This window comes from Pyrococcus yayanosii CH1 (assembly GCF_000215995.1).
GTDB classification, from domain to species: Archaea; Methanobacteriota_B; Thermococci; order Thermococcales; family Thermococcaceae; genus Pyrococcus; species Pyrococcus yayanosii.
In genome coordinates this window covers 1,543,353-1,599,289 of sequence record NC_015680.1, presented here as the reverse complement: position 1 = coordinate 1,599,289, position 55,937 = coordinate 1,543,353, and the positions used below count along the sequence as shown (strand labels likewise).

The window sequence follows — 55,937 nt, the reverse complement described above, 5'->3', positions numbered from 1 at the left end:
ATAAGAGGCCTCTATTATTGTTCAGCATTTTGAGCTTGGTAAGCTTTGCTATCGCAGGAGTGTTTGCATATCTGGCCTTGAAGCCGTACTGGAGAGGGGGAAATGTATTTTTAACCCAGGCTATAGCTGCGGGGATTTTTACTCTAATTGGGATTCAGCTGTTCATTGCGGGATTAACGCTGAACGTCTTAGCGAGGATGGTGAGGGAGTAGCGGGGGATTGAATACGTATGAGGGTTGCCCTTATAGGCTCAAGAGGCATTCCGGGAAAGTATGGAGGAACTGAGACTTTTGTGGAGGAGGTTTCTACGAGACTTTCAAAGGCAGGGTTTAGGGTGTACGTTACATGTGAGGCAGATAGGTTCTTTGAAGATGAGTATAAAGGTATAATCAGAATCCATGTCCCATCAATTCAGGGGAAAAGCGTAACCATCCCCTCTATAAATGATGTGGTTGCCGCAACGTATCTCTTACTTAAACATTCCCACGATGTCGATGTTCTGTATTTTGTATCGCCCGACGGTGCTCTGGCGGCTCTTCTTCCACGTCTCTCACGGAAGAAGATCCTCATCAATCCCGACGGGGTTGAATGGCACAGGCTGATAAAGAGGAGCCGCTTTGTGCCCTTCTACCTCTTTCCGGTGTACCTCACCACGATGATCTACATGTACCTCATGGAGTACCTGTCCTGTAAGGTTCCCGACATTGTTATTGCAGATTCTCTTGGAATTAAGGAGCATCTGGAAAAAAGACACAAACCTAGGAGGATAGTCTATATCGCCTACGGCGCAAGGGAGCTCGTTCCTTCCGGTCTTTCCAGGGATGAGGAGCGGAAGGTACTTAAAAAGTTCGGACTTGAGCCTAACGAATACTACCTCACAGTCGCCAGAATAGTTGCGGAGAACAACATCCACCTTGAGGTTGAAGGGTTTAAGAAAGCCAGCTCTGAAAAGAAGCTCGTCATAGTGGGAAACTTCAACAAAAAAGACCCGTACACAAAGCACCTCCTGAGGCTGAGGGGCGGCGATGAAGACATTGTGTTCCTCGATCCGATATACGACAGGGAAGTCCTCGGAGTTCTGAGGAAGAACTGCTTTGCCTACATCCACGCCTACGAGGTCGGCGGGACGAATCCATCTTTACTTGAGCAGATGCTGTTTAAGAGGCCCATCTTGGCCTACGACGTGCCCTTCAACAGGGAAGTCCTTCAGGAAGGAGGGATATACTTTAAAGATGCCGATGATTTGGGTAATAAAATGAGGATGCTTGAGCGCGGGGAGTTCGACCTAAGGCTTATAAGAAAGACCCAGGTTAAGAGGATACGGAGGCAGTACAACTGGGAGAAGGTCGCGAGGGAGTATGAGAGGGTGTTTCTAAGGGTTATCAGAAGCACTTAGGAGGGAAGCGCGTGGAAAAGATAACGGATCAGGTTATCAAACGGAACCTCAAGGTGTATAAACTGTTTCGTAAGGTCTATGATAGAGTCAAGTTCGGTGCGAATACTTCTAAAGATAGAGTCACGTTTGAGCAGAGACTCAAAAAAACAAAAAGATTTGCTGAAAAGTTTATCGACTTCTCAAGCAAGCCAGACAAAAACGTCATCCTGATAACAGTGGACTGCCTTAGAAATGACCACATTTCATACAACGGCTATCAGAGGGAAACCACCCCCTTCTTGAAGTCTATTAGAGGGTATAAAGCCTCACTAATTGCAACTTCCCCGTGGACATATCCTGCCATCGCTTCTCTACTCACCGGATTTTATCCCCACAACCATGGAGCGGTTCTTGAAGGGGAAGACAGGAAGTTTGACCTATCCAAGCTTAAACCGTTAAAGGAGAACATCTTAACTTTAAGCGAGATTTTAGCTCTCTTTGATTATGCCACCTACTTCAACTCCGGGATTGATCTTGCGTTTCTCTCTGTGAGGCGGAGGTTTCACGAGCAGAGGCTCAGCTCCCTAACGGATGCTGAGTCAATATTAAACGAGCTGGAGCGCTGGATAAAGAATCAAGACAACAATTTTTTTGCACATGTTCATCTAAAAGACCTGCACGAGCCAATTTCTCCCCCCAATGAGTTCTATAACTATTTTGGTGAGGTTAAGAAGTTGCCCAAAATCGAATACTGGGGAGAATTCCAGAAGCCAGAAAACCAGAAGGGTGGGAAGTTTGAAGAGTTCAGGGAAAATAAGCTTTTGCTGTATGATAATACCCTTAGATACGTCGATTATGTGCTTGAGCAGTTCCATACATTTCTCGAAGACAAGGGGCTTATTGATAACACAATTTTGGTCATAACTGCGGATCATGGCGAGGAGTTCTGGGATCATGCAGAGTTGGAGGCAGGATATTTCTACGACGTAAGGGGCTATGCAGGAGTAGGACACGGACACAGCGTATTTAATGAGCTCATCGAGGTGCCTTTGATAATTATGGGGCCAGACATTCCGAAAAAACGAGAAGAGGATAAGCCGGTCAGTGGCGTTGACATCGTGCCAACACTGATGGATCTGCTGGGTATCCAGCATAACATTCTATTTGATGGAATCAACATCTTTAAGGCCCCTAAAAAGAGGCTCATTTTAAGTGAGAACACCATACACGGGCACGAAAAGAAGGCGTTGGTTTACGGGAAACTTAAGTTTATGTATTCTCCTGGGGATAATGTTGCCTGGATATTCAATCTTAAAAACGATCCCAATGAGCAAAATCCCATCATAGATGAGGAGCTGTCGGAGATGTTTATTGAAAAGCTTTCAAAAGTTACTTCAGGAAAGATGGTGTTTTGGAGGGTTATCTAATGAAAAATTTAGTAGTTATAAATGTAATTCCTTCCGGTATTGGGGGCATACAAACATATGGAAAGACATTAGAGGGAAAATTAAATGAAGAAGGGGTTATCGTTGAGAGAATAGAAACATATAAAGTTGATAGAACTAAAAATCTAACAAGCGAAATTTTGAAAAAAATCACAAGATTTTTTGTTAATTTTGTTGAGCTTTCAAAGGTCATAAAAGAATATCAAAAGAAAGGGCACAAGATAATCCTCCACGCCCATATTGGGAAAGGTGTAAGTTTCTGGGAAAACAGCGCATATTGCCTCTGGGTTAAAATATTAGGAATACCGTTTATTTTTCATATCCACTCCAGTCTGCTTCATGTGGAGTTCAGGCAGAGCAGTGAGATCATAAAAGGGATCAGACGATACATACTATCCGAGGCCTCCAAAATAATTGCTCTCTCCGGGTATTGGAAAAGACAACTTTTGCAAATAGATGGACTTCAGAGTGAAAAGGTCGTAGTTGTCTACAATTTTATAGACATTGAAAGGTTTAAAGGTTACAACAAGTTAGAATGTAGAAAGAAGCTCGGGTTGCCATTGGATAAAAAGATAATAGTAAGTATTGGACGTCTGGAACCGGAAAAGGGTCTTGAGTATCTTATTGAAGCCGTTAGCATGATTGTCAAAAATAGAAATGATATTTTATGTGTTATAATTGGGGACGGAACATTAAAAGAGCATTTAGAGAGATATACTCAGAGCCTAGGTCTAAAAAGTTATATCAAATTTGTTGGACTAAGGCCACCGGAGGAGATACCAATTTGGTTAACTGCTGCTGATATTCTTGTACTCCCCAGTCTGCGAGAAAGCTTTGGAATCGTCCAGATTGAAGCCATGGCATGTGGAAGACCGGTTATTGCTTCAAAAAATGGGGCAAGTGAAAAAATAATCATATCAGATGAGTATGGGTTACTTAGCGAGCCTGCTAATCCAGAAGATTTAATGGAAAGAATTTTGGAAGGATTAGAAAAAAATGGAATGAGCATAAAATAAAAAAATATGCAAGAAGATTCACTTGGCCGTATGTAAAAACTCAAATTATGAAAATTTATTCGTTAGGGTGATCCTTATGACACCGATATTTGTTTTAGGGATAATAGCTACTGGATTTCTCATCCTTGGGGCGTATATTGCGACAAAAATACAAGATCCATCTCAAATTAGTGATAAGATAAATAATTTAGACATAACTTATTTTAACACTAGGCTTTTTAGGGTATTATCTACCTTATACTTTGTTTTACTTGCTTGGTCCATCCTAGTATACTATTATAGATCAGATCCATATTCCCGCCCGATTTTATTCTTTGCATCTACAATTTTAATGGCCATCGTTGTTGTTGGTGAAATAATCTGTTCAGATATCAGATCTCCCTTAAGGGTTTACTTAATCCTTTTCCAAGTAATTATGGTCACTGTAATTCTTACAATGACACAGAATTTTCTTTACCCAACAGTATTAGGATTTGATCCATGGTCTCACAAAAACTTAGTTGAGAACATACTGTGGAGCGGAAGAATTCCAAAACATTATGGGTATGAATCATATAATCTTTATCCAATAATGCATTTGATAATAGCAACAATGTACATCCTTCTAAAATTAAATTACAAAATAGCGTCTTTTCTTTCTATAGGTGTTGTAACATTGATAATTGAAGCAACTATCATTTATCTTATATCAAGCAAAATGTATTCCACCAAAATCGGGCTATTATCCGCACTATTTGTTGCATTATCAGACAATGTGCTTGATATGATCGGAAAGAGCATAGTGCCCAACACCCTAGCACTCTCATTTGTTATGATATGTCTCTTGTTGCTGTATCAAAGCTTACCAAACGGATTTAATCATAAGCGAGCATTTCTTTTTGTATTTCTAACAATTATTTTATTAATCACTCATACCATTGGATATGCCTTTTTGATATTTACTGTAATTGCATTTTACAGTGTCATATTAGGGTTAAGGTATACTCCTCAACGTGAGCATCAAGCCTTGGGCCTCATCCTCCTAATAGTCACTGCGGGGATATTTTATTGGTTTTTAATTTCAAAGATACATGGATATAAACTGATTGGCATTCTTAAGATTGCAATCTCGGATCTTTTTATCGGCACAAAGTTGTACAGTAGCAATCTCAGTAAAAGTGGTCTCCCGTGGTTTTATCCTATATTAAGAAGGATGGGGCTGATTGTGTATACTAGTATGGCTAGCATTGGAATGCTATTTGTACTTTTAAAGGACAAGAGGGTTCAATCTTTTTCTTTCTTGGTAATAGCTGGAGGGATGACTGTTATGGGGTTATCCTCATTTACTTTACCTTCTTTAGCTCCTATTGCACATAGATTTTGGTATTATATGGAAATTTTGGATAGTGTCTTTATTAGCCTTGCAATTTTTTTAATAGCAATAATATTAACAAAAAGTAGGACATTACAGATAACCTCTATAACCATCATCATTTTGGTTCTCATAAGCTTAGGTGTGTTTAGTCCCACATGGAATATTGACAATCCTTTCCTCAAACACTACTGGCCCAGAGACAGCTTTACATATTCGGAGTTCTCGAGTATTGAGTTTATTAATAATTTTGTCCCAGAAAACATTAAAATTGCCGCAGATAGGTATTACAGTTTACATATTGGCAACCCTAGTTGGCCTGATTACTTTAACAGATCTCTCCTTGGAAAACATGATCAAATTATAGTCTTTAGATTAGAACTTAAAAATAGAGCAGTATGGATGGGAAAAGATGTATTTCCCCAAAGAATTGTTTTGCCCAACGAGCAAGACCTCACAAAATCCCAGTTGTATGTCAGTAACTGCAACATAATATACTCGTCCAAGAGCATTACTATGAGTTTTTGTTAGGAACCCAGATAATGCCTTCAAATATACCAGAGATTATCTTTTGCACTTCTCTTTTTTTTGATTTTTTAATAATTTTAAAATAAGTAAACTCTTTTTTAGAATTGTTCCACCAAGATAATATCTGAGAAATACATAAGCGAAGTTTGCTCCCATATAATTCTTTCTGAGAACATATGGAAAATGTTTTAGTTCATAGTATAATTTATAAGGTTTGTCCAGGATATAATCCATTTTTTCTTTATGGATCACTGTGGAAGTTGGAACAGCATATAAATAGTAGCTCTGGCTTCTCGCCCTGAGACATAAATCATATTCTTCTCCATATAAGAATATGTTTTCATCTAGCAAGCCAACACTACGTAGTAAATCTGCCTTAAGAAGGAGGGCGCATCCAATTACCCATGGAACCTCAATAGGAGTGTACAAGATGTAGCTTTTTGGTTTTCCCCTCAGAGCTACAGTACCAAAAGCCCAGACAATGGTTGGATGATCATAATACAAAATAAGAGGTCCAGCAATCCCAATTTTTTTATCACTTTCTGCAACTTTAACAAGCTCATCTAAGAATTTTTTATCAACAACAGTATCATTATTCAAAAGCATTACATAATCAGGATTTAAAACGCTCAGTGCGAATTTTATTCCAACATTGTTTCCACCAGCGAAGCCGTAGTTGTCTCTATTCTTAATTAAAATCATCCTTCTATTGACATCAAATTTTTCGTAAAGTGGTCTATTGAACTTTCCTTTTTTTGCGTCATCCTCGCTAACCTCAAAAACCCTAATCGGCTTGTTATTCGGATTATAGTCAAAAAACTTCGAATGAACTTTAATTTTTCCTTCCGCATACTCTTTAATTTTTTGGATTGAATTATCCTTTGAACCATTGTCAACAACAATAACATCATAATTGGGATAAGTAATCCGATAAACAGATTCCAAACACTCAATCGTATCCCTCCATCCATTCCAATTGAGGATGATGATAGAGACACGAGGGAACACTAAACTGCACCCCCAAAATCATTAGAAGGCCAAAAATTTAAAAGTATTGCCTTTCTCTGAATATTCAGGTGAAATATTCTATGAGCAGTGCCCAAAAGCTACTAATTATTGGCCTCGATGGGGCAACATGGGATGTCCTAATGCCGCTAATAAATGAAGGAAACCTTTCAACTCTAGAAAGATTAGTTAAAAAAGGAAGCTATGGAGTTCTGGGATCTACTATACCCCCAGTTACTGGTGGTGCTTGGCTTTCTTTGGCAACGGGGAAAACTCCAGGAAAAACTGGGATAATAGACTTCCTAAATCGAAAAGATGCAACTCAAAAATTGTATCCCACATCCTCTTCAGATTTTAAGGGACATTCTTTCTGGGATTATTTAAGCAAAGCAGGCAAAAAGGTTGGCATCTTCAATTACCCTATGCTCTTTCCCCCATATAAGGTGAATGGCTTCATGATTTCTGGATTGGGTTCTTCTCCGGATGATGATATCACATATCCATTATCTTTAAAAAAAGAATTGGAACAAGCTGCTGGAAAATATGAAATCTATGTTGACTATCACAACAAAAAGTATGAGGACCTTGATTTGTTTATATCTGACTTAAACAGATTTTTAGATAGGTTTGAGAAGTGGGTTTATTATTGGTTAAAAATAAAGAATGGAACGCGTTATTCTTGGTGTTTTCCGCTACGGACTGGATGCAACATATAATCTGGAGGCACATAGATGAAACCCATCCAATGTACGATCCCCAGACATCTCCAAAATATAATGAAGAGTTCGTCAAATTCTGGCAGAGGATAGATAAGATACTTGGAAATATTTTGGGCATAATTCCAAAAGATACCATTGTGTTTCTCGTCTCAGATCATGGATTTGGTCCCAACGACCAAACGTTCAACTTGGCAAAATGGCTTATTATGAAGGGATATCTGCTGGTTAGGAAAAGAGACATTAAGAAGCTTATCAAAAAGTTTGTGTATAAGACTGCCATAATCGTGGCAAAAACCCCAATAAAGAAGTTGATTCCTGCTAAAACAAGAAAAAACGTTGGAAACGTGCTAAGAACAAACATCGCTGATGAAGTTAACTTCGAAAAAAGTAAAGCGTATTGTTTAGGGCACACAATTCCCTTTGGTGCTATTTACATAAATGCTCAAAACGAAAGAGAAAGAGAAGAAATAAAAGAGAAATTGATGCATGACCTTATGAATCTGAGTAATGACATTGGAAAAAAAGTCAATGTCCAAATATTTGAGCCTAAAAAACTTTACTCTGGAGAGAAAGTCCACCTTTTACCTGATATAATTTTCACAATAAACGACTGGAGGTGTGTTATAATCGAGGACAACTTTGACAGACCATTATTTGAAGAAAAACCCTTTTCGACGAGGCACACCGGCACATAGACTAAATGGAATTTTCCTCGCCTATGGCCCAGGCATCAAAAAAGGCTACAAAATTGAAAACGCAAAAATTTACGACATAGCTCCGACAATCCTTCACATCTTTGGACTACCAATTCCAAATGACATGGACGGAAGAGTTTTAATGGAAATATTCGAAGAGGATTCAGAATTTGCTAAAAGGAAGCCAAAATATGTTGATCCAAGCTACTACGAGAAAAAACAAGAGGATGAAAAGCTTAAAAAGGCAATCAAAAACCTGAAACTAAAAGGCAAGCTCTAAACAAACCTCCTCAAAACCCTTTTTATCATCCCTAAATCAACTCCTAGCTTTTTCTCCACCGCCAGCAAATTCCCTAATTTCCTCACTCCAGTTAACCTCCCCCTTTAACCTATCCATCTCTTGCTTGATCTCCGGCAGAACACGAATACTAATAACATTCCCCACGTAATTCACCTGCAGATATATTTGTAATACATATATGTAATACATATATATAAGCATCCCCTCTGTGATCTGGGAGGGATTTGGGAACCTCTGTTCTGGAAGCAAAGGCTTCTAGCATGCCCGTCGTTACGGTAGACTCCTTGACAAAAGGAGAAGGAAATAAGGGAATGGCAATCCACATTGCAAGTAGACAAGACTGAGACAAAATATCGGGAGCTTGAAGATAGGTTACTAGGGAATATGTCAAGATTGTTTCTTGAATGTCCCTAGATAGTAGAAGCTTCATTGCTTTATCTATTTATCTTGACCAGTGCCTGTCTAACAAGTCTAAGCAGTGTCAATAATCTTACGGTGCCCTTAAAATTTTCATGCTTACCACTTATCTCAAAGGAAAGCGTCGTAATAGAAGGATTTTCTCCTAGAGCTTTTACATGCCTCTCAATGGCCTCTAACAACATGAAATCAACGTATATAGGAACACTTCTAAGGGTCTCAACATCTTGGGAATACAAGAGGGTGTGTAAGGCTTCAAGGAGCCCAAGGGTGAAGGTATACTCTTTAGCCTTCTTGAACATGTCGTCAACTAACTCCCCATAATCCCTGCCAATCTCTATCCAAATCTTTGCAAATTCCCTCCCAATCTTTATGAGCTCATCTTGGACCTTTTCCTTTGCAGCTTCAAGCGTTTCCACTTGTTTTACTAGCCTTTTCTTTCTCTCTTCCAGTTCCCTAACCTCTATCCTCAACTCTCTCACCCTTTTCACATCCAAAGCTATGTCAGCGACCTCTTCCGGGCCGACAGTCTCCAAAATCTTCGCTAGGTGATAAAGCGTTTTTGTGGAGATATTTCTGTTAAATACGAGCTCCTTCACGATGCTCACGACATTTGAAAACTCCCTGTACTTTTGAGTTAAAGCAGAGTACTCCTTGGCTATCCATTCCTTTTTCCTCTTGAGCTCATCAACTTCTTCCTTTAGGGCATCTCGCCTCTTTTTGAGCATCTCAACTTCATAGCGGAGCATTTCAACTTCCTCTTCAACATTCTTCCTAGCTTTAATAAGGCTGACAACCTCGTCGACACCATATTCTTGAGCGACCTTGAGGAGCGGTAAAAGGTCGGTGAGAATAATCTCATCTCCTTCCTTCATAGTTTCTAGGACTTGCTTGAGGACATAAAGGCTCCCCACCGAGTTTGCTAGCCTCAAGACTTCTATCAGGTCGTTAATGTCGATTCCGCCATCTTCAACCTCTTCCAGCAGGGAGATTACATTTACTGCGCAGATTTCATGATTGCCAAGGTAGTGCAGGAGCCGTACAACATTTCCTATACCTCCCGCCTTCTCTGATGTTATTATGAACCAAACCAGAAGCTTAAGGACAGCCTCCTTGTGCTTTTCGCTCTCCTTTCTAGTGCCTGCCGTAAGCGATCTCACCCACGAGGCACTGAACGCTCTATTCATTAAAAACACGATCTCCTCGCTCGTAAACCCTCCGGCCTTAAGCTCCCTCAATATCTTAGATACTTCTTCTCTCTCATAATCCTCAATGTAGCCCTTTCTTGTCAACTCAATAAGCCTTGAGATAAGCCTTAAGGTGTCTCTCATTCTAGACACCATGACATTATTCGTCATCAACGTTAATAAGGCTCACTTTATCCTGACATTATTTGTCAGGACAATTTTTTCCAAGCATGAATACATTTTTGATACCCACGCATAATATACCTAATATTATTATCATTTCCGTTTAGAGTTTGCGTAAAAAACTTACGCAAACAGTCGAGAGCTTATGATTAAGAATGTCGACCAAAAGAAAAATGCGTCGCCTAACAAATGACGTCAAATGGTGACAAAAATTGTCAGCAACGGTGCAGTGTCACCCTCGTGTAATTTCCGTACCCTTGATTAATTTAAGATGGCAAAACGTCACTCTCTAAGATACATCCTCCAAAAGGACTAAATAGGATGCTGATCAAAATTCGGTGAGGCCTATGGGCATTGAGATTAGAGAAGACAAGATAATCCTCAACCGCGAGCTCAGTGAATTAGACAAGTTCGTGCTCGACGTTGTGAACGTAGTTGAGAAGCACGCTCGGTACGTCATAGTTAGCGGGTACGTCATGATTCTCCTCGGCCGTTCACGGGGTACTGAAGATGTGGACTTCGTAATCGAGCCTCTTCCAAAGGACGAATTTATGCGAATGTGTGAAGATGCGGAAAGGTCAGGCTTTGAGTTTCTAAACCCAGAGAACTGTGAGGGCCTCTATGAAATGCTGGCCGAGGGGCTTGGGATAAGGATGGCTCGAAAGGGTGAGATAATCCCGAACGCGGAGATGAAGTTTCCTAAGGATGAATTCCATAAGGAGGCGATTGATGGTAGAATTCCCGTTGAGTTCAACGGCAGGACAATCTACATATCGCCGATAGAACTACAAATAGCTTATAAACTCTACCTAGGCTCCGACAAGGATGTAGAGGATGCTTTCTTCCTCTACGAGCTGTTTAAGGAGAGAATCGATAGGAGGGCGCTCTATGAATACGCGAAACGGCTCGGCGTTGAGATTCAATTCTAAAAGAGATATTTCTGAAAGATTGGCCTTCATAAAGCTCTATGTCAAAAAACTGAGGGAAAATCCAGACGATGTCTTCAAGCAGCAGGTAAAACTCGTGAACTCTTTCCTTGCCTCGGCCAAGAACTTTCCGCTGAGTAAGGAAGAGTACCTCCGGATGAAGGGAGAGCTGAGGAAGTGATGTCCATCTCGACGTGCACAGATATTTTCCCAGAACAGAGACTCAAACTTCATCCATAAACCTTAAGTTTTCGTGAAAGGCTAGTTGCTTCAGGTGAAGGGTATGAAAGCCCTGATCCTCTCTGGTGGTCATGGGACGAGATTAAGGCCATTGACTTATTCGCAGCAGAAGCAACTAATTCCCGTAGCAAACAAGCCTGTCCTGTTCTACGCCATTGAAGATGTTATTGAGGCCGGCATAAGGGAGATAGGAATAGTGGTCGGCCCAAATGCTGATCTCGTAAAGAAGACAGTTCTAAGTGTTGAGTGGGATGCAGAGATAGAGTTTATCTACCAGGGAGAGCCAAAGGGTTTGGCACACGCCATACTTGTTTCAAGGGATTACCTTGGGGACGATGAGTTTGTGATGTATCTGGGGGATAACATACTGAGAGAGGGTATAGTTAGGCATTTGGAGTATTTCAAAAAGGGAAACTTTGACGCGAGCATTCTGCTTTGCGAAGTTCCAAATCCACAGCAGTTCGGTGTGGCCGAGTTGAGCGAGGACGGAAAGACTATAAAGCGCCTCGTTGAAAAGCCGAAGGTTCCGCCAAGCAATCTGGCATTGGTGGGAATATACTTCTTCAAGCCAATAATTCATGAAGCTGTGAGGCATATAAAGCCCTCATGGAGGAACGAGCTGGAAATTACGGATGCAATCCAGTGGCTTATTGACAACGGCTATAAAGTTGGCTGGACGAAGGTTACAGGCTGGTGGAAGGATACTGGCAAGCCGGAGGATTTATTAGAGGCTAACAGACTAGTTTTGGATGAGCTTGAGAGGAACGTTAAAGTAGAAACTAAGGCGAAGATAATTGGTAGAGTGATTATAGAGGAAGGTGCAAAAGTTGATGAGAGCAGCGTCATAAAGGGGCCAGCAATAATTGGAAAGAACGCCAAGATTAAGAACAGCTACATAGGCCCGTACACCAGCATCGGGAACAACGTTGTGGTTGAGAATACTGAAATAGAGGACTCTATAATAATGGACGACAGCGTTCTGATAAATGCTGGAAGGATAGTTGAAAGCTTGATTGGTAAGGGAGTCAAAATAGTGAAGGGCGACTCGAAGCCGAGTGGCAAAAAGTTGGTGATAGGTGACCTATCCCAGATAGTTCTCTGAGGTGTATAGAGATGAAATTGCTTGTTACTGGGGGGGCAGGCTTCATTGGGAGCAACTTTATCCACTATATTTTAGCAAAGCACAAGGACTGGGAAGTTATAAACCTGGACAAGCTTGGCTACGGCTCAAACTTGGCGAACTTAAAGGATATTGAAGATGATCCGAGATACACTTTTGTTAAGGGAGATATAAACGACTTTGAGCTTGTTAAAGATATTGTTAAGAAAGTAGATGGGATAGTAAACTTAGCGGCGGAATCACATGTAGACAGGAGCATTTCAAACCCACAAGCCTTCATAGAGAGTAACGTTCTGGGAGTTTACACCCTTTTAGAAGCGATTAGAAAGTACAACCCGGATGTGAGGCTTGTTCACATAAGTACAGATGAGGTTTATGGGGACATACTCAAGGGCTCCTTCACGGAAGAAGATAGGCTAATGCCTTCCTCACCTTACTCCGCTACTAAAGCTGCTAGCGACATGCTAATTCTTGGATGGGCTAGAACCTACAAGCTGAACGCCTCGATAACGAGGTGCACCAACAACTACGGCCCATACCAGTTTCCAGAAAAGTTAATTCCAAAGACGATAATCAGGGCAAAACTTGGACTGAAAATCCCAATATATGGAACTGGACAGAACGTTAGGGATTGGCTCTACGTTGAGGATCACGTTAGGGCAATAGAGCTGGTGCTATTAAAGGGAGAAGCAAGAGAAGTTTACAACATCTCCGCGGGGGAGGAGAAAACAAACCTTGAAGTCGTTAAGACCATATTAAAAATTATGGACAAAGATGAAGATTTAATAGAGTTTGTGGAGGACAGGCCGGGCCATGACCTGCGTTATTCACTCGATTCCTGGAAGATCATGAGAGATCTAAAGTGGAGGCCCAAATACAGCTTTGAGGAAGGCATTAAGAAGACTGTCGAATGGTACTTGGAAAACGAGTGGTGGTGGAGGCCGTTAGTTGATGAAAAAGTCCTCCATCCGACGCCCTGGAAGCTGAAATGGTAGTCGAGAAATTTAAATGGAGACCCCAACAAGATATATCCGGTGAGAGAAATGCCCATCATTGTTGAGGCTATCTATGAAAATGGTGTCTTTAAGCCTTTAAAGAAAGTAAAGCTAAAAGATGGCCAAAAAGTCAGAATTAGAATTGAGTTAGATGTGTCTAAGTATTATGCAGCATTCGGAAAAGCTTCTGCAAGAGAATTAAAAGAACTGGAAGAGGAGGTCCAAATGTGATATTTGTTGATACAAATATATTTTACGAAACCTTTTTAAGTCTTGCCAGCGTAATAAGGCCTCGAAGAGGCCACCGTAAGATAACCCGATGAGATGAGGGGTTTCACGTTACCCTCCAGCGTTGGAGGGTTGACGCTGTTAAGCGTCCTTTCAAAAGACTGCCTCCTGGCAGTCAAAAACTCTGAGGGGTGGCCTCTAAACGATAACCCTAATCCGGGTTTGCCGGTAGGGGTAACGGGCCGAAGACCCGGCCTGCGGGCTGAACCGAAACTGGTAACGGGAGTAGGTGATGGGCCCGCGAACCGAACCGCCTCTGGCGAGGGGTTAACTCGTTGGAACCCTCGCCCTTCAGGGCGGGGAGGAGGTCAGTTGATGAGAGGAATATTGTAGTCTTGCCCGACTATCAAGAGGTTAGTGAATGGAGGGAAGTTATGAAAAAGTACAAACTCCTACCCAATGATGCATTAATTGCAATAACTTGCAAGCACTATGGGATAAACACACTGGCGACCCTTGATGAGGATTTTAAACGGGTTGATTTTCTTAAAGTTGTGCCATAAGGTGGTAAAAATGCCCTTTGAGTTCAAAAAGTTGGAGATTCCGGATGTGATTTTAATTAAGCCTAAGGTTTTCGAGGATGAGAGGGGTTTCTTCATGGAGACGTACAAGAAGCCGGACTTTGAAAAGGCTGGAATAAAGGGAGAGTTCGTCCAGGATAATCACTCTAAATCAAAGTACGGAGTTTTGAGAGGATTGCACTTTCAGCGCGAGCCTTACGCTCAAGCCAAGATTGTTCGCTGTATTAGGGGAGTTATTTATGATGTTGCTGTGGATTTAAGGAAAAACTCACCAACTTTTGGAAAATATGTGGGAGTTATTCTATCTGAGTATAACAAGTACATGCTCTACATTCCAAGGGGCTTTGCTCACGGGTTTGTAGTGCTGAGTGATGTTGCTGAAGTTGTCTACAAGGTGGACAACGTTTATGCTCCAGATCATGAAGGGGGTTTAATTTGGAACGATCCAGACGTAGGAATTAAGTGGCCCATTGAGGATCCAATAGTTTCAGAGAAAGATAGGAAATGGCCAACTTTGAGGGAGTTGATTGAGAAGGGTGAGCTGTTTTAGGGACTCAGAAATGTTTATATATTTGTAATACGATAGCGTATTCAGGTGTCGTATATGGAAGTTGTCAGCTTCAGAATTCCTCATGAGCTTAAGAAGAAGATGAAAGAGGTTGACATTAACTGGAGCGAGGAAATTAGGAAATTTATTGAAGCCAAAGTTAGGGAATACAGGAAAAAGAAGGCCTTGGAGGAAATTGATATAATGCTTGCAAATTTACCAAAAACCGAAAAGGGGACTGCGAGAAAGTATGTGAGGGAGGACCGTGATAGTAATTGATGCATCTTCTCTCGCTAAATATATCCTAAGGGAAGAGAACTGGAAAAAGGTTAGAGAATATCTACTGGATGATCCATACTCTCTAACATTGGCTTTGGCTGAAGTCTCAAACGCCATCTGGAAGCATTATGTGCTGTACAAGGTAATATCGAACAAAGAAGCTGGGATAATGCTTGAAGCCTTGAAAAAGCTCAAAGAGGATGTCGTAATTTTTGAGCCGTTTGAAGATTACCTTGAGGATGGCATGAAGATATCAATTAGTGAGAATATTCCAATTTATGATGCGCTATATTTAGTCCAGGCAAAGAAATATGGCAGTCTTCTAACAAGTGATGAGAAACAGTGGAAGATTGCAAAAAAGCTTGGAATCAAAGCAGAATACGTGGAATAGCGGTATCTTGTGGTTGAGGGAAATGGAAAAATGAAGGCTCTCAAGTGCTGATTTTTTCTTTTCCAAACCTCGCCCTTTAGGGCGGGGTACGGGCAACTACCAATAAACACCCAAACAGGAAAGTAAAAAACTTATATACTTCTAATGCCATATATACGTTGAGTGATGTATATGGGAAAGATGACCATAGTTATTGATGACGAGCTTGAGAAAGAATTTCGAAAGGCTGTTGCAAAGAGGTACGGGGTTAGAAAGGGTGCACTTGGGATAGCGATAAGTGAAGCCATAAAAATGTGGATTAAAAAAGTCAAAGAAACCGGTGAGGAGTGGTGAAAAGGAGCGTAACGGTCAAACTTCAGCCCTCAAAGGAGCAAGAAAAGATTTTGTTCGAGTTGGCTCAAGCCACAGCCATAATCTGGAACAAAATGGCCGAAGACCCGGCCAGAGGAGTTCAGGGAACCCTTGAAAGGGTTCCGGATGGAGACCCCTCAAACCTTCCCGCCAATGGCGAGGGCTAAGCTAAACCCCGCCCTCAGCCGGGAGGAGGTCAGGGCCAATGAGAGTGGCCGTAATTGGTGCCACGGGCCAGCTTGGAAGTGACATAGTTGAAGTACTTTCCGAGGATCCTACCTTTGAGGTCATTCCTTTAACCCACGATGATGTGGACGTCACAATACCAGAAAGCCTCAAAGTCATAGAAAGAATTAAGCCAGAGGTTATAATAAACACCGCCGCCTACGTTAGGGTTGACGATTCAGAGCTTTACCCTGAGGAAGCATTCAAAGTCAATGCAATTGGAGCCTTAAACGTCGCAAAAATAGCTGAGAAGATAAACGCCGTGAACGTCTATATAAGCACTGACTACGTTTTCGACGGCGAAAAAGGCAAGCCCTACAAAGAAGAAGACCCTCCAAATCCAATAAACGTTTACGGGGCCAGCAAGCTTATGGGAGAAATCTTCACGAGAAACTACTCCTCAAAGCATTACGTAATAAGGGTGGCCAGCCTCTACGGGAGGAGAGGGGCTAGGGGCAAGGGAGGGAACTTCGTCGAGTGGGTGATAGAAAAGGCGAGAAGAGGGGAAAAGCTTAAGATAGTGAACGACCAGCTCATGAGTCCAACCTATACGAAAGACGTCGCTTTAGCTTTAGCGAAATTCTTGAAGATCATGCCCGAATATGGAGTTTACCACATGACCAACGATGGCTTCTGCTCGTGGTATGAGTTCACGAAAGCAATATTCGAAATACTCGGCTGGGACGTTGAGGTAGAACCAATAAGCTCCGAAGAACTGGGCAGATTGGCGAAGAGGCCAAAGTTTTCAGCTTTAAGCGTAGAAAAGCTCAGAAGCATTGGCATTGAAATGAGGCACTGGAAGGAAGCCCTCAGAGATTACCTAAGGCTTAAACTTTGAACTCCCTAAGGTGTCTCTTAAAATGGGAAGACACTGGGTTGTGCTAGAGTTTGGAGAACAACGTAACTCCTTCGGATAAAGATGATCGATGAAGCTTTAAAACCTGCTAAGTCTTTTTAAGAATATTTATGCTAGATATGAGTATCTTCTTAGCGTACTCTACCGATCTGGAGTCGAAGACAAGTTTTATCAGCATGCTATAATTGTCAAGATTAAGGGGGGCTATAACGAATGACTTGGTCAAATATTTTAATCCCTTTTCTATGTTTCCCCCCAGTATCAGAACCAATCCCATCTGGCTAAGATGAATGCTAAGTATTTTCGGATTTTTGTATATATCCAAGTGCTTTCTTATGAAGCGTTCTCTCCCTGGAATGTATTTTTTTATGTTAAAGGTTATTTGCCTGCCGTGGACATAGTACTTAGCGACGATCTCGGACACGTATTCGAACTCATAATATTTGGCTATTCTTAGCCACATATCCCAGTCCTGAGAGCTCTTAAGCTTAGGATCAAAGAGCCCAGCCCTTTTGAAGCACTTCCTCCTTATCAGAAGTGTTGGACTGCCTATGAAATTTTCCCTGAGCAGATGTTCGTATATGTTCCCTCGGTACCGTGGCAAGCGCCTTCCTATTATCTTTCCAGTGTCTTGGGAAACGTAATAGAAGCCACCGTATATCACGCCCACATTCCTACCAACTTCTTCCATCTTCTTGACTTGAAGCTCCAGCCTTTGAGGCAGCCACTCATCGTCGTCGTCCAGTAGTGCGATATATCTCCCCCTCGCCCTCCTTATTCCGGTGTTCCTCGCAACTGGTCCCCCTGAGTTTCTCTCCAGTCTAATGTATCTTACTCTACCATCATTTATTTCCTTTATGACCTTGGGCGTATTGTCGATGGAAGCGTCGTCCACAACTATTAGCTCAAAGTCCTCGAAGGTCTGATTTAGCACGCTACGCACAGCTCTCATCAGCATTTGAGCTCTATTGTAGGTGGGTATTATTACTGACACTGTGGGTCTACTCATTTCAGCTCTCCTCACTTAAATCTTTCCAGGTACTCCAGTATATGTTTCCGAACATCTTTTCTCACCAAGCCCAGCTCAAGGTTTGCTATTATGAATTCTACCTTGTCACCAACATCATATCTCCTGCCCTCAATTTCTTTAGCAAGAAGATTAGTATCCTTCACCAAGAGTCTAAGGGCATCCGTGAGCTGTATCTCTCCATCCTTACCAGGAGGTGTTTCCTTTAATACATCGAAGATTTCTGGAGGCAAAATATACCTACCAATTATTGCAATGTTACTCGGGGCTTCGTTGGGGGAGGGCTTCTCTATTAGATCCTCCACCGTGTAAAGGCCTTTTCCGATTTCCTTGCCCTTGATTATCCCATACCTGCTTACCCTATCCCAGGGCACCTTCTCAACGCCTATGATAGGAGCGTTCTTCTTCTGGGTAACTTCTATCAACTGCCCTATTCCAGGTTTCTCGCTCACGATTATGTCATCGCCCAGGAGGACTGCGAAGGGTTCACCGTTAACGTGTTTCTCTGCATGTAGTATGGCATCTCCAAGCCCAAGAGGCTTCTTTTGTCTCACGTAGTAAATATCAATCATCTCTCCAATCTCCTCAACCTGCCTAAGCTCATCAAGCTTGCCCTTCTCTCTGAGATAGTACTCCAGCTCAAAACTCCTGTCAAAATAGTCCTCTATAGTGCGCTTCCCCTTTCCGGTAATTATTAAAATGTCATCGATTCCAGCTTTTATTGCTTCTTCAACAACATAATGAATAACAGGCTTGTCCACTATTGGGAGCATTTCCTTGGGCATTGACTTGGTTATTGGAAGCATCCTCGTTCCAAGGCCGGCAGCGGGAATAACCGCCTTCCTAATCCTCACCAGCACACCCCCTCATAAATTTTTGCGGTTTTTTCGGCTGCTTTCACGCGTCTCCCATCAACTACTATCTTTCCAGAGTAATCCAACTCTTCAAACTCCTTCCACTCGGTAACTATCAAGATCACATCAGTCGCATCAAGAACTTCACTGGAAGAGTTAGCATAGGTTATTTTCTCGCCAACGTCGGGGTAGAACCTCCTGAAGTTTTCCATGGCCCGAGGATCGTAGGCTATAACTCTAGCTCCCTCCTCGAGGAGTTTTTTAATAATTGGATAAGCCCTCGTCTCCCTCACGTCATCAGTACCTGGTTTGAATGCCAAGCCCAAAACTCCAACGGTCTTTCCTTCAAGCTCTGGAACATGCTTTTTCAATAGCTCAATTAGCCTGAGCGGTTGCCTCTCATTAACTTCTAGAACGGCTTTTAGTATTAGTGGTTCCTCCCCAATTTCTTCAGCTTTTTTAATTAGCGCCTTAACGTCTTTGGGGAAACAGGAGCCACCCCACCCGATTCCTGTTCGGAAGAAGTGCGGACTGATTCGATGGTCTAGACCTACTCCCTCAAAGACCTTCCACGAGTCAATGCCAAGCTTTTTGCAGATGTTTCCAATCTCGTTGGCAAAGCTGATTTTTGTCGCAAGAAAAGCGTTGGAGGCGTATTTAATCATTTCGGCAGTTTTTATGTCAGTTATCAGCTTTGGAGCTTTGATTGGTTTGTAGAGCTTTTCCAAAACTTGTTTAGTCCTCTCGTCCTGGACGCCAATGACCACCCTGTCCGGGTTAAGGAAATCTCTGAGTGCCACGCCCTCCCTCAGGAATTCGGGATTCATTGCGAGGCCAAAATCCCTGAATGCTTTCTTACCCGAGTGATCTTCGATTAGGGGTTTGACAACCTCTTCCGTCGTGCCCGGTAGTACAGTGCTCTTCACGACGATAACGTGGTACGAGTCCTTCTCCTTGAGAGCTTCCCCGATTGCTTTCGCCGCTGACTCGACGTACTTCAAGTCTATCGAACCGTCCTCTCTTGATGGTGTTCCGACGGCAATGAACGTAACGTCGGAGTTGAGGACCGCCTCGTGGTAGTCTTTTGTCGCCCGATACTTGCCCCTAAACTCTTTCATTAGTTCTTCTAGGCCTTTCTCGTAAATTGGGGGTTCCGCGTTGTTTATCATTTTGACTTTTCTCTCATCAACGTCCACGAAGATAACTTCGTTTCCCAGCTTGACGAAGCCCATGCCCGTGACAAGACCCACATAACCAGAACCAACGACCGAAACCTTCATAATTATCTCCCCCAAATATGCATTATTGAGGCAGGTTTAAGGACATTTCGGGTGGGATGTATGAAAATAACAATAATTACACCTGACTTTTCACACAACTGTCTTGGACGGGCCTGGACACTGGCAAAAATACTTGAAAAAACTTATGACGTTGAAATTGTAGGGCCGTTGTTTGGAAAAGATCTTTGGGAACCATTAAAAAATATAGATATTCCATATCGATACGTTCGAGTTAATAAAGTTGGGTATTCCTTCCCAACATATCTTAAAAAGATATTAACTTTAATCGACGGAGACCTTGTTTATAGTAGCAAATTGTATTTGTCCAGTTTTGTTCCAGCTGTGATAGCCAAAGAAAAGTTACAAATTCCGCATATTTTAGACATAGACGACTGGGAGAGAGGATTTGTAATGAACGCCCTAAGAAATAAAAGTTTAATAACCCGATTTACATATTATAGTATTTCAACCGCTTTTTGGGGCCATCTATCTTCATATTGGCAAAAATATATCCCAGAAAAACTTTCATATCTGCCTGATGCAATAACAGTTTCGAATTCTTTCTTAAAGAGAAAATTTGGAGGGAGTATAATATGGCACACTCGGGATGAAAAAATTTTCGATCCTAAGTTATATACTCCAGAGAATTCAAAGCGCTCCATAGGTATTAATGATAACTTAAAAGTTGTGTTATTTTTTGGAACTCCAAAGCCTTATAAGGGCGTTGAAGATCTTATTAATGCTATGGCCTTAGTAGACCAAAAAGATGTTGTCTTGGTTATTGCTGGTCTTGGAAACGATCCTTATTCGAGATATGTAAGAGAACTTGGAAGAAAGCAACTAGGAGAAAAATTCATAGGAATAGGCAATGTTCCGTTTCACAAAATCCCCGAAATTGTATCCATCGCGGATGTCTATGTAATACCTCAAAAAAAATCCCCTGCTACAGTTGGACAAATGCCCGCTAAAGTATTTGATGCTATGGCTATGGCGAAGCCTATTGTTGCTACAAATGTCTCGGATTTACCGTATGTATTAAAGAAGTGTGGGATAATTGTTGAGCCCGGCGATATTGAAAAGATTGCTGAAGAAATCAAGTTTCTTCTTGAAAATCCAAGCATTGCTAAAAAGTTGGGGAAAAAATGCCATTATAGATTTATCAGGGAATTTAGCCTTAGTGCAATGAAAACGGTTATAAAAAAAGTGGTATCCTATGTTGCCTAGAGTTAAGAAGCAAAAGTTATAAGTATTTTACTCGGCGATAGTCATATTTAAGTCTAGACACAGTCTCATAGAGGCTTTGGAGGATAGCATCTAAAGATGTCGAATTACCTGTGAGAAGGGACATCAAAAATGCTCTTATTAGTATAAAACTCCTAGGAAGAATAATCACTATTTTGCTAAATACTGGGGCATATCGGAAAATTGCTATGATAGAATTTCTCCAATAATTTTTCGAAATTTTTAATACGGTTTCTGTAGTCTTATTTATTGTGGCTCCCCTTTTATGGTATACGACAGAAGTAGGGATATATATACCGAGCCATCCAAATTTATTAGCCCTCCAAGAATATTCCGCATCCTCATAATTCGTTTCAAACGTTTCGTCAAAAAGTCCGATCTGAAGTATCATATCTTTTTTATAAAGCGCAGCTGCAGCAATTGCTCCGAGGACAAGATTTTTATTGTCATATTGTCCAACATCTATCTCGTTTTTGCCTCTATCTATAATCATTATTCCATTGAAAATATGTCCTGTTGAATCTATTATGCTTGGGTTATGATATTTCAGAACTTTTGGACTAACTATTCCAATTCTGTTTTTCTTTTTAGGCATATCTTCTAATAGATTTCTTAGAAAGTTCCTATCGACTACTGTATCATTATTTAAGAGCAACACATACTCTGGATTCAGAACACTTAAAGCAAACTTAATTCCAATGTTGTTTCCACCAGTGAAGCCGTAATTGTCCTTGTTTTTAATTAAAATCATTCTTCTATCAACATCAAACTTCTCATAAAGTGGTCGGTTAAATTTTCCTCTCCTTGCATCGTCCTCACTAACTTCAAAAACTTTAATTGGCTTGTTATTCGGATTATAATCAAAAAACTTCGAATTAACCTTAATTTTCCCTTCAGCATACTCCTTTATCTTTTGAACGGAATCATCTTTTGAACCATTGTCCACGACAATAACATCATAATTGGAATACGTTATCCTGTAAAGGGATTCCAAGCACTCTATTGTATCTTTCCAGCCGTTCCAGTTGAGAATGATAATAGAGACGCGAGGGAAACCGTGTTCTGTGCGCATTGGAACTTTCACCCAAAATCTTAGGGAGCATTAATCTTTTTAACAGTTATTCCCTTGTTGTCTGTGGTGGGACAATGCGTATACTCCAAGTGGTTCATGGACTTTATCCAATGAGAAAAGCCGGAACAGAGATCTACACGTACTATCTCTCAAGAGAACTCGCGAAGGAACATGAAGTCCATGTGTTTTATCCGGTATTCGAGAAAACCGCGAAAAGGGAACTGCGAATAAGGGAAATAAAAAGGGAAGGAATGCATCTGCATGAACTCGTTATTCCTAATGGAATCCTTGACAAGATAAAGCGCCTGTGGAGCTCAATGTTCTTTGAAAACACATATCGTAACTTAGAGATTGAAGAGATATTTGAGAAACTCCTTAAGGAGGTTAACCCCGATATAATACATTTTCAGCACTTAATTGGACTCTCTGCAGGATTGATTGAAATTGCAAAAAGGCATGGCTTCCCTACAGTTTTAACTCTCCATGACTACTGGTTCATGTGTCCCACGATAAATCTTCTCAGATGGGACTATTCTCTGTGCGAGGGGTTGCATCCCGAAATGTGCTGGTCTGAAAAACAGTTATACAACTTGGGGGAAATTTAAAAACGAAGAAGCACCACTAAGCGGGCATAGTTAGACTTTTAAATCTCTTAAAGAAATATATGGTTATGAAAACCTCGGGATTATAAGGTGGGAGTTTATATGGAGACTCATCGAATAAATCTATGCAAAGTTATCCGCTTTCCAATTGTACATGATCACCGCGGTAATTTGACTTTCATCGAAGAAAATAACCATGTCCCTTTTGAAATCAAGAGAGTCTACTACTTATACGATGTTCCTACTGGAGCTGTAAGAGGAGGGCATGCTCATATTAACCTAGAACAGGTAATAATTGCGTTGAGCGGGAGTTTTGAGGTAATAATAGACGATGGCTACAAAAGAAAAAGTGTTTTCCTTAACCGACCCCACTATGGTTTGTACATCCCCCCAGGGATTTGGAGAGAATTAATGAACTTTTCCTCAAATTCAGTGGCTTTAGTGTTGGCTTCAATGCCCTATGATGAGAAAGATTATATAAGAGACTATGAGAAATTCAAAAAAATGGTGAGGAGGGGATTTTGGGATGAATCGGATAAGAGAGTTGCAGAAAAAATATCAGGACTACGACAGGCGTTTAGCCAGAATAAGGAAAAAACTAGAAGAAAAAGGAGTTTTTATTCACCCAAATGCACTTGTTGAGAGTGAAAACATTGGAGAAGGGACAAGAATTTGGGCATTTGCTCATATTCTTCCAAGAGCAAAAATTGGTAAGAATTGCAATGTCTGTGACCATGTATTTATAGAGAATGATGTGATAGTTGGTGATAATGTCACTATAAAAAGTGGTGTCCAATTGTGGGATGGCGTGAGAATAGAGAATAACGTATTCATTGGGCCCAATGCCACCTTTACCAATGACTTACGGCCGAGGAGCAAGGTATATCCCCCAGAGTTCGTCAAAACCTATGTGAAAGAAGGTGCAAGCATTGGAGCAAATGCGACGATAGTTTGTGGCGTGACCATTGGGAAATGGGCAATGGTTGGTGCTGGAGCAGTTGTTACCAAAGATGTTCCAGATTATGCTCTAGTCTACGGTGTTCCGGCAAAAATAAAAGGATGGGTTTGTGAATGTGGTAGGAATCTGGAGTTTAATGAAGAGAGATATGCAAAATGTGTTTGTGGAAAGGAATATAGAAAAACCAAAGACAATGACGGGAATGAGAAAGTGGTGAGGATAAAATGATACCTTTTGTCGATTTAAAAAGAGAATACCATGAAATCAAAGAGGAAATAGACAGTGCAATTCAAAGGGTTCTCGAAAGTGGCTGGTTTATTTTAGGAGAGGAACTAAGAAAGTTTGAGGAGGAATTTGCAAAGTATTTAGGGGTTAAGCATGTTATAGGTGTAAACTCTGGTTCTGATGCTCTCTATTTAGCTGTGAAAGCCCTCGGGATTGGCCCCGGCGACGAAGTGATTACTGTGTCTCACACGTTTATTTCCACAGTAGATGCAATAGTTAGAAACGGTGCCAAGCCAGTATTCGTGGATATAGACCCCGAGACTTATACAATAGATGTGAATCAGATTGAAAAAGCTATCACAGAGAGAACAAAAGCTATTATCCCGGTTCATATTTACGGTCATCCCGCGGATATGGACCCCATAATGAGAATAGCGGAGGAGTACGGGTTATATGTAATAGAAGATGCCAGCCAAGCTCACGGGGCTGAATATAAAGGAAGAAAAGTTGGTAGTATAGGGCACGTAGCTTGTTTTAGTTTCTACCCAACAAAAAATCTCGGGGCTTATGGTGATGCTGGTGCAATAGTTACAAATGATTATGAGCTTGCTGAGAAATTAAGGATGATGAGAAACTATGGTTCACTTAAAAAGTATTATCATGAATTCATTGGAGTTAATAGTAGACTCGACGAAATTCAAGCTACAATTCTCAGGGTAAAACTGAGACATCTCGATGAATGGAACGATAGAAGGAGAAGGATAGCTAAGATTTATAATGAGCTATTAGAAGATTCTGAAGTTATTGTTCCTGTTGAAAAAGAGTGGGCAAAGCATGTTTATCATCTTTATGTGATCCGACATAAAGACAGAGACAAACTCCAGCAACACCTCTTAAAAAATGGAATAAAAACCCAGATACATTATCCTGTTCCAGTTCATCTCCAAAAAGCTTACCTTGATCTTGGAATTAGAATGAAGCTACCCGTTACGGAGAGGATTAGCCTAGAGATTTTATCTTTGCCCATATATCCATGGTTAAAAGAAAAGGAGATTGTAAAGACATGCTCCTTGATCTGTAATTATGATAAAAGGTGAAGACATATGGGGATACAAAGTAGAAATAAGAGATTGGATGTAACAATAGTTACAGTTAATTGGAACGTTACAGATAAGTTGCAAAAATGTATAGATTCAGTTATACATACATGCAGGAATGTTCAATATGAAATGTTTATAATAGATAATAATTCAGAAGATGCTGATTTTAGTGAAGTTATTCGCAAGTATTCTAACCATTCTCAGTTGATATTCATAAGAAATGAAAAAAATGAAGGAGCCCTGGCAATAAATAGGATTCAAGACCGAATACGTGGGCGATACCTGTTAATTCTTGGGCCAGACACAATCTTAAAAGAAAATACTATTAAGAATCTTATTAAGTTCATGGATACTATGCCTAATGCCGGAGCTGCTACTGGAAAATTGCTAAATCCAGATGGTTCTCCCCAGCTGTACTATTTCCGGTTCTGGGATATTAAAATGGTTTTTTATATTAATACAATTATTGGACATATAATTGATCGATTTCTATTCTCATACAAAAAACGCAGATATTATCTAGGTCATAATTTAGATGTGAATTCCTTGATTGAGGTAGATCAGCCCCCAGGAGCATGTCTAATATTAAGACCAGAGATTGTTCTCAAAGATGGATATATCATTGATCCACAGTTTCCTTATTATTATAATGATGTAGATCTCTGTAAAAGAATTTGGGATAGGGGATATAAGATTTATCTAGTTCCAAATGCTGAGGTCATTCATGATCATGGAAGTTCCTTTAAAAAAGCTGACCCTGAATGGAAGACCTTAGAGTTTATAAAAAGTCAAATTAGATATTTTAGAAAATATCACAGGAATAAAGTGTGGTTATTAAAACTAATTATAATATTAGATTATGCCTTAAGGGTGTTTATGCTCTCATTGCTATATCTTTTCGGAAAAAAATATCCACGGGCCATATCAAAAAGGAAAATAAAGACTGCGTTTCAAGTTATTAGGGGGGTCTTAAAATGGTAAGAGTAGTCGCAATAGGCCTAGACGGTGCAACTTGGGACTTAATTAAACCTTGGGCCGAAAAAGGAGAGCTACCAACGTTTAAGAGGCTCATGGAAAATGGAAGCTGGGGGCACTTGGAATCTACAATCCCTCCTGTAACGTGTCCTGCGTGGGTTTCTATGTTAACTGGAAAAAATCCTGGAAAACTTGGAATCTACTACTTCAGGCAACCTGATTGGGAACAATTCGTGATGAAATCTGTGAAAATAAACTGGAGCGAGTATTTGCCTCTATGGAAAATCTTAAATTCCGAGGGATATTACACAAATATTATAAATACGCCTACCGTCACTCCAACTCCAGACGATTACAAAGGGGTTTATGTTCAATGTCCTATAATGGGTTCAAATAGCTTTGATGAGTTTGTATATCCTGATTTTGTAAGAAAACTCTTGAAAGAGATGAACTATGAACGATTAGTACCAGGGAACCCCCATACTCTGGGGTGGGATAAATATTTGGAAAAGGTTTATGAGGTCGTTCAAAAGAAAGCTGAACTTGCATTGAATCTTTTCGAAAATACAAGGTGGCATTTATTTTTCTTTACTATATTTTACACAGATCAAATTATGCACTATTTTTGGCATTATATGGACAAAAACCATCCAAAACATGTGCCAAGTAAGTATAAAGATACAATCTTGGAATTTTTTAAGTTCGTGGATTCTATTATTGAAAAATTCTTGAATAAATTGGACAAAAATGACATTTTAATGCTTGTCTCAGATCATGGGCATGGGCCAATGTACAAAGAGGTTAACTACAATATGTATTTTAGTCAGCTCGGATTACTTAACTTCAAATCGAATGTCGTTAGAAAGCATAAAACAAGAGAAATTATCTATAAAGTATTGGGCAAATTGTATCATACACCAGTTGGTATAATTGTTGATAGAATTAATTTGTTGAGTGTCAAGAAAGCCAAAATATCAAACGAAGCTGAAAGATTGAGGTCAAAATTTGACTTTATAGACTGGCAGAATACTGTAGCATACAATCCAACGGTAAATGCTATCTTTATAAATGTCAAAGGGCGTGAAAAGTATGGCACAGTCCCCAGAAAAGATTATTATAAAATTAGAGAAAAAATTATAAAGAAACTCCAAGAGCTGAAAGATCCCGAGACAGGAAAACCAGTTATAAAAAAGGTCTGGGTGAAAGAGGAGATATATTCTGGTAAATATTTCGATAGTATGCCAGATATATTAATTGAACCAATAGGTGAAACATTCTACATAAATTATGGATTTGATAATCTGTGGAAATTTAGGCTATTTTCGGAGCCAACCCCATTAACGTATTCTACGCATACCAGACGGGGCATCTTCCTCGCCTATGGCCCAGGCATCAAAAAAGGCTACAAAATTGAAAACGCAAAAATTTACGACATAGCTCCGACAATCCTTCACATCTTTGGACTACCAATTCCAAATGACATGGACGGAAGAGTTTTAATGGAAATATTCGAAGAGGATTCAGAATTTGCTAAAAGGAAGCCAAAATATGTTGATCCAAGCTACTACGAGAAAAAACAAGAGGATGAAAAGCTTAAAAAGGCAATCAAAAACCTGAAACTAAAAGGCAAGCTCTAAACAAACCTCCTCAAAACCCTTTTTATTATTCCTAAATCAACTCCCAGCTTTTTCTCCACTGCCAGCAGTAGCTCAACGTCCTCCTTATCAATGCTCCTGCTCAGGAGCACGAGGAGGGCGTAGACTCCAAGGAATACAACCAAAACAGGAACTGCGTACCATATGCTCGCCACCCTCAAGTTGAGCCCCTTGATAACCCCAAGCAGTACAAAACTGATAACCAAAGGCTTAACATAATTCCAGCTGAAGGGATGGATTCTTGTCTCCTTGTACAGCTTGGCGGAGCTTAGAACGTTTCCAAGGAAGTATGATGCAGCAGTGGCCATCGCTGCCCCTTCCATACCATAGACCGGGATTAGCATTACATTTAGAATTATATTGAATGTAGCCGAAACAAGGGTTGAAATCAGAATGAACCCGCTTTCCCCAATCACAACCAAACTCAACCCATTCAATCCTAAAAACGTGTGGAACATGAAGCCCAAGGCAAGAATTTGAAGCGCCGAAGCCGCTGGAACATATTTGGCCCCAAAGAAGAAGTTTATAACGGCCTCGGGAAACAGGAACATCAGGCTAAAAATCGGAAGGGTTAGGAGAAACACCCATTTCGTCAGCACCTGGTAGACCCTCTTCATTTCCTCAATTTTTCCCTGAACGTAGAGCGGGGAGACCATTGCGGGATACAAAAATGCTGCGGAGCTTAGGAACACCGGAAGCAACCTTGCCAGAGGCGCTGCGGCGTTGTAAAGGCCAACAACATCGGAGCCTTTATAATATCCGAGCATCAGAGTATCCGTCCAGGTCATTATAAATCCGGCAATGCCGGTGAGCATCAGCGGAATCGAAAATTTGATAAGCTCAATGCCAATCCTCCGGTCAAAATAGGGCTTTATTTCAAAGATTCTAACTCTAAAAACTTCAAGAAACAGGGCTAAGCATGTTAGCGACTGTGCGAGAACGTAAGCCCAGAATATCGAAGCAAACGGTAGATTAAGAACCGCAAAAGATAAAACGAATATCAGCCATAACACCGGATAAACCACGTTCTGAAAATACACCTTCTCCCTGACCCTCCCAAACCCTTGGGTGGTTGATATTATCACCCCGGTTAACGCCGAAAACGGCAGGGCAAAGGCCACCACTTTTAGGGCATAAACCAGTCTCCCCTCGTTAAACACGTGAGCAATAAAGCTTGAACCAAAAATTAAGAACAGCATAATTGCCAAACTGTTCACCGCAACGATAATTAGAGCAGTCGAGATAAGTTTGTCAACCTTCTCCGGCATCTTCTCCCTGTAGAACGCGACTTCCCTCGGAAGGGCGTTTTGAAAGCCGAGCGTGGCAATAACGAGCCCTATGCTTAGAATTGTTAGGGCTAAGTTAAACACCCCATACTCAGCCTTCGAGAACTCCCTCGCAATTATCGCCCTGCTCAAAAACCCGAAGAACATCGAAATAACAGTCCCAGCAAATATTATCCCCGTGCCCCTTGCGATTTTATGTAGGGCCTGAGTTGCATCACTCATATAGCCCACCTTATCCCGGTGCCTTCTTTTACCTTAAAATTTTGCCATATCATCAGTCTAAAAGCGTGAACAGGCCGATGAATAAGATAATGAAGTTTATAACCTTCTTCAACCTTTCCTTACTAATATTGGCGTTAACGTGCGTTCCAAGGTAAACCCCCGGAATGGTTCCAGCTATTAATGTTCCCGCCAGAGCATAATCAACGCTTCCCATACTTGCATAGCTCAGGAAGCTTATGGTAGATAAGGTCAAACCGTAGAGAATCGTCGTCCCAACTACCTGCTTGGGATTAATCCGCGCAATGTTCATCAGGGTGAAGCTGATTATAACGCCAGCCCCGACCGAGGTGAACTGGACGGTTAAACCTACGATGAAGCCAAGAAGATAAATGTATGCCCGCCTAGGCTTCACTGGAACCTTTATTTCACCCTTCAGAAGGCCCAGCGTTGCCGTGATGATCAGAATTAGTCCCAGAAGGAGTGTAAGGTAGTGATTTAGGATTTCCCTTGGGATGTGCCTTACCGCATAACCCCCTATGAGAACCGCTGGAACGCTCCCAATTAAAAGCCGGAACGCTATGTCCTTCCTCACGTGACCCCTCTTCCCGTGGAAGAAAACTCCAAAGGCTCTCGTGACGGTTGCGTACAACAAATCGGTTCCTACCGCGGTTAGTGGCTCAAAACCTAAGAATATCAACGCTGGAGTCATCAAGGCTCCTCCACCCATCCCAGTAAGTCCCACCAAAAACCCCACTACGAAGCCGAGAAGAATATGGGCTAGCATATTCCTCCCTCACGGGAGGTAGCCGAGCTCCCTAGCCCTCTGAATGACTAGCTCTGCTTCCTCTTCAGGCGTCATCTTCGAGGAGTCCACAACAACCTCCGGATTTTCTGGCTCTTCATACACGCCGTCGTACCCGGTCAGTCCTTTTATCTCGCCACGCATGGCCTTCTTGTATAAACCTTTAGGATCCCTCTGAATTCTTACCTCAAGTGGTGCATAAACGTAAACCTCGATGAAGCGGCCTATCTCTTTTCTAGCAAATTCTCTGACGGCCCTGTAGGGGGATATTAGAGAAACTATGGCTATAACGCCGTTCCTAGTCAAAAGCTTGGCCATGTGTATAACTATCCTATTGTGCATCTCCCTAGCCTCCTTTGAGAAGCCCAAGTTTGGGTATAGGGTTTTCCTTATCGTGTCCCCGTCGAGAACCTCAACCCTATAACCCATCTCCCTAAGCTTCTTGGCGAGCCTCACCGCTAAAGTCGTCTTTCCAGCACCACTAGGGCCAGTGAGCCAGATTGTAAATCCCTGCTCCAAGCTCTTCATCTAGAACCCCCCAAAGAAAAGCCGCCGTTGAGTTTTAAAATTTTGGCCATAAAAAATTATGATGATGAGCCCACCCTTGGCTGACATTATGATGAAGTCTCGTGGTTCTGAAAAATTTAAACGATGCTCCTTCCCCTCATCGCCTTCTCCATGCCAAAGAGCTTCAGCACCGTTGGAGCAAAATCATAGATCGTCAGCTGTACCCTCCTTGCCCCCTCCATACCGGGCAAGTAAAGAGAGAAAACCCCATACTCAGCATGCACCGCGTCATCTGGCCCAGTGTCGTTCTCCTTAAGATAGGGAGTCTCATAACCCAAGGTTCCAGCAGCCCTCCAGTTCAGATCGTCAAGGTAAACCATCATATCCGGCTTATCACCCTTGGCGACCGGATATATCTCCTCCGGATAGAACACCCTAGTATCCCACTTCTCGCCGTTCGGACCCCTGATGCTCTTTATAAGCTCCGCAACCTCATCCCTAACCTCTTGGAACTTCTCAGGCGGAACAATGCCCTGCGGCTCCCTCCCTTTAACGTTAATAAAAACCCTAGAGTAATAGCCCCCCCAAGCCCATGCAATAGTTTTGCTCCAGTCAACTTTGAGCTCGTTGAATCTGACCTGCCGTCCTTCCTTCAAAATCTCTGGATTCTTAATCTTCAAGAGACCTTCCTCAATTAGCCACTGGTTTATCGCAAAGGCTCCCTTCATCGCCTTTATTCCATGATCAGAAACTATGAAAACAGCCGTCTCATCCAAGTCCAGAAGCTTCAAAGTCTCTCCAATTTCTTTGTCAAGGAGCTTATAATAATCAGGGATGACGTTCTTGTATGGATTGTCGTCGCCCGGATAAAGATGATGGCTCTCATCGAAGAACTTCCAAAACGCGTGGTGAACCCTGTCAAGACCTATCTCGACGAACTGGAAGTAGTCCCAGTCTTTCTCCTGGATAAGATACCTTATAACCTCAAACCTCTTCTCGGTCATCTCCCACAGCTGCTCCCTAACCTCATCCCTCTCCTCTTTCCTGAAGACGACGTCAAAGATGTACTCACCAACAAGCCTCTCAATTTCCCCCTTTAGCTCCTTCGGATACGTATAATCAACGGAAGCATCAGGCGTTATGAAGCAGCTCACTAACCAGCCATTTATCTTCTTTGGGGGATAGCTTGGTGGGACACCAACCAAAACTGACTTCTTACCTCTCTCTGCAATATAATCCCACACCGCCTTTTCCTTAACCATGAGGCTGTGAGCTATCCATATCTCGTTGTAGGTGCCCTTTTTCCTATGCCTAAAGCCGTAAAGGCCGAGCTCACCTGGCGTCTTTCCCGTTGCCATAACCATCCAGGCTGGAATAGTAATGGCGGGAATCGTGCTCTGCATGGGCCCATATATCGAGTGCTCCACGAGCCACCTAATGTTGGGCAAATCCTCCAAAAATCTGCTGAATAAAAGCTCAGGTGGCGCTGAATCAAGCCCTATTACGAAGACCTTCTTGACATCCTCAGGATTAACCCTAACCTCCTCCATCATAATCACCCCAGGTAAGCATCGATTACACTCAAAACTTCATCAAGCTTCCCCCTCTCGCAGATACAACCAATTACCTCCCTCTTACCGCCCGCGTTCACCCCGAGACCCCTCAGCTTCCCGATTATAGTTAAAACACTTATCCTCTCGGCTTCCTTCGGTGAGACTCTGAAGTAAACCTGAGCCTTTCCGTGGAAGTTGCGGTTCACGACGACTGCACCCCGGTAACCCTTCTCCCACACGAGCTTTCTGGCCACCTTCGAGATTATGTTGAAGGGGCTCTCGAAATCAACTATGGCGAAGCCGTTTCTCTCCTCAACACTCGACATAACTTCCTCAACAGCCTCCTTTATTGCCTCCACCCTCCTAATCCACGGCTCATATTCGAGCAATTCTCTAAGCTCATAGTTTAAAAGGACATGAAGAGCTTCCTCAACCGCCATTCTATCCATCACAATGTAGTTCGAGTCAATCAGCTCGACAAGCTTTAAGGCGTCCTCCCTTGAAAGTCCCTCCCCCTTTAGAAGCTCCTCAACACGAGATAACTCGAAGGCTTTCTCACCTATATCACCCACAGCACCAAGGGCGCTCCAGGCATTGAATATTCCGAAATGCTCCGAGACTACCAATGATGCCGAAGGATAATGCTTCCCTTCAAGGGCTGGATTTACCTGCCTAACTCTCGGATTCTTAATCCTCGGCTGGATGTGGTGGTCTATGAAGAGCGTTTCGACGGGAACTTTCTCGACCTCTTGGGGGAGATTTAAGTCGAGGACGTAAAGCTTATCTGCCCTTTCGATAGCCGCCCAAATCTTTCCATCGAACCGGAACTCCCCTATCGGTGGTGTCATGTTCTTGAAATCCCCAAGCTCAAGTGCTCTAACGAGGAGGGCCGCAGTTGTTATGCCGTCCGTGTCCCAATGATGGATAATGAGGGCCAACACCCTTCCCCCATTTAAGTTCCTTCAGGGAGTCTCATTGACGAAAGATAAAATTAAAGGGCAACATCTAGCTTCACTCTACGAAGGGATTATCAAAGCTCCTTATAACCTCGTAGACCTCAGGCCTCATCATATACTCTGGCGGCTTCTCACCGCTCATTATCATCTTCCTGAGCTTGGTGCCACTGATTCTGACGTGGAACTCCTCGCTGTGAGGGCAAATTTTCGCGTTCACCATGCCACCACACTTCCTGCAGTAGAAGGCCTCTCTGATGAACATCGGCGTTATGCCGAGGTCAGGGAACTCGTCGAAGAGCTCCCAGGCCTCGTAGGGACCGTAGTAATTGCCGACCCCCGCGTGGTCTCTCCCGACGATGAAGTGCGTTGCTCCAAAGTTCTTCCTCATGATGGCGTGATGAATAGCCTCCCTAGGCCCAGCGTAGCGCATCTCGTACCTTACGGTGGCAAGGACAGCGGCGTTCTTGGGATAGTAGTGCTCAAAGAGCACCTCATAGGCCTTTATGATAACCTCGTCCCTGTAATCCCCCTTCTTCTTCCTGCCGAGGACCGGATTTATGAAGAGGCCGTCTACGAACGTGAGGGCAGCTTTCTGAACATATTCGTGGCCAAGATGTGGCACATTCCTCGTCTGGAACGCAACTATCGTCTTCCAGCCACGCTCCTTAAAGAGAACCCTAGTTTCGATGGGCCGAAGAGTATATTGGGCAAAGGGATTAGGAACCTCATTCAGGAGCTCTATCTCTCCCCCCACAAGATAGTCGCCCAGGGAATAGACCTTGGCGATGCCCGGGTGGTTAGGGTCAGTGGTCTTAAAGACCTTCCGGGCGAACTCCTTCTTGTCATAAGTGTATATCTCCTCCACGTGCATCCTCGCTATTGGCAGATTCCCATGGTAGAGGAGTATCGCATCACCCTCGTCGAAGGTTTTCTCTTTGATGTCGAGGACTATGGGAATCGTCCAGGGAAGGTCGTTGCTCAGGCGCATATTATCTAAAACGCTCTGGAAGTCGTCGCTCGTCAGGAAGCCTTTTAGGGGCGAATAAACCCCGTGAGCTATGTTTTCAATATCTATGGCCCTGCCATGATCTATCTGAACGGACGGATATTCATGCTGCTCACTAAGTATCCTCTCGCGGGTTCTCTCTGCGACTATCCTGCGTATAAGCCTGCCACCATGGGGCTTTGATACCATGACACCACCTCAGTCGAGGTAGCCAAGGGCCCTGAGCCTCTCCTTGACTTTCTCTTCCTCCTCCTCGCTGAAGACCTCTTCCTCCTCTTCCTCTTCGAGGCTCGCCAGGACCTCCCTAAGGACGTAGGTTACGTACTCATCAACGCTTTCAAAGCCCGTCCCCTCTATCCTCGCCTTTATGCGCTCATAGAGGCTCTTGGGTATCTTAACCTCGATTAGCTCCTCCGCCATCCTTCATCACCCTATGAATGCTCGAAGATCAGGATTTAAAGGTATTCCCCACTCGGGATAAGAACCCAAATCTCCCCGTCCCCAGTGAACTCATTGAGATATTCACCGAAACGCTAAACTTTTTATACGAAAAAGGCCCTATCTCATCCGGTGGCCCTCATGAAAGGGCTCGAAATCAAGGACCTCGAAAAGTTCAAGCTCGTTGGCAATCTCGACGCCCACGGCAAGAAGCTGGTCTTTCAAGTTACAGAAATAAATCTTCAAGAAAACGACTACTTCTCAAAGCTCTACCTCTACGACGGTCGGAAAGTTAAGCCCTTCACAGCCGGAAAAAAAGATGCCAACCCGCGCTTTTCGCCAGATGGAAAGCTGGTGGCATTTACATCGAAACGCGAAAAGGAGAGCAAGGAGGCCGAGCTCTACGTCATCCCAACGGACGGCGGTGAGGCTAAGCTTTTGACCAAGTTTAAATACGGAATAACGGACCTCCGCTTCACCGAGGACGGGAAGAGCATAGCAGTTGTAACTCCGATCGACGTTGAGAAGAAGGGTAAAGACGACGTTCACATCATCAAGGAAATTCCCTTCTGGTTTAACGGGCTTGGCTGGGTCTATGGGAAGAGGAACGTCGTTTACCTAGTGGATGTTGAAACCGGGAGGAAGAGGCGCTTAACACCCAAGAACCTCCACGTCAGCACGATAAGGTTCCACGGCGGAAAGCTTTACTTCACCGCTCAAGAAGACAGGGAAAAGAGGCCCATGATAAGCGACCTCTACGTTCTGGAGGGCAGGAAGGTCAAGAGACTAACACTAGGCAAATGGAGGATCCTCGACTTCGTCCCGCTCGACGACGGGACATTCATCCTCAAAGCGAACACCCTCGAGCGTGGAATACCCACGAACGCCCATATATACCACTACAATCCTAAGACGGGCGAGCTCAGAAAACTGACCAATAGCTTGGATAGAACAGCCTACAACTCCCTGAACAGCGACGTGAGAGGACCACAGAGGGCCGAGCTGGTCTTCAAAGATAGCTGGGTCTATTACGTGGCCACCGATGGTCCTAGAGCAAACCTCTTCAGGGTTAACCTCGAAGGAAAGATAGAGCGCATCGTTGGAGGAGACAAGAGCGTTGAAAGCTTCTCCATCGGTGACTACATAGCTTTCACCGCCCAGGATGCTGTTACCCCGCTCGAGCTCTACGTCCTGCGTGACGGGAAGGAGAAGAGGGTCACGAACTTCAACGGCTGGATAAGAGAATACAGCCTTTCAAAGCCCGAGCACTTCAAAGTCAGGGCAAGTGATGGCGCAGAGATAGACGCCTGGATAATGAAGCCCGTTGGTTTCAAGCCTGGCAAAAAGTATCCGGCCGTTCTGGAAATCCACGGCGGGCCAAAGACAGCCTACGGCTATGCCTTCATGCATGAATTCCACGTTTTAACAGCGAAAGGCTTCGTCGTGATCTTCTCCAACCCAAGGGGAAGCGACGGCTACGGCGAAGAGTTTGCGGACATCAGGGGGCGCTATGGCGAAAGGGACTATCAAGACCTAATGGAGGTCGTTGACGAGGCGTTAAAGCGCTTCGACTTCATCGACGCAGAAAGAATCGGGGTCACCGGCGGTTCTTACGGCGGTTTCATGACAAACTGGATAGTGGGCCACACCAACCGCTTTAAAGCCGCTGTTACGCAACGCTCCATCTCCAACTGGGTGAGCTTCTTCGGCACAACGGACATCGGCTACTACTTCGCGCCCGACCAGATAGGAGGTGATCCCTGGAGCAACACCCAAGCTTACTGGGACAAAAGCCCACTGAAATACGCGCCGAACATAGAGACACCCCTACTGATAATTCACTCGATGGAGGACTACCGCTGCTGGCTCCCAGAGGCACTCCAGCTCTTCACGGCCCTCAGGCACCTCGGCAAGACAGTTGAACTTGCAATATTTCCAGGAGAGAACCACGACTTAAGCCGCTCTGGTAAGCCGAAGCACAGGGTCAGGAGGCTTGAGCTAATAGTCGGATGGATGGAGAAGTGGCTGAGGTAGTCAAGCTCGCAATTCTTTCTTTTACATTTTTCTTTTGAAAGCCTCGCCCTTCAGGTGCGAAAAGGAAGTCAATTTGGAGTTACTCTTTGGGTCTCCCTTTTCCTCTTTTTAAGAAGGCATTACTAAACCGTTTCTTTTTACCCAAGCTTGCACTTCCCGTCAAAAAAGCTCGGCTTCCTGAGCTCCTCCCTCGTGAAGGGAAAGTCAGTGCGATAGTGGGCTCCCCTACTTTCTTCCCTTGTCAGGGCGCATTCTAAGATTCCTCTTGCAAGGAGCTTCAGCCTTGGGTCGGCCTCAATGCCCTCCAACTTCCTGAGACCCTCTCTGAGCCCTTCTGCATCCCTCACGATGCCCGCATGATTCCAGAGGAGCTCTCTTAGCCCTTCGATGTCTCCTGCTTCGAACCCCTCATACCTCGGCTCTCCTACGACCTCCCCCCTTGGCCTGTCCCTCGCTATTGTTCTTCCAACCTCAAGACCGCTCACAACACACTCCAGAAGGGAGTTGCTGGCAAGTCTATTGGCCCCATGGAAGCCGTTAGCCGCCGCTTCTCCTATGGCGTAGAGGTTCTCTATGTCCGTTCTATACCATATATCGGTGTTCACGCCCCCCATGGTGTAATGAGCTACGGGGGTCACAGGTATGAGGTCTCTGGCCGGGTTTATGCCCTCCTTTCTCAGGAAGGCGTATATCCCGGGGAACCTCGACTTGAAGTCCTTTATCTCCGTGGCGTCAAGAAAGACCCCTTTCCCTTCAAGCATTTTCAGGTATATCGCCCTCGCGACGACGTCTCTCGTCTCGAGCTCGTTGACGAACCGCTCTCCATCCCCGGTTACGAGCTTCGCACCGGCTCCCCTTACGGCCTCACTTATGAGCTTAACGCCGTGCTTTCCCACGAAGCCTGTCGGATGAAACTGGACGAACTCCAAGTCCCTGAGCCGTGCCCCCTTGAGGGCCGCGTCCCCTATTAGGGTTCCAAGGTTTAGGGAGGAGCCAGCCGTGTACTTGAAGAGGGCAGAGTAACCTCCCGTTGCAATGACAACGGCGTCGAACCTCCAGAGCTCTCCCTCCATAAAGACTCCGATCGCCTTGCGGCCCACGACGGCCAGCTCTTCGGCTATCCCCTTGACGAAGTGAACGTTCAGCTCCTTTGCATGAGTGAAGAGGAGCTTCATAATATGCCTGCCGGTCTCGTTCCTTATCGTGAAGACGCGGGGGAAGGAGTGGCCGCCCTCGAGCTCGTTTTCTGTGAACTGGACGCCAAGGGATATCAAGAAGTCGTAGGCTTCGGAAGCCTTTGAGATGACGTTCCAGACGACGGCCTCATCATTGAGAAACTTCCCACCCCTCAGCGTGTCAAGGACATGAGCCCTTGGAGAATCGCCTTTCAGCACTGGCAGGGCTATTCCGGCCTGAGCTAGATAGGAGTTCGAATACCTGGGCCCCGGTCCGATTACGGTAACCTCGAATCCTTTCTCAGCAAGGGCTATGGCCGCGGTGAGACCAGCCAGCCCCGTTCCTATTATTCCAATCCGGACCATGCTCCCCCAAGAAGAAGTGACACCACCAATTTATACGGTTTCCGGTTCAGAAGCAGGCAACTAAGGGCAAATATCGGAAGGAGAAAGAAGAGTCAGAGGGCTTCAGAACTCAGTGTCTGTGTCGGTGCTGCTTTCTCCGCCCTTCTCGCCCTCCTTCTCTTTCTCGAGCTTCTGGGCGGCGATGACGTCATCGATCCTGAGGATCATTATTGCCGCCTCACTGGCGCTCTTGATGGCCTGCTTCTTGACCCTGACGGGCTCGATGACACCCCTCTCCATCATGTCGGCAGGCTCGCCCTCGTAGACGTCAACACCGATGGTCGGGCCCTTCTCCTTGTGGGCGGCGATGGCCTTCACGAGGGTCTCGATTGGGTCAAGACCGGCGTTTTCAGCCAAAGTCCTCGGTATGACCTTGAGGGCCTCGGCGAAGGCTTCAATTGCTAACTGCTCCTTACCGCCGACCTCCTTGGCGTACTCGTCGAGCCTGATTGCGAGCTCGAGCTCACTAGCTCCACCACCGGCGACGATCTTTCCATCCTCTAGGATGTCCTTGACGACCTTGATGGCGTCCTCAAGGGCCCTCTCGACCTCATCGACGACGTGCTCTGTTCCACCTCTGATGAGTATCGTTACTGCCTTCGGGTTCTTGCAGCCCTCGACGAAGATCATGTTCTCTCCAGCAACCTTCCTCTCCTCGACGACCTCAGCCTCACCGAGATCCTCTGGAGTTAAGTCCCTGATGTTGGTAACGATCTTTGCTCCAGTAGCTTTCGCGAGCTTCTCCATGTCGCTCTTCTTGACCCTCCTCACTGCCAGTATTCCGTACTTGGCGAGGTAGTGCTGCGCGAGGTCGTCAATGCCCTTCTGGACGAAGACTACGTTTGCTCCAACCTCCTTGATCTTATCGACCATCTCCTTGAGCATCCTCTCCTCCTGCTCGAGGAAGGCCTGGAGCTGCTCAGGGCTTGTAATTCTTATCTCGGCGTCGGTTTCAGTCTCTTTGACCTCGAGGGCGTCGTTGATGAGGGCGATCTTGGCCTTCTCAATCCTCTTGGGCATGCCGGGGTGAACAACCTCCTTGTCGATGACGACACCCCTTATGAGCTTGGTGTCCCTAACGCTACCGCCCTCCTTCTTCTCGAGCTTGATGTTGTCAATGTCAACCTTGAACTTGCCGTCCTTCTCCTCGGCGACGAGCTTAACGGCCTCAACGGCAAGCTTGGCAAGGTACTCCCTCTCCTCCTCAGCAGCTTTACCCGTGATTGCAGTCATTGCGGCCTTGAGAAGTATCTCCTCATCGTCGGGCTTAACGTCCTTGGCTATGCTGTCGAGTATCTCTTGGGCCTTCTGGGCAGCAAGGGTGTAACCCTTGATGACAATGCTCGGGTGGATGTTCTGGTCGAGCAGTTCTTCAGCCTTCCTGAGGAGCTCGCCGGCGATGACAACAGCGGTGGTGGTACCGTCACCGGCCTCCTTGTCCTGGGTCTTTGCAACCTCAACCATCATCTTGGCAGCAGGGTGCTGGATGTCCATCTCGTCGAGAATAGTGGCACCGTCATTGGTGATGACGATGTCACCAAGGCTGTCCACGAGCATCTTGTCCATGCCCTTTGGTCCAAGGGTAGTCCTGATGGTCTCGGCGACGATCCTAGCGGCGAGAATGTTCATCCTCTGGGCATCTCTACCGACATACCTCTGAGTCCCTTCGGGGAGTATAAGTATGGGCTGGCCTGCAAGCTGGGCCATTTCCCCCACCTCCTCTCTTTTAGTTTTTTTATCTATCGGAAGCTTTTAGTTACCTGATGTTGCTTCCAGTCATAGGTTCCTTTGGACTATTTATAAATTTTTCGGTTACATTGCCTCCATTGTGTTCGCTTGATCCCATTGGGTTTTTGAAGAGACTGCTGACGTAAACTTTCAGAAAGCCCTTCCAGTTTTTCTTTGAGTTCATAAACTTCTTTCCTAGGCCAGCAGTGCCGAGAGCACCAGTTCTCGTCCCTCAGGTTAGTTAGGGGTCTTCCGACGAGAGGGTTTAGGACGACGCGGAAGTCAGTGTTTATTATCTTCAGCCCTTCCTCGATGTAGGGCCACTGGTTGAGCCCCCTCGCCACCGGGATTCTTAGTTCAAGCGGGATTCCGTGGTCAGAGACGACCTCAAGCCCCCTGAAGAAAAGGTTCCAGAGTCTCTCAGTAGCCCCGGTAGGGAGACCGTACAGCTCGGGTGGCGCCTTCAGGTCGGTCGCGATGTGGTCAACGAGCCCGACATTAAGGAGCTTTTCGAGGGGTTTCACCAGGGTGAGGTTGGTGTTCAGGCTAATTGGGACATCAAGGAGCTTCACCCCGGCGAAGAGCGAGCTCAGCTCCCACCATTGAATCAGCGGCTCGCCACCCGTGACGTGGAAGTAGTCTATCAAAAACGAACTCGATTCAAGCTCCCCGAGGAGGGCTTCTCTGTCGAGGGGGAAGCAGTCAAGGCCTTCAGCGATGCGCCAGTTGTGGCAGAAGGGGCACCTCAGATTGCAGCCGCAGAGCCAGAGGGTGAAGGTAACCTTGCCGCGAACATCAACCATGCTGACGCTCTTCCAGCCGCTCGTGAGCATTGGACCACCTCCAAAAAGAAATCAGGAGGAGTAGTGCCTCCTCATCCAGAACTCCTTCTTCCTGAAGGGGTTCCAGTTCCTGAGCGGGCGATAATAGCCGATAATCCTGCTCCATATCTCGACGTTCTCGCTTCCGCATCTCGGACAGTGGGTGTGAAGGCCTGTGGTTGAAAATTTACAATCGTTGCAGACCGTTACAGCGGGAGTGTAGCTCCAGTAGACGAGGTCTGTCTTCATGAGCCTCTTGGTGAGCTTTGCAAGTGCCTCCGGGTCAGGCTCCTCTCCGAGGAAGATGTGCATCATAACCCCGCCGGTGAAGCTCCTCTGAACCTTTTCCTCTATGCGTATCCTATCAGCTAACTCGAGGGAGCCGTAGTAGGGCGCTACGCTGGTTGAATAAATGGAGTTCTCTGGATCGCTGAGGTACTCTTTGAGCTCGGGGAACTCGCGGAGATCCCTTATGGCGAGCTTTGCGGCCGCACTCTCACCTGGAACTTCCTCGACATTCCAGGGCGTCCCGGTTTTCCGCATCCATTCCCTTGCTTTGGCCGTCGCGAATTCTACCATCTCCTTCATTACCTCCGCGGCTTTAAGCCAGCCCCTTCTGCTCCCTTCAGTCCAGAGTTCAGGCTCGTTAAGGTAAATGACAGCAGCCTCTGGAAGGCCGAGGATTCCAATGGTATTGAAGTGACTGCTCGGGAACTCTTCAAGATAGAGGTGGATCATCTGGTACATCTGGCGGTAGTTCGTTATCAGCCTCACGTAGCGCTCACGGAACCAGTCGGTAGTCATTTTCACGGTTTCGAGGATTCTTTCGTACTCCTCCCAGAACCTATCGTCGTCCCCTCTGGCCTTCAGGGCGAGTCTCGGCAGGTTCACGGTGGTCAGAGCTATGAAGAATTCCTTCGCTTCCCTCTCGTATTCACCGAGGGGTTCGAGCTTTTTACCATCGTAAACCGCGTGGTCGCCCTCGAGCATCTTCTTCGGGGTGTCGAGCGTTACGGTGAAGTTGGTGAAGGGTGTCTGCATTCCAACTCTACTCGGGTAGTTGAGGTTGTAGACCAGCCTTTGAATCTGCTGTCTGATTTTACGCCTGTCGAGGCCATCTTTCCTTATGAACGGCCCCGCGTACCACTCGACCGAGCTTAGAGCCTGGGCGCCGCTGAAGTGGTGTTGCATGGTGATGAGGTAGTTGGCTATATGATCCACGTAGGTATCAAAGTGCCTGGCCGGCCTCGACGCTATCGTCGGGGTTTTGAGCCCCTTCTCGAGGAGCCTCGCCGTGCTGTGGCCGGTGCAGTAAGGTATGTAAAGGCTGTAGGGAAGCTTATGGATGTAGATGTCTCCGGAGAAGTGAGCCTCTCTTCCCCCTTTAGGGATTAGCAAGATACTCTCCTTCAGAGCTTCTTCCATCACGTAGGCGAAGAAGCCCGTCGGACCAGGATAGCGGTTGGCATTCTCCAGAACGTCGAGGTTGCTCCAGCTGGCGTACTCCTGAATGATGTCCTTCTTTACTATCTCCATCTTGACCACCTGGATAAATTGTCCAGATCCTTCAATTGTGGCTACAGCCTATAAACTTTCCCTTTGGATGTTTGGACATAATATCCATTACTCGGGAAGAAGTGTGGTGAAACGATGAACTAACTAAAAAAATCAATAGATAAATAACAAACGAAATGACAACCTAGCCAGGTTTAGGAATTAGATGCGACAGTAACTTGTCGAATATCCAAAATTGACTCGACAAGTTTAGCAAACTTTTTGGTTTTTACCATACTTTTTAACGAGTTCGGCCAGCCGGAAGGCGGTGATATGAAATGAACATCAATTAAGAGTGGGAGAAACTCTGGAAAAAACTGCGAGAAACTGCTCGGGCTTTTTGACGATTACATAGATCCTATCGAGGCAAAAGAAGAGTTAAGGGAAGAGCTTGGAATGCTCGAGGAAATCGTGAAGACGGCATGCCGGAGAAGGCGATAGAGTTAATGGAGCGCGCAGAAAGAAGGATGGAGATATTTGCGGGCGGAAGGAGTACGATAAGACCTTCAGAGCTCTAAGAGACGAGCCAAGGCTATGAAAGATATTTTTGGCCTCGCCTCGTCAATTCTCTTATTCTCTTTGAGTCTTATTGGAACAGGCGGGCTTTTTGCTTGTCTTCCCCCATACTCTTCTTAGGAGTCTTGGATTTTATAATGTTTTTGGCGAGGGGGTCTTAACAAGGCCTTGAGAGGGCTTGAAATGCAGTCTTGAGAAGTCAAAACTTTTGGTAAAAAGCTTCTAAAAAACCCTATAATTTCAATGATCGAAAGTGATCATGAGGCTTCCAACGGTTTCTCAACCAATTAAATCAAAAATTAAAACCTTCTAGCCAAGTAATTGGGAAAAGATACGATTTCAATAGGGTTTGGGTTGAAAGGAATGCTCTCATCCCCCAACAAAACATTACTAAAACCCTCCAAACCCCCCACAACCCACCATTTGCCCAAAAGAAAAATATCTCAGCATTTTTAGGTGAGATAGCTGTTATTGAATATTATTCGAATCACGCGAAAAGCATCCTGTCTCAAGTACTCAGCCCAGCGGTCGCCTCTAATCACTTCAAAAGAAAGGCAATCTTCCTCGCAAGTTCTAAGTCATCGGGAGTGTTAACGTTCAGCGCCAATAGCGGGTTGCTCAGCTCGAAGAACTCTTCCCCTTCTTCCGCCACCGCGTTTAGGCCAACGATCGCGTAGCCCCGATAGATGAGGGGATTCAGGTCCCGGGGGACAAGGCGGAGAGGTAGGACACCTGTAAGGCTCGTCCTTCCGTCGAAGGTCTTTAAGAAGGCGTAGAAGTCGGAGAACTTGACGAAGGGGACATCGGCAGGAGCGCTTATGAACGGCCCAAATTCCCGTAGGAGCCAGCGAACATCAGTCACATATCCACTGCCAGGCGTCTCGACGAAGGGAATTTTTTCTTTAAGGCACAGCTCCCGCGTTTTTGGAGCGTTCTTTGAGACGGCCACCAGCACCTCCCCAACTTTCTCGGCCGCCTCGTAGACCCGGAGGAGCATTGGTCTATCCCCCACCCTAAGAACAGGCTTCTCTCGCCCCATACGCATCGATTTTCCACCGGCAAGGATTATTATCGGAACTCTCATGGGCGTCGAACCCCTAATTCTTTTCCAGTAACCTAGATTGCTTGTGCCTTGTCCAGCGATTTAAACATGATGTTGTTGAGGTGAAATTTAAAGTATGCGGGAGATGACAAGTCAAATATGAGTGTCGAAAAGCTGCTTCTCATGCTCCTGACAGTCTTGGTGGTTGGCGTGTCGGCGTGCATTTCGGCCCAGCACCACTCCCCCAAAGCAGAGGCACCCAATACCGTTACAAGGGTCTTAACTGTAACAAAAACTGTTACCCATACAATGACTACTACCGTAACCCACACAGAGACCATACAATATACACCACACCGAAACTAACCAAGGCTCCACAAATAGAGAGCATTAAGAGCTGGGCCTACCAGTTCCAGAACGCGGACCCAGACGAGATAGCCAACAGCGGCTTCGACCTCGTGGTTATCGACTACTCGCGCGACGGAACGGACGAGGGAGCCTATTCCAGGGAGGACATCGAGAAGCTCAAGAATTCAGGAATTATCCCCATCGCTTACATAAGCATCGGTGAAGCTGAGGATTACCGATTCTACTGGCGGGAGGAGTGGAACGAGAACCCACCAGCGTGGCTTGGGGAAGAAAATCCGGAGTGGTCAGGATGCTATGCGGTCAAATACTGGGATGAAGCGTGGAAAAACATCATCTTCTCGTACCTCGACAGGATAATAGCCCAGGGATTTATGGGGGTCTACCTTGACAGAGTTGACGAGTTCGAATACTGGGCGAAAAAAGGCTACGACGAAAACTGGACGGCGAAAAGAATGATCGAGTTCATCCTGGAGATAGCCAACTACACCAGAACCAAAGTGGGACCCAATTTTATGATAATCCCACAAAACGGCGAGAGACTCCTTGACTACGACGACGGGAAGCTCTTAAAGGTCGTCTCCGGCTGGGCATCCGAAGACGTCTTCTACAATGGGCTTGAACCGAGCCCCTGGAAGGATGAAAAGGTATCACGCCTCGACAAGATGGTAAATGCCGGAAAGATTGTGCTTGTGGTGGACTACGTTGACGATGGAACGAGAAATGAGGATAATTTGGCGAGAATTTTAGACTTCCGCAGAAAGGCCCTGGAGCACGGCTACATACCCTACGCGGCCATCGTGGATAGGGAACTGGATGAGCTTAACGTGATTCCGGGGATACAGCCCTAACACAGCCCAACTGCCAATGTCAATAGCGTTCCTGCTCTCGTAACCTCTGCAACAGCCCCAATGCAGTCCCCGTTGAGGCCCCCAAAATTATCTAGGGCGAGCTTTATCGTGTAGGCACCTACCAGAAGCCCAACAACTACCAGCAAGGCTCGGGAATCATAAATCACGGCGGGAGCAAGGAGAAGCGCGTAAAGGAACGTCCCCAAGAGGAGCCTTTCTCCATCCATTCCTTCCATGAAGAACCTTCCAAGACCCTGGCCGAGCGGCCGCCTCGTGGCAAGGGCAAGAAGCATTGCGAATTTCGAGTTTAGCTCCGCCAAGTAGAGGGCGTAGAAGGGCAGAACGGAGAGCGTCTCCGCTTGAATGAGCAATACCATGACAGCCGCAAAGAGGCCCGCTATCCCTGTATTAACGTCCTTCATAGCCTTTATCTTCCTTTCGCGGTCGCCTTTAACCATAACACCGTCAGCGAAGTCAGCTAAACCGTCAAGGTGAAGCAGGCCAATGGTCAGGTAAAGGGCCAAGACCGCCAACACGTTCGCGAACGGTGGTTGGAAGTAAAGTATTACCGCAGCGGGAGCTGTCGTAATCGGTGCCAGAAGAGGTAACATCCAAATGTCTTTCCTTGCTTCTTCAAGCTCCCCACGTGCAGGTATCCTTGTGAAGAAAGCCAGCAGGGGCCGCATGAAAGGAGATGGGCGGCAGGCTTTTAAGCCCTTTCCCTAACCATTAACCATGGAGAGAAAGAAGGCATACAGGGTGCTATTAGCTTTAGTGTTAATCCTCACGCTCCTCTACACCCTTGGCCTTGCCGGTGTCCTCCCCTTCGATGTCAGCTATTACATCACGCTGTTCTTCATAGCTCTTTTCATCGCCCTCAGATGGAGAGAGGGGCTCAGAAAATAGCCGCGTCATGCACCCAGCTATAAAGCCACCTATCGCGTCGTCGAGGAAAGGGGAAAGCTCGGCGAGAATACCTGGTTTCCGCGTGTCGTAGTAGAAGAAGTTGAAGAGGGCCATCTTCCCTCCTATATACTCCGCTATGGCTATGCCTATCAGCTCGTCCGCCACCAAGTTGACGGGGTCTCCTTCAATCCCAAACCCATCATCAAGCAGAAGAGCCGCCATCAAAAGGGCCTGAACGTTGATGTCCTTGAGATAGCGGAGCATGACCTTTCTAAGTTTCTCCCTGACATTCTCGGCGTTCTCACCGATGTAGAGTTCCATAGCCGCGTCGAGCATCGCGTCAAGAGGAACTCCTTTTTCCTGAAGCCTTTTCAGAAGCTCTCCCCTCATGCTCTCACCAACCTGGAATATTCTCCCCGGCTTCTCTCCCATCTCTCGATACTCTCCTCCAAGGCCCTCCTGACAGCCCGACCGGTGGCGAGGCCGAGCCTTGTGGCGGTGCCGGCCCACTCAACATCTCCGGGGGGTGCGAACACTCCGATGCCGTCGCTCGTCGTTCCAGTTGCATTGTAACCGAGGGTCAGCAGGGTGTATGTCTTTGCCTCCGTGGCCGTCATTATTGCGTTCGCCATTGCACCAACCGTGAGACCCTCCTGGATGACGAGGGCGATATTTATGGTGCCAGGTTTCCACGGAGGCGGCTCATCTCCTGCTATAGCAGGATTTGTTATTCCAGCCGTCACGTAGGCCTCTACCGGCCCTTCCTTTGCAACAGCGAGCACCTTGGTTACATCCACGGCCGTCATGAAGCCGACGAAGCCGCTCAGGCCATGTTCCCTCTCAAATTCGGCGCAGTCCCTTCTATAATCCCCGGAGTAGTTCTTGTGAACCTGCATGAAGAAGAAGCCCCTTGCCGTGGCTAGGCCTCCCCTATGGGGGGCGTTGCTGAGGGCGAGCAGAGGCTCTTCGAAGTGCTTAATAAAGTGGGAGAACATGCTCCACACCTTCATTATCCCCGCCGCCGTGGATTTTTAAAAGATTTCAGGCGCATTATTAGGGGAGGGGTGAACACCATGTTAAACCGTTTCTCCCTACCGCCTTCATCTTGTATGTGGGTGTATTAGTTTGTACTTGACTTTTCAATCCAGATCAGCCAAGCTACCAAAACCGGCGAGAACTCTTGCAAAAAGAAAAGGAGTCCGCATAAAGAGAGTCTAAAAAATCTAAATTACGGCAGAAGTATTAGCCCAGCAATTCCCCTACTTGATGGAGCAGATAAGAGGGGTTTACTGCAAGGAACAGAGCAAGGAGAATAAAGCTGATGAAGTTTGAGAGTTACAGAAGATGCACCCTTGGATTTAGAAAAGCATAACTATTATCGAGTGGATTTACTATGATAGTAACCAAAGTGACCTGAAATTATCAGGTTACAATTCCCGCGGAGATAAGAAAAGCACTCGGCATAAAAGAAGGCGAACTGCTTGAAGTTAAACTTGAAGGCGATAGGATAATCCTCCAGAGACTAAAAAGAAAAAGAAAGACTCTGAAGCTTGGAAGAAGCTTGAGCACAGAGGAAATAGAGAGGTCAATTGAGGAGGGCATGAGAGAATGCATGCCACCAACGTTTTAATCTACGACACCTTTGAGCAAGAGCATGTGTGGTTCTTCAAGAACAATGGACTTTCACTCAAAGAAGCAAAGGAAATGCTTAATGAGTACACAAGCGACCCGAGATCTAGAAACCTAAGGGAAGATGCAAACATCGTGAGAAAAGCCCTTCTCCTGCTTGAAGAAGAAAAGCTCTCATTGTCACGCTTCAACGATGCAATACTTGCAACGTTCGATAAAAAGCTGAGAAAGCTTGCCAAGAGGAGAGGAGTTAAGACAATTTAGCTCAGCCCCAGACACCTCACTCATCCCTAATCACAATCTCTATCTTCCTCCCTTCCCTGTAGCCCTTCATTGCCGAGAGCATGCCCTTTATAGTCTTCTCCACGAGCTCCTGCACCCAGTCCTTCATCGGGAGAGGCTGGTCGTCTATCCTCACGGCCACCCTTGGCTTTGAGCTTAGAACGACGCAGTCCTTGGGTGTTTTTTCACCCTTCACTATCATCTTGGCCATCTCATAGCATGTGTAGCCGCACATGCGGCAGTTTATGTTAGGAAGCATAAAGGCCCGCTTTTCTATTAGGTCAGCCAACCTCTCCGGCTCCCGCGTGGCGTCTATCACGGGCAGGCCCACAATCTCCGTCACGCCCGTACCAGCAACCACACCGCTCACAGCTATTGCCAGGCCGTCGTTGAGCTCCTCGACTTCCTTAGCGTCTCTGGCACATATTATCTTGGGGACGTGCTTGACCGACTTGAAGCCCTCCAGCAGCAGGAAGTCAGCTGAAACCATCGAGAACAGAGCGTTCATGTCCTTAGCTTTGAAGAGGAGCGCATCGGTGTCGTGAGCATGGACGATAACGGCCTCTGCAATCTGTGAGAAGCGCCAGGTATCGCTGTTTTCCCTGTCGAAGTCAACATGCATGCTCTTGGCTATGGCGATGCGGTGGCCCCTCTCCCTGAGAACCCTCGCAACAGCCTCAATTGTCGTCGTTTTGCCACTCTTCTTGTAACCAACGAAGGCAACAGCCTTCATAAGCATCACTCCAGGAGCATTATCCAGCTGACATCCTCCAGGGCTACTATCATGGCCTTGCCCCTGTTTCCCACAACATCGACAACATTTCTAAGCAACAGCACCTCCCCGTCAAAATCTTCCAAAATTCCTGTGAAGGAGTGCTCGCTCCCTATCGTTATGGCGACCCTCTTTCCCCTCCACTCCCTCAGAACCCTATCCATGAGCGGCTCCATATCCCATCCCCCCGAGACCATTCGTCATAGGCTTATTATCTTTACCTTTTCGACCGCAAACCTTTTTATGCCGGCAAAATATCATCCAGCGGTGATCCCCATGTATATGGCCGAGTTCAAGCTCAGGTTCGGGAGTAGGAAGTGGTACGTGAGGAGAATCGTTGAGGCGGACAGCTACGAGAAGGCCGTCGAGATAGCGAGGAAGTACGCCGAGGCCATGAACAGGGGAGAAGTCGTGTGGGAGCTCGCAGACGTTTACGAGGCCAACAGACCCCTCATTATAGGGGAGGAGGAGTTGAAGAAACTACGCTGATTTTCCTATTTCTCCCACCATATTAGTCAGCATAAGCCTCCTTACCTCTCCTACGTCCCTCGTGTGGCCGAGGATCCACATGAGCTTAGTAATTGTGGCTTCCTTCGTCATGTCTCCCGCGGGTATGACGCCCACCTCCAAGGCCTTTCTGCCAACTTTGTACTTCGTCAGGTCAACACCATCATAGAGAGTCTGGGTCGTCATTACGACCGGAATTTCCGTTGCCACTCTTCTCACCACATCAAGGAGGTCCCTACCTCTATAGGGAATTCCACCAACCCCGTATCCCTCGAGGACTATCCCCCTGTACCCGAGCTCAAGGGCGGCTTCCAGCACGTCCCCCTCCATCCCCGGAACGAGCCTGAGGACGAGAACCCTTGGCTCATGACGCGTGTCAAGAACGGGCTCCCCCTCTAGTTTGGGAGGTTTAGCATTCCAGTGAATCCTGTTGCCCTTTACGTAGGCGATGTCTGGATAGTTTATGCTCTGAAAGGCGTTAAGACCTACAGCCCTCACCTTAGAGACCCTCACGCCCAGCATGACTTTATCCATGAAGGCCACGTAAACCCCCGGAACACCTTCTATAGCGAACCTCAAGGCGGTCCACAAGTTCCTTGGCGCATCGCTGCCCGGCTCTGTGATGGGCCTCATTGCCCCCGTCAGGACTATCGGCACGGGAGGGTTCCTCACCATGAAGCTCAGCATGGAGGCTGTGTAAGCCAGCGTATCGGTTCCATGGGTAATCACCACCCCATCGAACTCCTCGAAGGCCTCGAAGACGGTCTCAGCTAGCAGAACCCAATCCTCGGGCTGGATTAGAGTGCTGTCAATGTTCAAAAGGTCTCTAGCTTCTACCTCCCACTTTAATTCAAGGCCCGCGAGCCTCAGGATTTCCTCAACGGAAAGGGAGCTCTCATATCCTTCTTCGCTCGGAACGCTGGCTATCGTCCCTCCCATCCCCAGTATCAGCAGTCTCATCCCACCACCACGCGTAAATATGAAAAGCGGTTTTAGACTTTTTGCTAAACTTTATGGCAGAAAGGGGAACAAAATTTGTCGAAATGTCAAATTTTTGGCCTAACTTCCAGCACCATGAACCTCCGGGCCACCGGATTGGGATAGAGCTCCCACTTCACATCATCCGTTTCCACCTGAATTTCTCCGTAAAGACCCCCTTCCCTTGGGTCAAGGCTCTCCCCCTTTATCCACCCAGCCCCTATCTCCACTCGCATATAGCGGGGCAAGCCAACCTTCACGGGACCATTTTCCCGGGCGTATTCCAAGGCCCACTTGGCCGAGTATATGCCGGCATATATCTCGGCTATCCTCACGGGCACGCTATCCTTCCCTATGGCGAGTATCTCAACGCCCGTCTCCTCCCAGAACCTCTTGGCAAGCGGCTGTAACTCCTTACTCAGCTCCTTCCAGACTTCCTTTCCCCTGTCTGATATCGGCAGAGCATCGACGGTAGGCTCATCGAGCTTCCTTAACTCTATTCCGCCGAGGGTAGAGTCCAGATGAATGACATCTGGCCTGGCCTTCTTAGCCAATTCAATCGCCAGCAGAACTTCGTCCCTTATTGCCTGTCTGCCACTTAGGTCGTAGCTGAAAGGGTCTGAGAACTTGACTATATTCTCCTCAGCAGTCTTGTAGGGTTTGCGAACGAGGACAGCCACCGTGGCTATGAGGCCGACCGGCTGGTAGGCATCATCCAACAGGGCCCCACCAGTGTCCGCCGCCACTATCTTCATCACAACCACCCCGCTGACCTCCTCCCCGACCTAAAGGGCGAGGCTTTCAAAAGAAAAATGTAACGAGACATTACTTAATTGCCCCACCTAGGAACTATTAATAAAGGCCAGGTGTTGGATATGGAGGGGATCTCTCAATATGTTGTGGCCTCTTACGTGGACGACCTCTGCAAGGGCCTAAGGCTCGCCGTCTGCAGGGGTATTTCATACCTTCTCATAGGGGATACGCGCTATCCTCTTATAGACTCAGAGCACTTGCCCCCCGAGATTGAAATATTTGCGAAAGATGGGCACCTAACGTTTTACGCCTTTTGGAGGGAAAGTGGAATAGAGCACGAAGCCTACATAAAGGTTGCGACAACAAGATTGCACATCTCCAAAGGCATCCTCATAGCAGAACCCCACGGAGCCTTCGAGAGGTTCAGAGCGCTAGTCATCATAAGGCTTTTTGGCGATGAAAGGTTATTTTCAACGCTGAGAGAGACCATAGAAGATGAGAAGTGGAGAGTGCGAAAGGAAGAAGGCGAGGCTGTTTCAACGTACCTGGAAGAGTTTTTTAAGGGGGAAGGAATGTAGCCCAAAGTGGATGATGAGCTTGGCCGCTCCCGAGAGGTGAGGGGATACTCCGGTGCTGACTACTCAACTATGAATTCAAAGGCCCTGTCCACACTACCTTTATAGGCCCTCAAGTAGCGGCGAGCCGCCCTTTCCCAAGTGAACTCCTTCGCTCTCTTCTTCCCGTTCTCCCTGAGTTTTTCTATGAGAGATGGGTTCTCCACGTAAAGCTTGAATGCCCGGAGGATTGCATCCACCAAAGCTTCAACACTACCTGGTGGAACAAGGAATCCCGTCGCACTCTCCGGGTTATCGTCAAGGGTTATCACGGTGTCCCTTATTCCCCCCACCGCCGAACCTATGGGTATTGCCCCGAGGCACATGGCCTCCATCTGAACGAGACCAAAAGGTTCGAAGTAAGAGGGAACAATTACAAAATCGACACTTCCGTAAAGCCCCCTGACGAACTCTCTCGACAACATTTCCGTGATAGTCTTCACGTTGGGAAACCTCTCCGCTAGAACCTTCGCCCACTTCTCTAGCTCAGGGTCTCCTTTCCCAATAATTATGAACTTCATCTGCCGAAACTCCCTCGGATGCCTCTCGGCAAGCATCTCTATGGCCCTTAGGAGGACGTCAACCCCCTTCTGCCCCCTGTCGAAGCGGCCTATAAACATGAACATTACACCATCCTCCAAGCCCAGCTTCTCAAGGATCCTCTGCTTCCTATCGCACCTAGACCCTTCGAGGCAAGCCTCGCTCCAGAAGGAGCAATCAATGCCGTTGAATACGTAAGTGACCCTGCCCTCGAAGTTCCTGAAGAAGCCCCACTCGTCGAGGAGGTAGCCCCTGCTCACCGTCGTCACTATGTCCGCGAAATAGCCCCCAGCGTGCTCCGGGTCTATATCAGGATAGGGAGCCAACTCTGGAAGACCAGCCTCATGGAAATAATAGGCCGGAATCTTCGCCTTGTTGAGCCTGTGAATCGTGAAGATAGCTGGAATACGGAAGTGCTTTTTTATCAGAGCCCCTGCAAAGACTGTATGCCAGTCGTGGAAATGGACCACATTTGGAAGCTCCTCCTCCTTTAAGAGCTCATTAAGCAGAGCCACGCTCGCCTTTCCAAAGAGAACCGCCTTTCTCAGCAGACCCTCCCACCCAGGCCCATAAACGTCCCCACTGTCAAGCAGACCGCCACCAAGCCTAAAGACACGAGGATTATCGCCTTCCTCATGCACCGTTAGGGGAACAATCTCTCCAAAAGCCCTCACCTTAACCCCAAGAGACTGTCCCGCAAACCTCCCATGAGACGGCGTAAACACCAAGACCTCATGGCCGAGCTCGGCAAGAGCATTTGCAAGACTCGTAAGGGCCTCTGCCAGTCCACCAACCTTAACGGGTAAATACTCGAAGCCAAGCAACAGAACCCTCATGATTACCCCCAATAGGTTTGGGTAAGAGCCCATTAAAACCTTCCGGGCGATGGGCTTATAAGGGAGCCTTAGAACTATGGGACGATGAGGTCTGGCTACATTCTCGTTTTTCTTGCGGCAGCCATGTGGGGAACCCTCGGGATATTCGCCCGGCTACTTTACTCCTTCAACCTCGATACCTATACCATAGTCTTCTACCGCGTTCTCTTCGCCCTAATTCTCCTCGCCATCTATCTGAAACTCTTAGGCTTACCTCTCTTAGCTTCAAAACGCAGGCTCCCCTTCTACGCCGCATACGGCTTCTTTAGTGTCTTCCTATTTTACTCCCTATACTTTTACACCGTGAAGGTATCTTCAGTGTCCTTCGCCGTCCTGATGCTCTATACAGCCCCTGCCTACTCGATAGTTCTCGGGAGACTCCTCTTCGGAGAACCGCTCACATCCCGAAAGATAGCCGCCTTCCTCTCGGTTCTTTCGGGTGTCTTCATGCTCAACGCCGGTGGCCTAGAGTTCTCCCCAATTGCAATTGCCGCCGGGCTGGCCAGTGGCCTTACCTACGCCCTTTATGGCGTCTTCGCAAAATTCGCCGTGAGGCACGAGGAGCCCGAGAGGGTCCTCTTCAACACTCTCCTCCTCGGCCTTCCATTCCTCCTTCCCTTCACAGACCCAAGGGTTCCCATGGGAGCCCTTCCCTATCTCCTCGCCCTCGCTTTCTTCCCCACCTTCTTAGGTTACATTCTCTACAACAGGGCCCTTAAAGAGGTGGAAGTGGGTAGGGCCTCCATAATAGCCACCGTCGAGCCCGTCATCGCTATGGCACTCGCTTTCCTGATATTCGGGGAGAGCCTCGGACCTAGCCAGATTGCTGGAGGGGCTCTGATAATCCTCGGCTCCCTCCTCGCCCGCCACTAGTCCTTCGTGCTCTCCCCGGTCATCACAGCGCTCGCTATCATATGGGCAAGCCTCAGAGGTTCGGGAACGAGGGCCCCCTTCCGGGTTACCCTTATGATTTCCACGGCCTTCTCTGGCTCGATTCCCCAGACCTGATAGAAGAGCTTACCCGGAATGAGCTCCCTTATTGGTCCAAGCTTTCTTATGAGGGAAATCCTCAGGGCCGCATCTGGAAAATGCTTTCTCAAGGCAACCTCCATAGCCCCAACGTCAGGTCGCTTCTTTATCACGATGACCACTGGCAGACCTGTCTCCTCGAAGACCCTCTCAACGTCAACGACGTTGAAGCCCGCGTAGGTTATACCTCTGAGCATTATCACCCTGAGATCCTTGAAGCGGGAGCGGAGGACAGCGTCTATTATGGCGTCAGTGGCGTCAAGACCGTCGACTGTTATCCACCTCGTTAAGACACCAACAACTTCCTTCGCCCCCTTCATGACTACTCCAACCAGTATCGTTTTATCACCAGTAGCCTTAAAGGAGAACGTCCCGTCGTCGAAGCCCACAACCCTTATCTCGGGCTTGACCTTCCTTATCATCGGAAACCCCAAACCAAAGGTTGTGAAAAAGTTTTTTACCTCTGTCCCAACCTCCCCAACGATGCTGTCACTCGTGCTGGCTTTCAGGGAGAGGCCAGGAGAGAACTACCTCATACCCATCGATGACGAGCCAATGATCAGGATAGTTGAAGCAAGGCTCAGGATGGCGAAGAGAATAGACGATATCGTGACGATAGTAAGGAAGGGAGAGGAGAAGAAGTTCTCCCTCCACGTCTCCAACCCCCTGCCAGTTAAGGCAAGAACGAGGCTGGAGGCCCTCCTGAAGGCCCTTCCCCCCTCCGGCGAGGTCTTCCTGCTGGAGGGCAACAGGCCCCTCGTAATGCCCTTCCTTATTAACTACCTCTCCACGCTCTTCCTCGACTCCGAGGCAGACGCTCTAATACCCGTGTGGCCCAAGGGAGAACCCGAGGTTTTCCACGCCTTTTATAAGGCGAGAGCCCTAAGGAGCGCCCTCGAGGCCATGATGGCAGATAGGGAAAGGAGACCATCCGCCCTAATCGAATACATCGACGCCGAGACCGTTGATATAGGAGAACTCTCCCGAAGGAACACCAAGGTCCACCTCAGCTTCTTCAGGGTAAGGGGAAGCGAAGACCTCCGAGCTCTCCGCCTTCTTGCGAAAGGTAAAAATATTATGAGCAAGTAGTTTTCTCCGTATTACCAGTTGCATCGATGGGTGGAAAATGATGGCAAGCTGGGAGAAGATAGTTGAAGGTGTCAAGAGCATAGCACTGATTAAGACAAAGATAAGGAGGGGAAAGAGGATAGCCCTTCTTGTCGATGGCCCAAACATCTTGAGGAAAGAGCTGGGGGTGCACCTCGAGGACATAGTCAACGCTCTAAGCGAAATCGGTAGTATAAGGGTAGCAAAAGTCATCCTGAACCAGTATGCTCCTCAGAGCCTCATAGAGGCAGTTTCGAACCAAGGGTTCGAGCCCGTCATCGTGGCAGGTGAAACAGGCGTTAAGCTAGCCGTGGAGGCCATGAGGGAAGTTTACAACCCCAACGTCGACATGATAGCTCTCGCGACGAGAAACACAGAGTTCGTCCCCATAATCCTCAAGGCAAAAGAGAAGGGCAAAGAAACCGCCATAGTGGGCGTTGAACCGGGCCTCAGTGCGGCCCTGAAGCACGCGGCCGATTACGTGATAATCCTGAAGGCAAGAGGTGTAAGCGATGAAGAGGGTCATATCGAGGATACTGAAAAGGGAGGAGAGGGAAGAAAGGGAAGCTGAGAAGACAATAGGGCTGATAATAGATGGACCCAACATCCTCAGGAAGGAGTTCGGGATAAGACTTGAGGACATAAAGGCTGCCCTTGAGAAAGTGGGCAAGATAAGAGTTGCCAAGGTCGTGCTGAACCAGTACGCGCCCCAGGGTTTGATAGAGGCCGTGG

At 46.1% G+C, this 55,937-nt stretch carries 63 protein-coding genes and 2 pseudogenes (2 of these 65 cut by a window edge); 37 read left to right on the top strand and 28 right to left on the bottom strand.

The window, feature by feature from the left end; translation table 11 throughout:
• The 5 genes from PYCH_RS08760 to PYCH_RS08740 form a co-directional block, all read left to right on the top strand.
• Window positions 1-212, top strand: the final stretch of a protein-coding gene (locus PYCH_RS08760; RefSeq protein ID WP_013906504.1) for a glycosyltransferase family 2 protein. It extends 664 nt beyond the left edge of the window; 212 of the gene's 876 nt are visible here — the last part of the coding sequence; its start codon lies beyond the left edge, outside the window; its stop codon occupies window positions 210-212.
• 17 nt (window positions 213-229) lie between these two features.
• On the top strand, window positions 230-1,396 hold the full coding sequence (locus tag PYCH_RS08755) for a DUF1972 domain-containing protein (RefSeq protein ID WP_013906503.1): 1,167 nt from the start codon (window positions 230-232) through the stop codon (window positions 1,394-1,396).
• 11 nt (window positions 1,397-1,407) lie between these two features.
• Window positions 1,408-2,802 (top strand): sulfatase, encoded by a 1,395-nt coding sequence (locus PYCH_RS08750; protein WP_013906502.1) that lies wholly within the window; start codon window positions 1,408-1,410, stop codon window positions 2,800-2,802.
• Entirely contained in the window at window positions 2,787-3,836 is a 1,050-nt protein-coding gene (locus tag PYCH_RS09520) for a glycosyltransferase (protein ID WP_148236235.1), read from the top strand. Before PYCH_RS08750 ends, PYCH_RS09520 begins: the two co-directional genes overlap by 16 nt.
• 76 nt (window positions 3,837-3,912) lie before the next feature.
• Window positions 3,913-5,718: a hypothetical protein gene (locus PYCH_RS08740; RefSeq protein WP_013906500.1), complete on the top strand. Its 1,806-nt coding sequence runs from the start codon at window positions 3,913-3,915 to the stop codon at window positions 5,716-5,718.
• Window positions 5,719-5,751: 33 nt separating this feature from the next.
• Here the strand turns inward: PYCH_RS08740 and PYCH_RS08735 are convergent, their stop codons facing one another.
• A complete protein-coding gene (locus PYCH_RS08735; protein WP_013906499.1) occupies window positions 5,752-6,723 on the bottom strand; it encodes a glycosyltransferase family 2 protein in 972 nt (323 codons plus the stop codon).
• 68 nt (window positions 6,724-6,791) lie between these two features.
• On the opposite strand from PYCH_RS08735, the gene PYCH_RS10285 reads away from it, so the two are divergent.
• Genes PYCH_RS10285 through PYCH_RS09910 form a run of 3 tightly spaced genes read left to right on the top strand, consistent with a single transcriptional unit; the run spans window position 6,792 to window position 8,414 of the window.
• Window positions 6,792-7,436, top strand: a complete 645-nt coding sequence (locus PYCH_RS10285) for an alkaline phosphatase family protein (protein ID WP_148236234.1) — start codon at window positions 6,792-6,794, stop codon at window positions 7,434-7,436.
• Window positions 7,403-8,134: an alkaline phosphatase family protein gene (locus tag PYCH_RS10280; protein ID WP_158306796.1), complete on the top strand. Its 732-nt coding sequence runs from the start codon at window positions 7,403-7,405 to the stop codon at window positions 8,132-8,134. Before PYCH_RS10285 ends, PYCH_RS10280 begins: the two co-directional genes overlap by 34 nt.
• Window positions 8,094-8,414, top strand: a complete 321-nt coding sequence (locus PYCH_RS09910; protein WP_193383885.1) for a hypothetical protein — start codon at window positions 8,094-8,096, stop codon at window positions 8,412-8,414. Before PYCH_RS10280 ends, PYCH_RS09910 begins: the two co-directional genes overlap by 41 nt.
• 36 nt (window positions 8,415-8,450) lie before the next feature.
• Here the strand turns inward: PYCH_RS09910 and PYCH_RS09905 are convergent, their stop codons facing one another.
• Both PYCH_RS09905 and PYCH_RS08720 read right to left on the bottom strand, forming a co-directional pair.
• On the bottom strand, window positions 8,451-8,636 hold the full coding sequence (locus PYCH_RS09905; RefSeq protein WP_148236233.1) for a hypothetical protein: 186 nt from the start codon (window positions 8,634-8,636) through the stop codon (window positions 8,451-8,453).
• Window positions 8,637-8,869: 233 nt separating this feature from the next.
• A complete protein-coding gene (locus PYCH_RS08720; RefSeq protein WP_148236232.1) occupies window positions 8,870-10,210 on the bottom strand; it encodes a hypothetical protein in 1,341 nt (446 codons plus the stop codon).
• 359 nt (window positions 10,211-10,569) lie between these two features.
• Between PYCH_RS08720 and PYCH_RS08715 the strand changes: the two genes are divergently transcribed.
• The 12 genes and pseudogenes from PYCH_RS08715 to rfbD all read left to right on the top strand — a co-directional run bounded on the left by PYCH_RS08715 (window position 10,570) and on the right by rfbD (window position 16,943).
• On the top strand, window positions 10,570-11,151 hold the full coding sequence (locus PYCH_RS08715; RefSeq protein WP_013906495.1) for a hypothetical protein: 582 nt from the start codon (window positions 10,570-10,572) through the stop codon (window positions 11,149-11,151).
• A gap of 19 nt (window positions 11,152-11,170) precedes the next feature.
• Window positions 11,171-11,329, top strand: coding sequence for a hypothetical protein (locus tag PYCH_RS08710; protein ID WP_013906494.1), 159 nt, complete (start codon window positions 11,171-11,173; stop codon window positions 11,327-11,329).
• A 102-nt stretch (window positions 11,330-11,431) separates the two neighbouring features.
• Window positions 11,432-12,490 carry a glucose-1-phosphate thymidylyltransferase gene (locus PYCH_RS08705; protein ID WP_013906493.1) on the top strand — a complete coding sequence of 353 codons (1,059 nt, stop codon included), beginning with the start codon at window positions 11,432-11,434 and terminating at the stop codon, window positions 12,488-12,490.
• A gap of 11 nt (window positions 12,491-12,501) precedes the next feature.
• On the top strand, window positions 12,502-13,503 hold the full coding sequence (gene rfbB / locus PYCH_RS08700; RefSeq protein WP_013906492.1) for a dTDP-glucose 4,6-dehydratase: 1,002 nt from the start codon (window positions 12,502-12,504) through the stop codon (window positions 13,501-13,503).
• A 48-nt stretch (window positions 13,504-13,551) separates the two neighbouring features.
• Window positions 13,552-13,734 (top strand): antitoxin family protein, encoded by a 183-nt coding sequence (locus PYCH_RS08695; RefSeq protein ID WP_013906491.1) that lies wholly within the window; start codon window positions 13,552-13,554, stop codon window positions 13,732-13,734.
• 332 nt (window positions 13,735-14,066) lie between these two features.
• The gene (locus tag PYCH_RS08690; RefSeq protein ID WP_013906490.1) at window positions 14,067-14,294 is read left to right on the top strand and encodes a PIN domain-containing protein; all 228 of its coding nucleotides are present in this window, start codon (window positions 14,067-14,069) and stop codon (window positions 14,292-14,294) included.
• 10 nt (window positions 14,295-14,304) lie between these two features.
• Window positions 14,305-14,862 carry a dTDP-4-dehydrorhamnose 3,5-epimerase gene (gene rfbC / locus PYCH_RS08685; protein WP_013906489.1) on the top strand — a complete coding sequence of 186 codons (558 nt, stop codon included), beginning with the start codon at window positions 14,305-14,307 and terminating at the stop codon, window positions 14,860-14,862.
• A gap of 54 nt (window positions 14,863-14,916) precedes the next feature.
• A complete protein-coding gene (gene vapB / locus PYCH_RS08680; protein WP_013906488.1) occupies window positions 14,917-15,138 on the top strand; it encodes a type II toxin-antitoxin system VapB family antitoxin in 222 nt (73 codons plus the stop codon).
• Window positions 15,125-15,529 (top strand): type II toxin-antitoxin system VapC family toxin, encoded by a 405-nt coding sequence (locus PYCH_RS08675; protein WP_013906487.1) that lies wholly within the window; start codon window positions 15,125-15,127, stop codon window positions 15,527-15,529. Before vapB ends, PYCH_RS08675 begins: the two co-directional genes overlap by 14 nt.
• 162 nt (window positions 15,530-15,691) lie before the next feature.
• The gene (locus PYCH_RS09995; protein WP_158306795.1) at window positions 15,692-15,862 is read left to right on the top strand and encodes a hypothetical protein; all 171 of its coding nucleotides are present in this window, start codon (window positions 15,692-15,694) and stop codon (window positions 15,860-15,862) included.
• A pseudogene (locus PYCH_RS10340) lies at window positions 15,859-15,957 on the top strand (helix-turn-helix domain-containing protein); the annotation flags it as partial. The gene PYCH_RS09995 and the pseudogene PYCH_RS10340, both read left to right, overlap by 4 nt.
• A gap of 128 nt (window positions 15,958-16,085) precedes the next feature.
• The gene (gene rfbD / locus PYCH_RS08665; RefSeq protein WP_013906484.1) at window positions 16,086-16,943 is read left to right on the top strand and encodes a dTDP-4-dehydrorhamnose reductase; all 858 of its coding nucleotides are present in this window, start codon (window positions 16,086-16,088) and stop codon (window positions 16,941-16,943) included.
• Between the two features lie 106 nt (window positions 16,944-17,049).
• Here rfbD and PYCH_RS08660 read toward each other — a convergent pair whose 3' ends face one another.
• From PYCH_RS08660 to PYCH_RS08650, 3 genes are read right to left on the bottom strand one after another with little or no spacing between them, the layout of a single operon-like run.
• The gene (locus PYCH_RS08660) at window positions 17,050-17,970 is read right to left on the bottom strand and encodes a glycosyltransferase family 2 protein (protein ID WP_048058302.1); all 921 of its coding nucleotides are present in this window, start codon (window positions 17,968-17,970) and stop codon (window positions 17,050-17,052) included.
• Between the two features lie 11 nt (window positions 17,971-17,981).
• Window positions 17,982-18,842, bottom strand: a complete 861-nt coding sequence (gene galU / locus PYCH_RS08655) for a UTP--glucose-1-phosphate uridylyltransferase GalU (protein ID WP_013906482.1) — start codon at window positions 18,840-18,842, stop codon at window positions 17,982-17,984.
• The gene (locus PYCH_RS08650; protein WP_013906481.1) at window positions 18,839-20,122 is read right to left on the bottom strand and encodes a UDP-glucose dehydrogenase family protein; all 1,284 of its coding nucleotides are present in this window, start codon (window positions 20,120-20,122) and stop codon (window positions 18,839-18,841) included. The genes galU and PYCH_RS08650 overlap by 4 nt, the downstream gene beginning before the upstream one ends.
• A 60-nt stretch (window positions 20,123-20,182) precedes the next feature.
• Between PYCH_RS08650 and PYCH_RS08645 the strand changes: the two genes are divergently transcribed.
• Window positions 20,183-21,346, top strand: coding sequence for a glycosyltransferase (locus PYCH_RS08645; RefSeq protein ID WP_013906480.1), 1,164 nt, complete (start codon window positions 20,183-20,185; stop codon window positions 21,344-21,346).
• A 16-nt stretch (window positions 21,347-21,362) separates the two neighbouring features.
• Here PYCH_RS08645 and PYCH_RS08640 read toward each other — a convergent pair whose 3' ends face one another.
• Entirely contained in the window at window positions 21,363-22,448 is a 1,086-nt protein-coding gene (locus PYCH_RS08640) for a glycosyltransferase family 2 protein (RefSeq protein ID WP_237698663.1), read from the bottom strand.
• Between the two features lie 62 nt (window positions 22,449-22,510).
• On the opposite strand from PYCH_RS08640, the gene PYCH_RS08635 reads away from it, so the two are divergent.
• The 6 genes from PYCH_RS08635 to PYCH_RS08615 all read left to right on the top strand — a co-directional run bounded on the left by PYCH_RS08635 (window position 22,511) and on the right by PYCH_RS08615 (window position 27,933).
• The gene (locus tag PYCH_RS08635; protein ID WP_013906478.1) at window positions 22,511-23,041 is read left to right on the top strand and encodes a glycosyltransferase; all 531 of its coding nucleotides are present in this window, start codon (window positions 22,511-22,513) and stop codon (window positions 23,039-23,041) included.
• Window positions 23,042-23,128: 87 nt separating this feature from the next.
• Window positions 23,129-23,680: a sugar 3,4-ketoisomerase gene (locus PYCH_RS09690; RefSeq protein WP_202795685.1), complete on the top strand. Its 552-nt coding sequence runs from the start codon at window positions 23,129-23,131 to the stop codon at window positions 23,678-23,680.
• Entirely contained in the window at window positions 23,565-24,224 is a 660-nt protein-coding gene (locus tag PYCH_RS08630; RefSeq protein WP_013906477.1) for an acyltransferase, read from the top strand. Before PYCH_RS09690 ends, PYCH_RS08630 begins: the two co-directional genes overlap by 116 nt.
• Window positions 24,221-25,318 carry a DegT/DnrJ/EryC1/StrS family aminotransferase gene (locus tag PYCH_RS08625; RefSeq protein WP_013906476.1) on the top strand — a complete coding sequence of 366 codons (1,098 nt, stop codon included), beginning with the start codon at window positions 24,221-24,223 and terminating at the stop codon, window positions 25,316-25,318. Before PYCH_RS08630 ends, PYCH_RS08625 begins: the two co-directional genes overlap by 4 nt.
• A 6-nt stretch (window positions 25,319-25,324) precedes the next feature.
• The gene (locus tag PYCH_RS08620; RefSeq protein WP_013906475.1) at window positions 25,325-26,302 is read left to right on the top strand and encodes a glycosyltransferase family 2 protein; all 978 of its coding nucleotides are present in this window, start codon (window positions 25,325-25,327) and stop codon (window positions 26,300-26,302) included.
• A complete protein-coding gene (locus tag PYCH_RS08615) occupies window positions 26,296-27,933 on the top strand; it encodes an alkaline phosphatase family protein (RefSeq protein WP_013906474.1) in 1,638 nt (545 codons plus the stop codon). Before PYCH_RS08620 ends, PYCH_RS08615 begins: the two co-directional genes overlap by 7 nt.
• Here the strand turns inward: PYCH_RS08615 and PYCH_RS08610 are convergent.
• The 7 genes from PYCH_RS08610 to PYCH_RS08580 form a co-directional block, all read right to left on the bottom strand.
• A complete protein-coding gene (locus tag PYCH_RS08610; RefSeq protein WP_013906473.1) occupies window positions 27,930-29,459 on the bottom strand; it encodes a flippase in 1,530 nt (509 codons plus the stop codon). The genes PYCH_RS08615 and PYCH_RS08610 overlap by 4 nt on opposite strands.
• A 52-nt stretch (window positions 29,460-29,511) precedes the next feature.
• Window positions 29,512-30,243: a sulfite exporter TauE/SafE family protein gene (locus tag PYCH_RS08605; protein ID WP_013906472.1), complete on the bottom strand. Its 732-nt coding sequence runs from the start codon at window positions 30,241-30,243 to the stop codon at window positions 29,512-29,514.
• 9 nt (window positions 30,244-30,252) lie between these two features.
• Window positions 30,253-30,789, bottom strand: a complete 537-nt coding sequence (cysC, locus tag PYCH_RS08600; protein WP_013906471.1) for an adenylyl-sulfate kinase — start codon at window positions 30,787-30,789, stop codon at window positions 30,253-30,255.
• A 116-nt stretch (window positions 30,790-30,905) separates the two neighbouring features.
• Window positions 30,906-32,318: an alkaline phosphatase family protein gene (locus PYCH_RS08595; RefSeq protein WP_013906470.1), complete on the bottom strand. Its 1,413-nt coding sequence runs from the start codon at window positions 32,316-32,318 to the stop codon at window positions 30,906-30,908.
• A 5-nt stretch (window positions 32,319-32,323) separates the two neighbouring features.
• Window positions 32,324-33,259, bottom strand: coding sequence for a single-stranded-DNA-specific exonuclease RecJ family protein (locus tag PYCH_RS08590; protein ID WP_048058414.1), 936 nt, complete (start codon window positions 33,257-33,259; stop codon window positions 32,324-32,326).
• Between the two features lie 73 nt (window positions 33,260-33,332).
• Window positions 33,333-34,472: a sulfate adenylyltransferase gene (gene sat / locus PYCH_RS08585; protein WP_013906468.1), complete on the bottom strand. Its 1,140-nt coding sequence runs from the start codon at window positions 34,470-34,472 to the stop codon at window positions 33,333-33,335.
• 9 nt (window positions 34,473-34,481) lie between these two features.
• Complete coding sequence (locus tag PYCH_RS08580; RefSeq protein WP_013906467.1) at window positions 34,482-34,703, bottom strand: hypothetical protein; 222 nt, start codon at window positions 34,701-34,703, stop codon at window positions 34,482-34,484.
• A gap of 159 nt (window positions 34,704-34,862) precedes the next feature.
• On the opposite strand from PYCH_RS08580, the gene PYCH_RS08575 reads away from it, so the two are divergent.
• Complete coding sequence (locus tag PYCH_RS08575) at window positions 34,863-36,755, top strand: S9 family peptidase (protein ID WP_013906466.1); 1,893 nt, start codon at window positions 34,863-34,865, stop codon at window positions 36,753-36,755.
• 137 nt (window positions 36,756-36,892) lie between these two features.
• Here PYCH_RS08575 and PYCH_RS08570 read toward each other — a convergent pair whose 3' ends face one another.
• The 5 genes from PYCH_RS08570 to PYCH_RS08550 form a co-directional block, all read right to left on the bottom strand.
• Window positions 36,893-38,296, bottom strand: coding sequence for an L-aspartate oxidase (locus tag PYCH_RS08570; RefSeq protein WP_013906465.1), 1,404 nt, complete (start codon window positions 38,294-38,296; stop codon window positions 36,893-36,895).
• 102 nt (window positions 38,297-38,398) lie between these two features.
• Window positions 38,399-40,042 carry a thermosome subunit beta gene (gene thsB / locus PYCH_RS08565; RefSeq protein WP_013906464.1) on the bottom strand — a complete coding sequence of 548 codons (1,644 nt, stop codon included), beginning with the start codon at window positions 40,040-40,042 and terminating at the stop codon, window positions 38,399-38,401.
• 86 nt (window positions 40,043-40,128) lie between these two features.
• Window positions 40,129-40,896, bottom strand: a complete 768-nt coding sequence (locus PYCH_RS08560; RefSeq protein WP_013906463.1) for an anaerobic ribonucleoside-triphosphate reductase activating protein — start codon at window positions 40,894-40,896, stop codon at window positions 40,129-40,131.
• Window positions 40,897-40,917: 21 nt separating this feature from the next.
• Complete coding sequence (gene nrdD / locus PYCH_RS08555; RefSeq protein ID WP_013906462.1) at window positions 40,918-42,420, bottom strand: anaerobic ribonucleoside-triphosphate reductase; 1,503 nt, start codon at window positions 42,418-42,420, stop codon at window positions 40,918-40,920.
• A 1,072-nt stretch (window positions 42,421-43,492) separates the two neighbouring features.
• Window positions 43,493-44,038, bottom strand: a complete 546-nt coding sequence (locus PYCH_RS08550; RefSeq protein ID WP_013906461.1) for a GTP--adenosylcobinamide-phosphate guanylyltransferase — start codon at window positions 44,036-44,038, stop codon at window positions 43,493-43,495.
• A gap of 176 nt (window positions 44,039-44,214) precedes the next feature.
• Between PYCH_RS08550 and PYCH_RS08545 the strand changes: the two genes are divergently transcribed.
• Entirely contained in the window at window positions 44,215-45,213 is a 999-nt protein-coding gene (locus tag PYCH_RS08545; protein WP_013906460.1) for an MJ1477/TM1410 family putative glycoside hydrolase, read from the top strand.
• Here the strand turns inward: PYCH_RS08545 and cobS are convergent.
• The 3 genes and pseudogenes from cobS to PYCH_RS08530 form a co-directional block, all read right to left on the bottom strand.
• Window positions 45,210-45,899 (bottom strand): adenosylcobinamide-GDP ribazoletransferase, encoded by a 690-nt coding sequence (gene cobS, locus PYCH_RS08540; protein WP_013906459.1) that lies wholly within the window; start codon window positions 45,897-45,899, stop codon window positions 45,210-45,212. The two genes, PYCH_RS08545 and cobS, sit on opposite strands and share 4 nt — an antisense overlap.
• Window positions 45,900-46,107: 208 nt before the next feature.
• A pseudogene (cobZ, locus tag PYCH_RS08535) lies at window positions 46,108-46,509 on the bottom strand (alpha-ribazole phosphatase CobZ); the annotation flags it as partial.
• Window positions 46,506-47,114 carry an adenosylcobinamide amidohydrolase gene (locus tag PYCH_RS08530; protein ID WP_013906457.1) on the bottom strand — a complete coding sequence of 203 codons (609 nt, stop codon included), beginning with the start codon at window positions 47,112-47,114 and terminating at the stop codon, window positions 46,506-46,508. The pseudogene cobZ and the gene PYCH_RS08530, both read right to left, overlap by 4 nt.
• Before the next feature lie 437 nt (window positions 47,115-47,551).
• On the opposite strand from PYCH_RS08530, the gene PYCH_RS09685 reads away from it, so the two are divergent.
• Window positions 47,552-47,749 carry an AbrB/MazE/SpoVT family DNA-binding domain-containing protein gene (locus tag PYCH_RS09685; RefSeq protein WP_237698707.1) on the top strand — a complete coding sequence of 66 codons (198 nt, stop codon included), beginning with the start codon at window positions 47,552-47,554 and terminating at the stop codon, window positions 47,747-47,749.
• A 26-nt stretch (window positions 47,750-47,775) separates the two neighbouring features.
• Window positions 47,776-48,012 (top strand): PIN domain-containing protein, encoded by a 237-nt coding sequence (locus tag PYCH_RS08525; protein ID WP_237698662.1) that lies wholly within the window; start codon window positions 47,776-47,778, stop codon window positions 48,010-48,012.
• A gap of 16 nt (window positions 48,013-48,028) precedes the next feature.
• On the opposite strand, the gene PYCH_RS08520 is transcribed toward PYCH_RS08525, so the two are convergent.
• Entirely contained in the window at window positions 48,029-48,763 is a 735-nt protein-coding gene (locus PYCH_RS08520; protein WP_013906455.1) for a molybdopterin-guanine dinucleotide biosynthesis protein MobB, read from the bottom strand.
• Window positions 48,764-48,768: 5 nt separating this feature from the next.
• Window positions 48,769-48,978, bottom strand: coding sequence for an LSm family protein (locus PYCH_RS08515; protein ID WP_013906453.1), 210 nt, complete (start codon window positions 48,976-48,978; stop codon window positions 48,769-48,771).
• Between the two features lie 100 nt (window positions 48,979-49,078).
• On the opposite strand from PYCH_RS08515, the gene PYCH_RS08510 reads away from it, so the two are divergent.
• Window positions 49,079-49,291, top strand: a complete 213-nt coding sequence (locus PYCH_RS08510) for a YciI family protein (protein WP_013906454.1) — start codon at window positions 49,079-49,081, stop codon at window positions 49,289-49,291.
• On the opposite strand, the gene PYCH_RS08505 is transcribed toward PYCH_RS08510, so the two are convergent.
• Window positions 49,283-50,269 carry an asparaginase gene (locus PYCH_RS08505; RefSeq protein WP_013906452.1) on the bottom strand — a complete coding sequence of 329 codons (987 nt, stop codon included), beginning with the start codon at window positions 50,267-50,269 and terminating at the stop codon, window positions 49,283-49,285. The genes PYCH_RS08510 and PYCH_RS08505 overlap by 9 nt on opposite strands.
• A gap of 86 nt (window positions 50,270-50,355) precedes the next feature.
• Window positions 50,356-51,042, bottom strand: a complete 687-nt coding sequence (locus PYCH_RS08500; RefSeq protein ID WP_013906451.1) for a DUF4152 family protein — start codon at window positions 51,040-51,042, stop codon at window positions 50,356-50,358.
• A 120-nt stretch (window positions 51,043-51,162) separates the two neighbouring features.
• Between PYCH_RS08500 and PYCH_RS08495 the strand changes: the two genes are divergently transcribed.
• Complete coding sequence (locus PYCH_RS08495) at window positions 51,163-51,618, top strand: hypothetical protein (RefSeq protein ID WP_013906450.1); 456 nt, start codon at window positions 51,163-51,165, stop codon at window positions 51,616-51,618.
• Between the two features lie 59 nt (window positions 51,619-51,677).
• Here the strand turns inward: PYCH_RS08495 and PYCH_RS08490 are convergent, their stop codons facing one another.
• Window positions 51,678-53,030, bottom strand: coding sequence for a glycogen/starch synthase (locus PYCH_RS08490; protein WP_048058301.1), 1,353 nt, complete (start codon window positions 53,028-53,030; stop codon window positions 51,678-51,680).
• 84 nt (window positions 53,031-53,114) lie between these two features.
• Here PYCH_RS08490 and PYCH_RS08485 point away from each other — a divergent pair, with 84 nt between their 5' ends.
• Window positions 53,115-53,942: an EamA family transporter gene (locus PYCH_RS08485; RefSeq protein ID WP_013906448.1), complete on the top strand. Its 828-nt coding sequence runs from the start codon at window positions 53,115-53,117 to the stop codon at window positions 53,940-53,942.
• Here the strand turns inward: PYCH_RS08485 and PYCH_RS08480 are convergent.
• Entirely contained in the window at window positions 53,939-54,520 is a 582-nt protein-coding gene (locus PYCH_RS08480; protein WP_013906447.1) for an endonuclease dU, read from the bottom strand. The two genes, PYCH_RS08485 and PYCH_RS08480, sit on opposite strands and share 4 nt — an antisense overlap.
• A 61-nt stretch (window positions 54,521-54,581) precedes the next feature.
• On the opposite strand from PYCH_RS08480, the gene mobA reads away from it, so the two are divergent.
• The 3 genes in view from mobA to PYCH_RS08465 are tightly spaced (at most 40 nt apart) and all read left to right on the top strand, a layout consistent with a single transcriptional unit that may run on beyond the window.
• Window positions 54,582-55,187, top strand: coding sequence for a molybdenum cofactor guanylyltransferase (gene mobA / locus PYCH_RS08475; RefSeq protein ID WP_048058300.1), 606 nt, complete (start codon window positions 54,582-54,584; stop codon window positions 55,185-55,187).
• 40 nt (window positions 55,188-55,227) lie between these two features.
• Window positions 55,228-55,776 (top strand): TIGR00288 family NYN domain-containing protein, encoded by a 549-nt coding sequence (locus PYCH_RS08470; RefSeq protein WP_048058299.1) that lies wholly within the window; start codon window positions 55,228-55,230, stop codon window positions 55,774-55,776.
• A protein-coding gene (locus tag PYCH_RS08465; protein WP_048058298.1) for a TIGR00288 family NYN domain-containing protein crosses the window boundary here: on the top strand, window positions 55,718-55,937 show its start. It continues 257 nt past the right edge of the window; only the first 220 of its 477 coding nucleotides appear in the window; it begins with the start codon at window positions 55,718-55,720; its stop codon lies off the right edge, out of view. The genes PYCH_RS08470 and PYCH_RS08465 overlap by 59 nt, the downstream gene beginning before the upstream one ends.

Bases quoted from the DNA above. Each gene is read 5' to 3' on its own strand.
- PYCH_RS08755 (WP_013906503.1), top strand. From the start codon at position 230: ATGAGGGTTGCCCTTATAGGCTCAAGAGGCATTCCGGGAAAGTATGGA.
- PYCH_RS08740 (WP_013906500.1), top strand. From the start codon at position 3,913: ATGACACCGATATTTGTTTTAGGGATAATAGCTACTGGATTTCTCATC.
- PYCH_RS09905 (WP_148236233.1), bottom strand. From the start codon at position 8,636: ATGCTTATATATATGTATTACATATATGTATTACAAATATATCTGCAG.
- PYCH_RS08720 (WP_148236232.1), bottom strand. From the start codon at position 10,210: ATGACGAATAATGTCATGGTGTCTAGAATGAGAGACACCTTAAGGCTT.
- PYCH_RS08715 (WP_013906495.1), top strand. From the start codon at position 10,570: ATGGGCATTGAGATTAGAGAAGACAAGATAATCCTCAACCGCGAGCTC.
- PYCH_RS08705 (WP_013906493.1), top strand. From the start codon at position 11,432: ATGAAAGCCCTGATCCTCTCTGGTGGTCATGGGACGAGATTAAGGCCA.
- rfbB (WP_013906492.1), top strand. From the start codon at position 12,502: ATGAAATTGCTTGTTACTGGGGGGGCAGGCTTCATTGGGAGCAACTTT.
- PYCH_RS08695 (WP_013906491.1), top strand. From the start codon at position 13,552: ATGCCCATCATTGTTGAGGCTATCTATGAAAATGGTGTCTTTAAGCCT.
- rfbC (WP_013906489.1), top strand. From the start codon at position 14,305: ATGCCCTTTGAGTTCAAAAAGTTGGAGATTCCGGATGTGATTTTAATT.
- vapB (WP_013906488.1), top strand. From the start codon at position 14,917: ATGGAAGTTGTCAGCTTCAGAATTCCTCATGAGCTTAAGAAGAAGATG.
- rfbD (WP_013906484.1), top strand. From the start codon at position 16,086: ATGAGAGTGGCCGTAATTGGTGCCACGGGCCAGCTTGGAAGTGACATA.
- PYCH_RS08660 (WP_048058302.1), bottom strand. From the start codon at position 17,970: ATGAGTAGACCCACAGTGTCAGTAATAATACCCACCTACAATAGAGCT.
- PYCH_RS08650 (WP_013906481.1), bottom strand. From the start codon at position 20,122: ATGAAGGTTTCGGTCGTTGGTTCTGGTTATGTGGGTCTTGTCACGGGC.
- PYCH_RS08645 (WP_013906480.1), top strand. From the start codon at position 20,183: ATGAAAATAACAATAATTACACCTGACTTTTCACACAACTGTCTTGGA.
- PYCH_RS08635 (WP_013906478.1), top strand. From the start codon at position 22,511: ATGCGTATACTCCAAGTGGTTCATGGACTTTATCCAATGAGAAAAGCC.
- PYCH_RS08630 (WP_013906477.1), top strand. From the start codon at position 23,565: ATGAATCGGATAAGAGAGTTGCAGAAAAAATATCAGGACTACGACAGG.
- PYCH_RS08625 (WP_013906476.1), top strand. From the start codon at position 24,221: ATGATACCTTTTGTCGATTTAAAAAGAGAATACCATGAAATCAAAGAG.
- PYCH_RS08620 (WP_013906475.1), top strand. From the start codon at position 25,325: ATGGGGATACAAAGTAGAAATAAGAGATTGGATGTAACAATAGTTACA.
- PYCH_RS08615 (WP_013906474.1), top strand. From the start codon at position 26,296: ATGGTAAGAGTAGTCGCAATAGGCCTAGACGGTGCAACTTGGGACTTA.
- PYCH_RS08610 (WP_013906473.1), bottom strand. From the start codon at position 29,459: ATGAGTGATGCAACTCAGGCCCTACATAAAATCGCAAGGGGCACGGGG.
- PYCH_RS08605 (WP_013906472.1), bottom strand. From the start codon at position 30,243: ATGCTAGCCCATATTCTTCTCGGCTTCGTAGTGGGGTTTTTGGTGGGA.
- cysC (WP_013906471.1), bottom strand. From the start codon at position 30,789: ATGAAGAGCTTGGAGCAGGGATTTACAATCTGGCTCACTGGCCCTAGT.
- PYCH_RS08595 (WP_013906470.1), bottom strand. From the start codon at position 32,318: ATGGAGGAGGTTAGGGTTAATCCTGAGGATGTCAAGAAGGTCTTCGTA.
- sat (WP_013906468.1), bottom strand. From the start codon at position 34,472: ATGGTATCAAAGCCCCATGGTGGCAGGCTTATACGCAGGATAGTCGCA.
- PYCH_RS08580 (WP_013906467.1), bottom strand. From the start codon at position 34,703: ATGGCGGAGGAGCTAATCGAGGTTAAGATACCCAAGAGCCTCTATGAG.
- PYCH_RS08575 (WP_013906466.1), top strand. From the start codon at position 34,863: ATGAAAGGGCTCGAAATCAAGGACCTCGAAAAGTTCAAGCTCGTTGGC.
- PYCH_RS08570 (WP_013906465.1), bottom strand. From the start codon at position 38,296: ATGGTCCGGATTGGAATAATAGGAACGGGGCTGGCTGGTCTCACCGCG.
- thsB (WP_013906464.1), bottom strand. From the start codon at position 40,042: ATGGCCCAGCTTGCAGGCCAGCCCATACTTATACTCCCCGAAGGGACT.
- PYCH_RS08560 (WP_013906463.1), bottom strand. From the start codon at position 40,896: ATGCTCACGAGCGGCTGGAAGAGCGTCAGCATGGTTGATGTTCGCGGC.
- nrdD (WP_013906462.1), bottom strand. From the start codon at position 42,420: ATGGAGATAGTAAAGAAGGACATCATTCAGGAGTACGCCAGCTGGAGC.
- PYCH_RS08550 (WP_013906461.1), bottom strand. From the start codon at position 44,038: ATGAGAGTTCCGATAATAATCCTTGCCGGTGGAAAATCGATGCGTATG.
- cobS (WP_013906459.1), bottom strand. From the start codon at position 45,899: ATGCGGCCCCTGCTGGCTTTCTTCACAAGGATACCTGCACGTGGGGAG.
- PYCH_RS08530 (WP_013906457.1), bottom strand. From the start codon at position 47,114: ATGTTCTCCCACTTTATTAAGCACTTCGAAGAGCCTCTGCTCGCCCTC.
- PYCH_RS08520 (WP_013906455.1), bottom strand. From the start codon at position 48,763: ATGAAGGCTGTTGCCTTCGTTGGTTACAAGAAGAGTGGCAAAACGACG.
- PYCH_RS08515 (WP_013906453.1), bottom strand. From the start codon at position 48,978: ATGGAGCCGCTCATGGATAGGGTTCTGAGGGAGTGGAGGGGAAAGAGG.
- PYCH_RS08510 (WP_013906454.1), top strand. From the start codon at position 49,079: ATGTATATGGCCGAGTTCAAGCTCAGGTTCGGGAGTAGGAAGTGGTAC.
- PYCH_RS08505 (WP_013906452.1), bottom strand. From the start codon at position 50,269: ATGAGACTGCTGATACTGGGGATGGGAGGGACGATAGCCAGCGTTCCG.
- PYCH_RS08500 (WP_013906451.1), bottom strand. From the start codon at position 51,042: ATGAAGATAGTGGCGGCGGACACTGGTGGGGCCCTGTTGGATGATGCC.
- PYCH_RS08495 (WP_013906450.1), top strand. From the start codon at position 51,163: ATGGAGGGGATCTCTCAATATGTTGTGGCCTCTTACGTGGACGACCTC.
- PYCH_RS08490 (WP_048058301.1), bottom strand. From the start codon at position 53,030: ATGAGGGTTCTGTTGCTTGGCTTCGAGTATTTACCCGTTAAGGTTGGT.
- PYCH_RS08485 (WP_013906448.1), top strand. From the start codon at position 53,115: ATGAGGTCTGGCTACATTCTCGTTTTTCTTGCGGCAGCCATGTGGGGA.
- PYCH_RS08480 (WP_013906447.1), bottom strand. From the start codon at position 54,520: ATGATAAGGAAGGTCAAGCCCGAGATAAGGGTTGTGGGCTTCGACGAC.
- mobA (WP_048058300.1), top strand. From the start codon at position 54,582: ATGCTGTCACTCGTGCTGGCTTTCAGGGAGAGGCCAGGAGAGAACTAC.
- PYCH_RS08470 (WP_048058299.1), top strand. From the start codon at position 55,228: ATGGCAAGCTGGGAGAAGATAGTTGAAGGTGTCAAGAGCATAGCACTG.